This window comes from Paraburkholderia humisilvae (assembly GCF_902859855.1).
Lineage (GTDB): Bacteria > Pseudomonadota > Gammaproteobacteria > Burkholderiales > Burkholderiaceae > Paraburkholderia > Paraburkholderia humisilvae.
In genome coordinates, this window is record NZ_CADIKH010000011.1 from 170,808 (window position 1) to 220,334 (window position 49,527).

A 49,527-nucleotide genomic window follows, 5' to 3' on the forward strand; every position below is an offset into this window, starting at 1 on the left:
CACTTATCCTCGATACCTATGACAACGGCCGCTTTCGCGATGCGAATATCGAAGCGCGGTCCGCCGCAAACGGCGAACTGCAGATTCGCGTCCATGCAAGCGGCGTCAATCCAATTGACTACAAGATTCGCCAAGGCAAGGCACCGTTCGCTGCGCCGGCGCTGCCGGCTGTGCTGGGCACGGACGTCGCCGGCGTGGTCACCGAGGTGGGCGCCGGGGTGAAAGGGTTTGCGGTGGGCGACGAAGTCTACGGTCTTGCCGGCGGTGTGCGTGGATTGCCGGGCTCACTCGCGGAGTTCATGACGGTCGACGCCGCTTTCATCGCGAAGAAGCCCGCGAATCTGACGATGCGCGAGGCTGCGGCGCTGCCGCTTGTCGCGCTCACCGCATGGGAAGGTCTGGTCGATCGTGCGAATCTGAATCCGGGGCAGACGGTCCTGGTGCAGGGCGGCGCTGGCGGCGTGGGTCACGTTGTCGTGCAGATCGCGAAGGCGCTCGGAGCCGACGTCTACGCAACGGCCAGCACGAAAAAACTGGACCTGGTGCGCGCGCTTGGCGCAACGCCGATCGACTACACGAACACGACCATCGAGCAATATATCCAGAAGTACACCAACGGGAAGGGCTTCGACATTGTGTACGACACCGTTGGTGGCGACACGCTCGAAGCGTCGCTGGGCGCGACATGTGCGTATGGTCACGTCGTTAGTTGTGCCGCGTATGAAAACCACAATCTGGCGATCTCTTCATTCCGCTGCGCGGATATCAGTGGCGTGTTTGTCCTGTACCCGATGTTAAGCGGCGAGCGCCATGCGCATCATGGGGCGATTCTGCGTGAAATCGCGCAACTAGCCGAAGCCGGCAAAGTCCGCCCGGTCTTGGACTCGCGCCGTTTCACATTCGACACGGCGATGGACGCGCATCGCGCCGTCGAAACCGGCGCGAACATAAAGGTTGTGATCGACGTGGTAACGAACGCTTGAGTGCCGCCGACGATATTCCTGCTACGAAAGGAGAATTAGCATGCCGAAGGAATACATCAACCCGCCGGGCCTTTCGAAGAGCGGGTACTACACGCGCATTCTCAGCATCACCCGGCCCTCGAAGCTGATCTATATCGCGGGCCAGGTTCCGTCTGACGAGAACGGCAAGCCCGTACATGTCGGGGACATCCGGTCTCAATTCATCGCCGTGCTCGATGCGCTGACCGTCCAGTTGCAGGCTGCCGGAGCGACGTGGGATGACGTCGTGTTCCGGCGCGCGTACGCCGTCGACGTTCCCGCTTTCGTCGAGCACTGTGTTCGGGACGAAACCTTTCCGGCACCCTGGAGTCGCGAACATCCGTCGCCGAGCACCCTGATCGGCGTCACCGCGCTCGCCAACCCGAGCTTCCTGATTGAGCTTGAAATCGCGGCCGTGATAGGAGATTAAAGGCTGATTAGAGGGTGATTGAAGGCCCACAAGCGACGACCATCATCGGGCACGCCGGGTCAGCCGGTCGATTCCAGTTTCTCGAGCAGCACATCGCGCAGCAAGGCGACGGGCCGCACCAGACGTCCGGGTAGTGCGCCATGGACGAGCCAGATGTTCAGCACGTTTTTGAAGTCGGTCGCCTCGATGAGCTGCAATGACGCGCGATTCGGGCTGCGCTCCAGCACCTCCGGCGTCGTGAGCCCGACGCCGAGACCGCGCGCGACCAGCGAAAGCTGCAGGTCCGACCCGAACGCCTCGACCGCGACGTTCAGCGACAACCCGGCCGTCGACATCGCGCGACTCAGCGTCGAACGCATTCCACAGCCGTCCTGGTTCAATACCCATGGATAGCCGGAAAGTTCGGCGAGCGTCTTCGGCTGGTCAGTCAAACCGAACGAGCGCGGCGCGACGATGATCGTCGGCTTGCAGCCGAGCAGTGTCGTAATCAGCGTGTCGGGCAACGGAATGCTGGCCGGCATCAGCACAACGGCCATATCCAGCGCGGTGCGCTCGACGTTCTCGAGCAGGCCGGGTGACCAGCCCGCCGTTACGCGCAATGTCAGCTTCGGAAACGCGCTGCGCAAACGATCGATAGGGTGCTCCAGCGCCAGATCTGACAGGAATGGCGGCACGCCGATTTTCATCTCGCCGGTCGGCTCGCTGTCGGGCGAAGCGACTGCCATCAGATCTTCGACCGCGCGCAACACGTTGCGCGCGAGGCTGTAAACCTCGTTGCCCGCCGCTGTCGGCTTGAGCGGCTTGCTCTGGCGGTCCAGCAACTCGGTGCCGAGGATCGTTTCGAGGTTTTGCACGCGGCGCGTGAGCCCGGGCTGCGTGAGAAAGAGCCTTTCTGCCGCCCGGATCATCGATCCGCTTTCGACCACTGCTACAAAAGCCTGCAAGTCTCGCGTGTTCAAAACAACCTCGCATAAACATTATCACGATATTTCAATTGTGGCATAACGTCGGTGTCCCTACGATAGTCCGGCCAACTGTCAACCGGAGCAGGAACGATGAATCGAGCCGCCGATCCCCGCGCACAGGCCTTGCCGCTTCCGCCTTCCACGCTCACCCACGATGCGACACCCGGCACTGGCCTGACCGCTTCGCTCACGTTGTTTTTTGCTGCTGCGGTCGGTGTGATCGTCGTGAACCTGTCGGCGGCGCAGCCGTTGACGGGCCCGATCAGCCGTTCGCTGAAGCTGCCGCCCGAGCTTGCCGGGTTGATCGCGATGCTGCCGCAACTTGGCTACGCGGCAGGTCTTCTTCTGCTCGTGCCGCTGTGCGATCTGATCGAGAACCGCCGGCTGATCGTTCGGACGTTGATCTGTTGCGCGCTGTTTCTCGGTGTTTCGGCGCTCGCGCAGCAGGGGTGGCTTTTCCTCGCGTCGGTGTTGCTCGCGGGCGCGACGTCCAGTGTGATCCAGATGCTCGTTCCGATGGCGGCGTCGATGGCGCCGGAACACCGGCGCGGGCGCGCGGTCGGCAACGTGATGAGCGGTCTGATGCTCGGGATTCTGCTGTCTCGCCCGCTCGCAAGCCTCGTTGCCGGAACATTGGGCTGGCGGGCGCTTTATGGCATCGAGGCGGGCGCCGACGCATTGCTTGCGGTCGTTCTATCGATTCAATTGCCGGCACGCAGACCGCGTGGGACCGCGCGTTATCCGCAGTTGCTGCGTTCGTTGTGGACGCTATTACGCACGGAGCGCGTGCTGCAACGTCGCGCCGCGCTGGCGGCGCTTGCACTTGGCGCATTCAGCGCGTTCTGGACCACGATTGCATTGCGGCTGGCGCAACCGCCGTTTCTGCTCGGCATGCGCGGCATTGCCGCATTTGCGCTTGCGGGTGCGACGGGTGCAATCGTGACACCGCTAGCCGGCTACCTCGGCGATCGCGGCGCCGAGCGCGCGACACAGCTCAGTGCGCATCTGCTGATGATTGTGGCTGCGCTTGTACTCGGCGTGGCCGGCGCGGGCTGGGGCGGGTTCTCATGTGCGGCGCATCGCGTCCTCGCACTTGCGCTGCTGGTAGCGGGCGCGGCAGCGCTCGACGCGGGGGTTATCGTCGATCAGACGCTTGGGCGACGCGCGATCAATCTGATCAACCCGGAAACGCGCGGTCGACTGAATGCGCTATTCGTGGGGATTTTCTTTGTGGGTGGCGCGGTTGGCGCCGTGCTGTCGGGTGTAGCGTGGGCCGTATCCGGATGGAGCAGTGTGTGCCTGGTCGCGCTGGTGTTTGCAACCGCTGTGCTTCTGTTCGGATTCGTCGATCGCGCCGCATCGCGTGCGGCCTCATGATCAGGACAGAAAACGATTTCGAACGATAACTAGCTGAAAAAAAGCAAAACAAACGGAATGTATTGAAAAGAAGCGAAATCGTTTTCTATCCTGATAGTACGTTTGATTCTGAATGCGGTTGGGTGCGTCGTAAAATGGCGACCATCGTTTTCGACGCCTGATCCAGCGGAACAGAGAAAAGCCCGAATGAACATTCAGGAATTTGCAGCAACCCTCAAGCTTTCTGTCAGCACCGTGTCGAAAGCGCTCAATGGCCGGGAAGACGTTAGCCCCGCGACCCGCAAGCGCGTACTGGAAGCAGCGGAGCGCCTCGGCTTTTCTCCCGATCCGGCGGCTCGCCGCTTGCGCCGCCAATCGGCCGACACGATCGCGTTCGTCGTGTCGCCCCCGCAAACATCATTCGCTCACCCATTCTTTCTGGACATGCTGGTGGGCGTGAACGACGCGATGGATAACACCGACTTTCAGGTCATCATTGCATCCGCACGAACCGTGGAGGCGGAACTCGACGTATTCAAGCGCCTTATCGAACGTCAGCGCGTCGATGCGCTGCTGTTCGGGCGCACGCGCCGGCAGGACGAGCGCATTGCGTATCTGCTCGAGCGTGATATTCCGTTTGTTGCGTTCGGCAGAAGCGAGACGTCCAGTGAGTTTCCTTATGTCGATATCGACCATCGCGTCGTGGGGCGCTCTGGCTGCGGGCGATTTATCGCACTGGGCCACCGCCGGATCGCGCTCGTTCACGCGCCCGAGTACCTGATGTTCAGCTACCTCGAGCGGCGCGGTTATGAAGAAGCGTTGCGTGCCGCAGGGATCGCATTCGACCGCAATCTCTGTATCGAAACGGCGATATCCGAAGAAGGCGGAGCCGACGCGGCCCGCCGGCTGCTTGCCCTGCCGGACCCGCCGACGGCCATCGTATGCGGACACGATCTGCTCGCGATGGGCGTAATGCGCGGTATCACGGAAACCGGGCGAGTGCCCGGCCGTGATGTCGGTGTGATCGGAGGAGACAATCATCCGATCGGGCGCTACGTGCAGCCTGCGCTGACCACCTTTTCAGCGGAGACCTACCGCGCCGGCACGCGCATGGCGGGTATGCTGCTCGAGCGGCTCGCGGGCACGCCGCCGCAACAGCTGCAGGAGATCTGGGAACCGGAACTGATCGTCCGTGCTTCGGACGGCCCGCATCGGGCGTCGGGCCCGAGTGCCGCGCAGAGCAAACCGAAGGCGCCCAAGCGGTCGCGCGCCGTTCGAGCGTAAGCGATACGGAAGACCCGGTCCGGTCCGGCTTCTGAACAGCCGCAGGTTTATCGCTCGGACACGGTGACCCAGCCGCCCGATTGCGCTGAGCGAAACACGGCATCGATCATTCGCATATTGGTGCGCGTGTCTTCCAGCGGAATAGCCTGCTGGCCGCCGCTCAGGATCGCTGCTGCGAACACGGTGGCCGCGATACCGTATTGATCACACACCGGCACCTCGAGCCAGCGTTCCGTGTCGACTCCCGCGCGCGTGCGTTCGCTCACGAGTAACCGCGTCGGTCGATCATTCGGCGCATTGAACGGAATTTCGACTTCGATGCGCCCGTTGGTGCCGTGGAATTGCATCCGCTGATAAGCGTGAATCTGGGTCGAGTAGAAAAAGCTCGCCTGGATGCCGTCGAAATCCATCAATACCGAGCCAAGCCGGTCGACCCCGAACGCAGGGTCACGCTCCATGAGCGCGACGACGCGCCGCGGCTCACGTCGAGTGACAAAACGCGAAGTGGTGATCGGATAACAACCGATATCGAGCAGACCGCCGCCGCCTATGTCATTCTGATTGCGGATATTAAGCGGGTCGATGTTGTAATACGTGAACCCTCCGGATATAGCCCGTAATTCGCCAATCACGCCTTCTTCAATCAACGCGCGCACTTTCAACCATTGGGGATGCGTGCGGACCATGAAGGCTTCCTGTACATATCGGCCGGTCCTGTCACGCGCGGCCATCAGCCGTTCTGCCTGTTCCTCGTTCAGCCCGATCGGCTTCTCACACAGTACATGCTTGCCTGCTTCGACGCATTTGATCGTCCATTCCACGTGAAGGTGATTGGGCAATGGGATATAGATCGCGTCGACTTCCGGGTCGGCGAGGAGCGCTTCATAACTGTCGTATGCGACAGGCAAGCCATACTTAGCCGCGGCTTCCCGTGCCTTCTGCGGATCTCGGGATGCAATGCCTTTTACACGGCATTTCGGCGCGTTATTCATCGGCACGACCACCTTGTCATTGATCTTTGCCGACCCCAGCACACCCCAGACAATCACATCTTTCGCCATGGCCTACCCTCTGGAATTGAGTATGTGAGAAGAAGAGCAGCCGGGCGCCAAACAGGCTGCCCGTCTGATCCGAGTCGACCCAGTCTAGCGCACCTTTTAACCCAAGCCGTTTCGAATTTGACGACTTATTAGCGCGACACGCCGCGGATTTTGCACGTCCTAGATGCACGAAATGATGCAATGAACGTGGCGCCAGATGGTCTGCGGCGCAACGTTTATTCGAAGCGGGAGCATCCATGGTTCGGCCGGGCATCGCGGGTGCGGCGGTGCGCAAACCGCTTCGAATGTTCTCCATTGCACCTCACCTGTTTCAAGGTTCGCCGATTGTTGCGTCCGGAATGGCCCGTGCATGTCGATGCACGCATCGTTAAACCTTACTGCGCGATTGCAGACGACATCCATGAGCAAGGCTGGTCGGAGCAGCCTCATTTCCTGTCTTCGGCGTTGACGCACGCGCTTGAAGCGGAATGCAGGGCGCTGGCAGGCGCCGGTGCACTGAATCCGGCGCAGATCGGTCGCGGTGCTGAGCGCGTGTGCAAGCCCGATGTGCGCGGCGATTGCATCCATTGGATCAAAGCCGGGCAATCGGCGGCTTGCGACGCGTATCTCGCGGAGATCGACGCATTGCGGCTCGCACTGAACCGGGAGCTATGCGCCGGGCTCGATGAATTCGAAGGGCACTTCGCATGGTACGCACCGGGCACGTTCTACGTCCGGCATCGCGACCGGTTCCGCAACGACGACAGCCGCGTCATCACGGTGATCGCTTATCTGAACGATGCCTGGCAGACTGAGCAGGGCGGAGCGCTGCGACTGCATGCCGATGACGGCGGGGTGCGCGATATCGAGCCGGTGGGCGGGCGCGTGGTGGTGTTCCTGTCGGCGGATATCGAGCACGAAGTGTTGCCTGCCACGCGCGATCGGATGTCGCTGGCCGGATGGTTCCGGCGGCGGCGCGCGTGAACCCGGATGCGGACGATCACGCCGTGCTTGCCGGCGCCTGAATCATCTTCCAGCCATTGCCCGCGGGATCGCGGAAGCCGGCGTCGACGCTGCCAAAGCGGTCGACTGGCTCCTGCGTGAATTCGACGCCGTTGGCCTTCAATTGAGCGTAACTCGCGCGGCAGTCGGCGACAGAGAGGACGAGAGGCGGCATCGCGCCCTTGGCGACCATCGCGCGCAGGGTTTGCGCGGTGCTTTCGTCATGGATCGGCGGGCCCGGTGCGAACAGCCCGAGCTGGAACGTGGGCTGGTCGGGATGCTGGACCGTCAGCCAGCGGTACGAACCGTTGCGCACGTCCGTGTGAACGCGAAAGCCTAATTTGTCGACGTAAAACGCGAGCGCTTCGTCCTGATCGTCCACATACAAGCCCACCACACTGATACCCTGGTTCATGACACCTCCTCGGTTGATGGCGGGAATCTATCTTTGGCCACGCGGCGGCGCTTCTCCAAAACTGCGATCGTGAGGTCGGGGCGCTGTGCGGCTTTCAGCACGCACGCCGGTACGCGGTCGAGTTGACGCACGTCGGTCCGGGCGTCGATGCGCATCGCGCCGGGGCTTCGGCCGGTGATGTCGCGGAAGATTCGGCCGAAGGTGCCAAGACTCTCCCAGCCGGTGGCGAAGGCAATGTCCGTGACGCTGAGCTCGGTGTCACGCAGCAGCGTCGTGGCCTGCTCGATGCGCCGCGTCAGCAGGTAGCGGTGCGGCGGGACGCCGAAAGCTCGCTTGAAGGAGCGTGCGAAATGGGCTTCGGAAACGCTACTGACCTCGGCCAGGCGCTTGACGGGCCAGGACTCGTGCGACGCGGCGTCCATCCGATCTTTGGTGCGCAGCAGGCGGCGCAGCAGCGCGGGGTCCTGCAATATGTCGTCGCTGGTCGGTCGGAGAGACGAGGCGAACGGTTGCGCGTGACGGTTTTGGCGAGCGGGCATAAGTTCGGAGGCGATCGGCGATGTGCACGTAGTTTACGCTCACTATTCGCTATCACTTCGGTGCGCATTGGCGCTCGCGTGAGAATGCCCGCCCGTCAGGTCCGTCGAGACAGTTCGAATCACTGAGTCGCGAGCGATTTGTGCGCGATGTTTCCGCTCACATTGACGGCCCATTGCGAGCGGATTTTCGCCACGACCAGATCCGGAAGCGCGACGTAGTCCAGCGCATCGGCCGTCCCGCCACCATGGCTGAATGCCCACTCAAAAAACCTCAGCGTGGCTTCGTCCTGGACCGGCTTGTCCGGCACGGCACGAAGCAGTACGTAGGTCGCGCCCATCACCGGCCATGCATCCTTGCCGGGCTGATTGGTGAGCAGATGGCCGAGCGACGCGGACCAGTCGGCGCTCGCCGCCGCTGCCTTGAACGCGGCCACGCTGGGCTGGACGACATAGCCCGCCGCGTTGGTCATGGCCGTGTACGTCAAGCGGTTCTGTTTTGTGAAGTCCCACGCGACAAAGCCGATCGCGCCGGGCAGATACCCGACGTACGTCGCGACGCCCTCATTTCCCTTGCCGCCGATGCCGAGCGGCCAGTGCACGCTGGTCCCTTCGCCGACCCTGCGTTTCCATTCCGGACTGACCTGTGCAAGATAGTGCGTCCAGATGAGCGTCGTGCCCGAGCCGTCCTGGCGACGCACCACGGCGATCGGGTAGTTCGGCATCTTGATCTTTGGGTTCAGCCGCGCGATGGCGGGGTCATCCCAGAACAGGATCTTGCCGAGAAAGATGTCCGCGATGACCTGCCCCGTCAGCATGACCTCGCCGGACTTGATACCCGGAAGGTTCACGACCGGCACCACGCCGCCGATCGCGGTCGGAAATTGCCGCAGGCCGTTGCTAGTCAATTGATCGTCGGTGAGCGGCGCGTCCGATCCGGCGAAGTCGACCTGATGCGCGATGATCTGCTTGAGTCCGTCAGTCGATCCAGTGCCGCGGTATATCACTTTGCTTCCGCCAGACTTTTGATAGTCGGCCGCCCATCGCATGTAGAGAGGGGCGGCGAACGTGCTGCCCGCTCCGGTGATGTCGGCGGCGTAGGACGTGGCTGCGCAAAGAAAACCCGGCAGAGCAGCGAGGATGGTGCGCATTGCTCTCACGAATGTCTCCCGTCGTTGGATGGTCCGGGACATCGGCATACGGCCAATTACAGGACGGTGACAGACGGAATTCCAATTGAATCGTGCTATTGAACGCCGGGGAGGCGCTGCAATGCGGCCTTTCGCGCGAACGATGAGCGAGCCTTCGTTCCGTGCACGCAGGGTTGCCTGTGCTCCCGTGCCGCTTGACGAGCAAGCCTACGCACGTGCGCCCATCGTCGGCGAGGCTGCCGCTTCAGATCACCTGCACCTCGCTGACCATGCGCCAATCGCGTTCGAGCGTGCGCGTCGCGACACCCGTCACGTTCAGCGTCGCGTTCAGGTGGATGTCGCGGCTTGAACTTCCAATCATCAACTCGAACTCGCCCGGCTCGACGATGCGCTCGCCGCGGGCGTCCGTGAAGTTGAGCATGTCGACGGGCAGGCGCACGCGCAAGCGCACCTTCGCGTGCGGTTCGACACTCACGCGCGCGAAGGTCTTGAGCTCCTTCACGGGGCGCGACGTCGACGCGAGACGGTCGCGCAGATACACCTGCACGACTTCGTCGCCACGGCGCGGTCCGATGTTCTCGACGGTGAAGCTGAACTCGAAGACGCCATCCTCGATCGGCGCTTCTGGTGACGCGAGTGCCAGCTCGCCATACGCGAACCGCGTATACGTGAGCCCGAATCCGAACGGATAGCGCGAGCCGAAGTGCCAGGCGACCGGCGTGCCGGCGCTCTTCAGGCGGTGATTGTAGACGTAGGGTACCGCGCCCGCGCTGGTCGGCACCGACAACGGCAGACGCCCACTGAAGCCGGCACGCCCGGTCAGCAGTTCGGCCAGCGCTGCGCCGCCCTTTTCGCCAGGCGCGAAGGCCATCACCTGCGCGGCGACCTGTTCCTCCTGGCCTGCGAGGTTATATGGGCGGCCGCCCGTCATCACGACGACGGTCGGTGTGCCGGTGGCGATCACCGCGTACACGAGCGCCTGCTGCACGCCCGGCAACGCGAGACTGTCAGTGTCCGAGCCCTCGCCGACCGTTCCCGACTGGAACAGGCCGGCGAGGTCTCCGACGAAAACGATCGCCACGTCCGCGTCGCGCGCGGCCTGCGCCGCGGCCGCGATGCGGGACGTGTCCATGCTGACGAGTGCGTCGCGACTATTCAGATCGCGCGTGTCGAGCGCGACGTCGCCCGGGAACACCGGCGCTCCCGCGCGCCGTTCCTCGATGATGTCGCAGCCCTTCTCATAGACCACTTGCGCGTCGCCGAGCGCATCACGCAGTGCTTTCAGCGGCGTCGCCATCGACGAATCCGACTGCTCGCCGCTATTGATGAGGTGCACGGGGAAGCTATAGCCCGCGAGCAAAGCAAGCGGGTCATCCGCGGTGGGCCCGAGCACCGCGATCTTCTGCTTGCGGTCGACGGCAAGCGGAAGCACACCGTCATTGCGCAGCAGCACCGCCGACTGGAGCGCCACTTCGTGCGCCAGTTCGATGGCCGCTTCGCTGCGCAAATCGACGCGCTCCGGGTCGGCATAAGGATGCTCGAAGAGGCCAATGTCGAACTTCACACGCAACACGCGTGTCACCGCCGCATCGATCGTCGCCTCGCTGATCTCGCCTCGCGCCAGCGCGTCCTTGAGGTGCCGCGCGCATTCGTGGCCCGGCAGTTCGACGTCGAGCCCGGCATTGAACGACTGAGCCGCAGCCGCGGCGGCGTCGCGCGCGACGCCGTGATGCGTGTACAGCAGGTTCACCGCGGCGTAGTCGGCCACGACGAGTCCGTCAAAGCCCCATTTCTCGCGCAGCACGCGTTGCAGCAGGTCGCGATTCGAATGGCACGGCACGCCGTCGATGTCGTGATAGGCCGGCATGACCGAACCGGCATGCGCGAGTTTCACCGCCATCTCGAACGGCAGCATGTAGGTATCGTTGAGTTCGCGAGGTCCGACGTGGACCGGCGCGTGATTGCGCGCGCCTTCGCTCGCTGAATGCGCGACGAAGTGCTTCAGCGTGGCGAGCACGTCGCGGCGTTTGCCTTGCAAGCCTGTCACGAAGCTGCACGCCATTACGCCGACCAGATACGGGTCTTCGCCGAATGTTTCTTCGGTGCGGCCCCAGCGCGGATCGCGCGACACGTCGAGCACTGGCGCGAGACCCTGATGACAGCCGATCGAGCGAGCCTGCTCGCCGATCATTCGGCCCACGCGGGCGATCAGATCCGGGTTCCACGTTGCCGCGTAGTTGAGCGGCGAGGGAAAAAGTGTCGCGTCCTTGATCATCAGACCGACCAGACACTCCTCGTGCGCCATCACCGGGATGCCAAGACGCGTGCCCTCGACCATCTGCCGCTGCAACGCGTTGAGTGCCCACACACCTTCCTTCGGGTCTACCGAGTGAGTACCGAGCGGGCGCGTGACCTGGCCCAGGCCATGGCGCAGCAGCGTGTCCAGCGGCACATCGGTGTCACGCTGCGCGAAGTCCTCGGTACGCCATTGATGGCGGCCGTCGACGGCGAGCTTCAGCCAGACCGCGTGCAACTGGGCAATCTTCTCGTCGATCGTCATGCGCGCGAGCAGATCCGCCACGCGCGCGCCAGTTGGTGCGTCGGCCTTGCGGTAGAGCGGAACCTCGCGGGTGTCTTCAAGCGCCATCCATTTACTCCTGACCGTTTTGCTGGCTACTACGTGGCAATTGCGTGGCTATGACGTGGCGTCAGCCCTTGATCGAACCGGCCATCATCCCTTTGATTACGCGCTCCTGACCGAACGCATAGGCCGCGATCAGCGGCAGCGACGTGAGCGTGACCACCGCGAGCATCGCCGGCACATTCGACGAGTATTGCCCCTGGAAGTCCCACACCGCGAGCGGCAGCGTGCGGTGCTCAGGCGTCGAGGTCAGCATGTACGCGAAGATGAACTCGTTCCACAGCGCGATGCCGTTATAGATCGCGACGGTGGCGAGCCCCGGCGTCGAAAGCGGGAAAAAGATGCGCCAGAAAATGCGGAACGGACCGGCCCCATCCAGTTGCGCAGCCTCTTCGAGCTCGCGCGGAATCTGCCGCATGAACTCGGTGAGAATAAAGATCGAGACCGGCAGGCTCAGTGCGACATACGGGCCGAGCAGCGCAAACTGCGTGTCGTAAATGCCGAGGTTGCGCGTGAGCAGATAGATCGGCACGAGTGTCGCGTGCAGCGGGACGATCATGCCCGCGACGATGATCGCAAAGAGCGTCTTGTTCAACGAGAAACGCATGCGGGCGAACGCAAACGCGGCCATTGCGCTGACCACTACGATCAGCGCGACCGACACCCCGACGACGAATACGCTGTTGCGGAAATACGTGAAGTATGGCCCCTGGAGGACGGCCACATAGTTGCCGAAATAAATGTGCTCGGGCAGCGCCCATACCGACGATGAAAACGATTCGTCGAGCGTCTTCAGGCTGGTGACGACCACGAAGAGGAACGGCAGCGTCGTGACAGCGAGCCAGATCAGCGCGAGGAGTGGGGTGCCGATTCGAAGATTCAACTTCATCGCCTAGACCTCGGTCGCGTAACGTCGAGTGAAGCGCAGCGACACCGCCGCGACCGCGCAGACGATGATGAACATCGCTGAGCCGATGGTGCTCCCGTAGCCGAGTTGGAATGAACTGAACACCGAGCGGTACATATACGTGGCCATGAGCTCTGACGAGCCTTCGGGGCCGCCGCCCGTCATCACATAGATCAGGTCGAAGTAACGCAGTGAACCGAGCACGGCAAGCAGGACGGCCGTACGCACCGTGCCTTGCAAGTGCGGCAGCTTGATGCGCCAGAAGATGACCCATTCGGACGCGCCTTCGAGTCGCGCGGCCTCGTTGACCTCGACGGGCATTGAAGAAAGGCCCGCGAGAAACAGGATCATGTAGAACGGAACGTTCTGCCAGCAGATTACGGCGATCGTCGACGCTAGCGAAAGATGCGGATCGCCGAGCCAGTCCTGCGCGAGCGCGCCGAGGCCCGTGGCACGCAGCGCCGCGTTGAGCGGGCCAAAGTTCGGATCGTAGATATTCTTGAACAGCACGCCGATTGCGACGCTCGACATCAGAAGCGGCAGGAAGTAGAGCACCTTCAGCACGCGCGACCCGCGGCCGGCTTTTTCGAGCAGCACGGCGAGAGCCAGCGCGATCGGCAATTCGACAATGACCGACGTGACCGCAAGCATCACGTTGTTCAGCAGCGACTGCCAGAAGACACCGTCGTGCGCGAGATGCACCCAGTTCGACAGTCCGACGAAGCGGGCGTTGCTGCCGAGACCATTCCAGTCGAGCAGCGAAAGACGCATGCTCGAGACGAGCGGATAGAGCAGAAAGACGGCGAGCAGCAACCCGGCAGGTGCGAGGAACGCGGCCGCGACCAGCGTCTGCGACGGGGCGCGCAGTCGGCGTCGGCGTTCGGATGCGGCGGAGAGCGCGATATTCACGAGCGTGTTTGCCGGCTGGCGCCTGAATCGCACGGCGATAATGTGCGATCAGACACCAGCGGGACTGTGCTGTTAGAGAGTGCGATTAACCGCCTGCCTTCGCGGCGGCTTCCATTTTCTCGGCGGCAGCCTCAGGGGTCAGCGACAGGCCGAACAGCGCCTGCGTGGTGTCCTTGTGAAGCTCGCCGAGACGCGGCGGTAGAGCCTGGTCGTACCAGAGCTGCACATTCGGCGCATCCACGATCAGGCTCTGCAGACGCTTGAGGAATGGATCGTCGATCGCGACGTTTTTGACCGGCGGAACCTTGCGGTCACCGACGCGCGCGTGCATCGCAGTGTCGTCGGTCAGCGACTGGATCAGCTTGAACGCGGCTTCCGGGTACTTGCATTCGGTCGAGATACTCAGGAAGCCGTCGCCCACCGTGCCGATCACATCACGCGGATCGCCTTTGCCGCCGGGCACGCTCGGGAACGGGAAAAAATCGAGCTTCTTCGAGAACGCGGGGTTTTCGTTCTGGATCGTCGACGCTTCCCAGCCGCCCATCAGTTCCATCGCCGCGCGACCGGAGTACAGAAGGCGTCGCGACGCGCCGACGTCATAGTCCAGACCGTTGAAGCCTTGTGCGAACGCGCCGGCCTTCACCAGCTCCTGGATGTGCTTGCCCGCCTCGACGAATGCCGGATCGTCGAAGCCCTTGCCATTGCCTTCGAGCGCGGCACGCACAACGTCCGGGCCGCCGATGCGATCGACGAGATACATGTAGTACATCGAACCTGTCCACTTGTTCTTGTTCGCAAGGGCGAATGGCGCGATGCCGTGCGAGGTCAGCACCTGTACCACATGCATCAGCTCGGGCCAGGTCGCGGGTGGCTTGAGGCCGTACTGCTGGAAAATGTCCTTGTTATAGAAGATCACTGCGGCGGACGCGTTTTCGGCCGCAACGCCGTAGGTCTTGCCGTCGAACGTCACCGCCTTCCACGACGAAGGCAGGAAGCGGTCCCGATATGCCGGGTCCTTCTGCAAATAAGGCGTGAGATCGACAATCTGACCGGCCTTGACATATTCATTCAATGTCCCGCCGCCCCACGATTCGAACACGCACGGCGGCTGACCCGCGCCGAACGCGACTTTCAGCTTGGTCTTGTACGCATCGTTCAGGATGTGCGAATTCTCGACCTTGTAACCGGGGTTCTTCTGCTCGAAGCGATCGGATGCATCGCGCAGGATCTTGCTCGATAGCGCGTTGGTCTGCTGGTCCCACGCGGTGATCACCTTCGCGTCCTGCGCGTAGGCGGCGCCTGCTGTCGTGATGCCGATTGTCAGCAATGAATACAGTGCCGCACCCATCACCTTCGATACCGCCGAGTACGCCATCTCGAAGTCTCCGGTCGTTAGAGTTCTTGGTGAACTACGTTAGCCTTAACGTTAGCGATGGTAGTAACGCCACCGATTGGTCGCCAGATGAGGTTAACCCTCGGGCATGTGACGAGCGCAATACGCAATCGGCATATTGCGTTGCCGTACTTACCGGAAGCGGCTATCGATGTGGATTCGCGGCGCAGGGAAGTCCTGATTGCGACTTTTAATGATTCATCTAGAATCAACGTCGGTTAACGTTATCGCTAACGGCGCAGTTCGCCGTGCAGCCATTTACTTTCATAACAAGCTCGTTACCGCATGACCAAGGAAAATCCCACGCTGGCGGACGTGGCGCGACTAGCTGGCGTGTCGCAGATGACCGCGTCGCGCGCGCTCAACGGACGTCCCGGTGTCTCACGCGAGACGCGTGACGAAGTGCTGCGCATCGCTTCCGATATCGGCTACGTGGTCAACCGTACCGCGCAGAAGCTTTCAGGAGGGCGCAACGGCATCATCGGCATCATTACGCCGACGCTCGATACGCAGTTTTCGAGCGAGCTGATTCTCGGCGCCGGGCGCGCCGCGCGCGCCGCAGGCTGCGAAGTGCTGGTCTATACGATGTCGGACGACGATCGTCGCACGCATCATGACGTGCTGGGCCTCGTGCGGCAGTTTTCCGATGGCTTGCTGGCGATCCTGCCGCGCGAATCGCTGTGGCTCGACTTGCTGTCGAAAGCGAATCTGCCGGTCGTCGTGATCGACCAGCGCGGCACCATGAACCGCTTTCCGTCGGTGTCGGTCGACAACTACGGTGGCGCGCAACTCGCGGTCGAGCATCTGATCGAACTGGGACACACGCGAATCGCCTTTCTTGGCGGTGGTGAATCAATCGAAGGCGTGCGCGATCGCCAGCGCGGCTATCTCGACACGTTAGCGCGGCATCGTTTACCGAATGCGCCCGAATGGGTCGTGCCGGGGGATCTATCGCAAATGACCGCTTTCGAGGTTGCGTCGGGTCTGCTCGATCTCCCCGATCCACCGACCGCCATTTTCACGGCCAACGATCAAAGCGCATTTGGCGCGATCGCGGCCGCGCGCGAAGCCGGCCTGCGCGTTCCGGACGACATTTCCGTGATCGGCTTCGACGATATTCCGATGGCGGAGCAGTTTCACCCGGCGTTGACGACCGTGCGTCAGCCTTTCCAGCAGATGGCCCGTTCGGCGGTGAATACGCTGCTCGCACAGGTTGCAGGACACGATGCAGCGCCGCAACGCGTCACCTTCGCGGCCGAACTCATGGTGCGCGATTCCACAGGTCCGGCGCCGCTCGCGCCGCGGCGTTCGGCTACGTCGCGCAAAGCGCGGAAGCTTTGACCCGGTGTTCGAGTGCATCCGGTTCGATGCGCGGCACTACGTCACCCCAGGCATCCGCTAACGACCGGGTGGTGGAACGTCATCCCTCGTCAACAGCAATGCGACCGGCCGCGTGGAATCGAACGCCGACAGAAGAATGGTCAATGCCACGGTTCCCGGTACCGCAAGGAAGGCGCCGGCGATGCCCCAAATGGCGGTCCATGCCGCGAGGCTCATCAGGATCACCGCTGGACTCAGGTTCAGCGATCCCGACATCAGCCACGGGTCGACCACATTGCCTATTACGAAGTTGATGATCGAAAGCGCGATGAGCAGCGTGATCGGTTCGCTCCATTGGCCGAATTGAAGCGCTGCCAGCAACGTTGGCAACACAACCGATAAGAGCGAGCCCGCATACGGCACGAAGTTGAGCAGCGCGATGAGTACGGCAAGCAGCGCGGCAAATTCCAGGTGCACCAGACGCATGGTGATATAGCTCAGAATGCCCAATATCACGCCAAGCAATGCTTTCAACGCGAGATAAGTACCGATTTTCTCGTTGACCGCGTCAATCACGGGCTCGAGGTTGGCCTTGCCGCGCATCGCGGCCAACAACTTGCGTCTGAACTTATGATGCTCGAACATGAAGAACGCCGCGTACAGCATGACGACGAAAGCCGTCGCCATCATCGACGAAACGGAGCCGAGCAGCGACGTGAGAATGGCCTGTACGTTGACGGCTCCCAGCAGATCGCGACGGAACGCCGTCCATGTCGCCTCCGTTTCGATATGAAGCAATGCAGCGAACTTCGTCAGCAGGGCGAGCAGCGTTGATTCATACTTCGGCGCGACGGCCACCATCCGGTCCGTATCGGCGAGCAGCAGTTCGGCGGCGAGATAGGCTGCGATCAGGAGGATCACAGCCGCGCTCCAGTAACGCGTTCCCGGCCGAAGTCGCTGGCCGATATGAGGCACGCGCCTGAGGATTTCGGCGAGGCCGTAGATCACGTAGCAGGTGATGATCGCGAATGCGATCGGCACCAGTACCGAACGTCCGATATAAAGCACCCAACCCGTGATGACGGTGATGACGAGCAAACAGGTGCACGCGACAAGGTCCGGTTTCATGGAGTCTCCGGGATCGAAGCAAGGATAGGGGACCTTCAATCGATGACCGATAAAACGTGTCTCTCTTAACGATCTGTTTCTGATGCACGACTGTCGACCTGCAGCTTCCTTCGAATCCGACCGGTATAAAGACTCCCGCTTTGAAAGCTCGATGTTCGCGAGCCTGGAATAATAAGAAGACCGGAATTACTTACTGAATACCAAATCGGCGCAAGCGTCAAGCTTGCAACGCGCCGGGCTTGCTTCGCGGCAAGCGAATAGCGTTTCCCGATCAGGCTAGCTCGGTTGTCGCAAACTCGCGACACGTCGCCCGACCCTTTCATGTTCAAAGCGCTTTCTGGTTCATGGACCACCTGCGCAGCCGCAGCAAACAGCCAACAAGCCCGTGTGACTGGCGGTCTGTTTCAATACCGTGACACAGTACCTCCCAAACTGGAACTGAGCATTTCATCTCTCGCGATCGTCGCGATGCCGGACCATTGCTCGCGTCGTTTCAAGACGATTGCCGATCATTCAACCGGGGGAAATACCAGTGAAACGAGATGTGATGTTACTGAAGATCCGATTCATCGCCGCGGGGGCCGCGATGCTCACGGCCGGGGCCGCGCACGCGCAAAGCAGCGTCACGCTTTTTGGACTTATCGATACAGGTATCGTCTACCAGAACAATGCGCGTGTGACCCCTTCGAGCGGCACATCGCCGGGAGCGAGTTCGTTTTCGATGCAAAGCGGAAATGTGTTTACGTCACGATGGGGTTTGCGAGGCAGTGAGGATCTCGGCGGCGGTCTTAGCGCGATCTTCTGGCTCGAGAATGGCTTCAACGTAGACAACGGCACGTTTAAGAACGGTGGGGACCTGTTCGGCCGACAGGCTTGGGTCGGTCTTCACTCCAATCAGTACGGTACGGTGACACTCGGCCGTCAATACGATTTCATGGTGGACTTCGTCGCACCGTTGAGCGCAACGGGTTCCGGTTTCGGCGGCAACCTGGCGATGCACGTGTACGACAACGACAACCTGAACAACGATCTGCGCCTGAACAATTCCGTCAAGTTCAGCAGCGCATCGTATGGCGGCTTCAAGGCCGGTGCAATGTATGCGTTCTCCGGCGAGGCGGGCAATTTCTCCAACAACGGTGCGTACAGCCTCGGCGCAAGCTATTCCTACGGCCCGTTCAATTTCGGCGCTGCCTATCTTCAGATTAACCGCACTGCGGACCCTGAGCAGGCCAATGCGACGGGCGCAGTCAGCACGGGCGATGGCGATGCGTTGACCACAGGCGGCAGCCAGCAAATCTACGGTGCGGGTGCGCAATACAAGTTCGGCAAGGCGTCGGTTGGCGCTGTGTGGACTCATTCGGTCACCGACAACATAACAGGGCTGTTGCAGGGTGGCAGCACATCCACCGGCGCGCTTGCCGGCACGTCGATGAAGTTCGACAACTTTGAAATCAACGGCCGATATTTTGTCAAGCCGGACTTTAGCCTTGGGGCGTCGTACACCTACACGACCGGCGAATTCAGCGGCGCGTCGAAGGGGTTCACTTCTGCGTCGCCGCATTGGAATCAGGTGATGGCTCAGGCTGACTATCTGCTTTCACAGCGCACCGATATCTACGTGGAGGGTGTTTACCAAAGAGTTAGCGGCGGAAACGGCAATGCGGCATTTGACGCGAGTGTCTACACGCTCGATCCATCGGCAGGTAACGAGCAGGTCGTCGTTGCCGTCGGCATGAAGCACCGGTTCTGATCAGGTGTAAGCCACCGTGCGGTCGAACCTCGGCCGCACGGCGCAAACGCAACTGACGGTCGAGGCGCGGACAGGATTTGCGCCGCATTCTGAAGACTGAGAAACACTGAATGGCAAATAATCACGAGCGGCAAGGATGCCGCCATACAATGCGTATCGGGTCATAGATCAGAGCGCCAGTCCAACGGCTGGCTTGCACCGATGTGTTCTCCTGGGCGAATCCGGATCGCGGTGGCGGTTTGCAACATCGTCAGCGGATGCGTATCGCCGCCCATCGGGACGCATGTCCTGGGCGACAGCATGGCTCACAGCACGGTGGGTTCAGACACGTAACGTATCGCCACTCCGCACACGCTTTCTCATCAACCGCTAGAAGGCGCTGTGCTCGTTGCCGACCATGGACTTCCGGCTTGCCGATGTGAATGTCGACCTGCGCGGCGGCCGATTCGCCGAGACTAAAGAATGACGGCCCAGTGCCGTTATTTGACGCAGGGGGAGAGGGCCGCCCATTCAAAAACAGACACATAGCGAGCCAATCATGAACCGCAGCGAGCCAGGTTGGGGGCGCGTCGACACAGAGGTCGGCGAAAGTTTCGGCCGCACGCCAATAGACCAGAGTTTCGAGGTTGCTCTGGGCTCACGTTTCCGGAAGGTCTGGGGCCAACTCCAGGCGAGATCGTTTCAAAGCAAAGGCACCCTTCGCGTTTCAGGTAGTCGGGTCACCATCCGGACGTCGGCGTCACGCCTGATCGGCGCGGACGTCGATACGGATCTCGAACTGCGCTGTGACGACATCTATAACGTGCGCGTCAACGGGAAGCTCGTTCAGTTCGATGTGGTCAGTGGGCCGGGCGAACTTGCGCCGATAATTGTGCGAGCCCGCAACAAAGGCGAGGCCGCTTTAATCGCCGCCGCGTTGCCGACCCAGATGACGCCCCGCTACGCGCGGGAAAACCACGAACGGGCGCGTTTTCTCCAGCAGGTCATGACGCGTACGCCGCACCTGTGGGCTACATGGGCGATCGTCGCAATGACGTCGCTGGTGTTCTTCGTCATGGTGGCGCGTGGCGCCGGCTTCGGCACCGTGAAATCCGCGTCTGCGATCGCTTACGGAAGCAATTACGGTCCCTATACAGTGAGCGGCCAATGGTGGCGACTGCTCACTTCCGTGTTTATTCATTTCGGATTTGTGCATTTCGTGTTCAACATGATTGTGCTTGTGCAAACCGGACGCATCGTCGAACGGCTATTCGGCAATGTGCGTTTCCTTGTGATCTATCTGTTCGCGGGTTTGACGGGCAGCCTGATGAGTCTGCTCTGGCACCCCGGAATCAATAGCGCGGGAGCGTCAGGCGCGATCTTCGGTGTGCTTGGCAGTCTGCTGGCCTATGTGCTCCGCTATAGCGATTCGATTCCGCGCTCGATCTTTCTGAAGCACTTTCGAATGGCCGCGTTATTCATTGGCTACAACCTGTATTGGGGGTTTACCCATCGTGGAATCGACAACGGAGCCCACGTAGGCGGTCTGATTGGTGGGTTCATGCTCGCGTGCGTGCTTGCGCCGCCGATCGACGATTCGGATTCGTCGCGTGAGCGGTCGGCATTCGTGTTTGGGGCATCGGGCGCGGTCGCTTGCACGGTGTTGGGCGGCCTGATGTGGGCACTTTTGACGCTTTCGGCGCGGCCAGACAGACAGGAAGCCATGCAGTTCTCCGAAGTGCTTCAACAACTCGGTCCGGTCGAGAGCAAGGCAATTGCCGATGTCAAATCGCTGGCGCGCGAACCGGTGACGGGAGAGGGGCGTGCGGAATACGCCGGCCGCATCCGGACGACCGTGATACCGGAATGGAATCAGCTTTACGCGGCAATCGATAAAGTCCAGGTGCCAGCGGGTTCGTCGGATGCGGCGTTGAAAGACGGGCTACTGCGCTATTACGGCGACGTGACCAAGGCAATGCAATTGCTGGCGGATATGGCTGACAGCAACCAGCTCCGCGACTATGGCGCAAAGTCGCAAATCAAGGAACTGATGGACGATGCAAAGCGGCAGGCTGCGATGATAAGAAGGGGCGCCGCGCCGCTGTGAGACGAAACGCGCGGCGCGAATGGCCCTACTCTCCTTCAATCGTGGCCATCCATCCCGCGCGCTTGCCGCGCAGCGCGACAACACCGAGTCCTATCAAAGCCATGCAGAAAGTCAGAATCAGAATGACATGGCCGGTGCCCAGGTGATTCGCAAAGGACCCGACAACTAGCCCGGCAAGAGGCTGCGTCAAATTGTTCAACAACACGATCAGCCCCACGGTTTTTCCAAAATCCGCAGCGGGAATGAGCCGCTGCCTCGCGCTCCGGATGAAGATGCTGAACATCTTGTCGAATCCGATCACGATAACGAACCCCGCCGTGTAAATAAGCGGCGTCGAAATCCAACCCATCAGTACGCCGCCGGCGACGATAAGCATGTACGACATGGTTCCCAGCACTTTTGCCGGCAGTTTGATATGGGCGACCACGGCGAGCACGATGACTGTCGCGACTGAGCCTGCGACTTGCAGGCATGCGTAGAGAGAAGCGGTCTGGTGGTAGACACCGGTCAACATCGCGGCCGATGTCGCAAGCGTGACGCCTACGACCAGATTGACGCCTGCCGCCAGCAGAATCATTTCCAGTAGTCCCGGAATCGCAATGACGTGCGCAAATGCAATGCGATATGGCTCAGACCAGCGTGCATGTCGCGGGCGGGAGGCGTAATGCGGGATGTCGAGATTTTTCTTCCAGCGCGCAAATGCGATATCGGAAACGACGAACACAACCGCTGCGATCAACACGACGTATTCCCACGCCCAAAGGCCCAATAGAGACGCGGCTGCAAGCGGACCGATGACGCTTCCGATCTGATCCGCGATTTGCGTATAGGACAGGCTTTTACGATAGTCGTCCCGCTGAAAGTAGTGCGGCAGCATCGCTTCGCGGGCCATGAAACCTTGCGTGGTCAGTACGCCGGCGCCTGCCGAGATGACGATGAGCCAACCCAGTCCGCCTACCGCGATAAAACAGCCTACGCCGAAGACGCACAAGGCCGCGCGGTAGAGTTGGCTCAAATGAATCAGTTTCAGCGGTGAAACGCGGTCGCATAATGCCCCACAGATTGGGAAAGCTGCGTATCGCGGTAGCGCTTCGCAAAAGAAAGCGACGCCGGACCATGCCGCACTCCCGGAGACTTTGAATACGACGAGCGGCACGATGAATAACAGGATCTGGTCCGCGAGACGCGTCAACAGCAGCGAAATAAAAAGAAAACGGTGGTGTGCCTGCATTCGGGTATTGAGCCAAGGTGCTACGGGCGCATCAAGGTTGGCGAAGCCTGAACCAGGGATGGTTTCGTCTGCCGACCGATGGCACAGGTCAGTATTGGAACGACTACAATTTGAATGCCTTCATCGTGGGAATCGGCCACCCGGCAGCGACCGGGGCCGCGGGGCGCACAACGTCGCTTCACCCGTCGCAACAATACCATTTGGTGAGATTAACCGTTCCTCAGCGAAGCGCGACCATGCAACATTTTGCGCAATTACCGGACGAAACCGTCAGCAAGTGGCAAGAGATGGTCGATCTGCTCGCCGAAATCGTGCACGTGCCTTCGGCGTTGATCATGCGCGTCGAGCCTCCGAACATCAAAGTGTTCGTATCCAGCGAGTCGAATGGGAATCCTTACGAGCGGGCCGAAACGGTGCCTTTGAATTCGGGCCTTTATTGCGAGACTGTGATGAAGACCCGTCGAGCGTTGCTGGTTCCCGACGCGCTTCAGGACGATGAATGGAAATCGAACCCCGATATCCAGCTGGGGATGATTTCGTACCTTGGAGTGCCGATCAGTTGGCCCGATGGCGAGATATTCGGCACGATTTGTGTCCTCGACAGAAAGCGGAATTCGTACAACGATCTTTTCCTCAGACTTCTGCTCCGGTGGCGCGATGTGCTCGAGGCTGATCTGAAGCTGTTTGCCACGCTGGACAAACAGATCAGGGAGCGCGAAGCGAAGATCCAGCGTCTGGTCGACGCCAACATTATCGGCATATTCATGTGGGCTGAAACCCGCATCATTGAAGCTAATGATGCGTTTCTGCACATTCTTGGCTATGAGCGCGAGGACCTCCTCTCCGACCGCGTCCATTTGACGGAACTGACGCCGCCGGACTGGCGCGAGCGCGATGTCGAGCACTGGCTGCCGGATCTCAAGCGGACAGGTAGCCTGCAGCCGTTCGAGAAGGAGTATTTCCGCAAAGACCACAGCAGGGTGCCTGTGCTGGTCGGCGTGGCGGCCTTCGAAAAAGGCGGGAACCAGGGTGTTGCATTCGTGCTTGATTTGACCGAGCGCAAACGCGCGGAGGCCGAAGCACGCGAAAGCGAGCGTCGCTATGGCGAAATTCAGGCGGCACTCGCGCACGCAAACCGCGTGACAACCATGGGACAACTCGTCGCGTCGATCAGCCATGAAGTCAAGCAACCGATCGGCGCGTGCGTCACGAACGCCGAGGCGGGTCTGCGCTGGCTGAGCGCCCGCTCACCGGATCTGGGCGAGGTCCAGTCGGCTTTCGAACGGATCATCAAAGAAGCAACGCGCGCGTGCGACGTGATGAACCATATTCGTGACCTCGTTAAACGATCACCGGCGCATAGCGAACGGGTGCAGATCAATGAGGCGATTCGTGAGGTCGTCAACCTGACTTCCAGTGAGGCGATAAAAAACAGTGTGTCCGTGCGAATGGAGCTTGCGGAGGACTTGCCGCTTGTCCAAGGGGAGCGGGTGCAGCTTCAACAGGTAATGCTGAATCTGACCATCAATGCCATTGAAGCGATGAGCGGCGTTGACGATCGACCGAGAGTTCTTACGATTCAAACCAGTCAGGATGAATCCACGGGCATCTGCGTAACCGTGCGCGATTCGGGGCCAGGCATCGATCCCGATTACATGGAGCGCCTGTTCGAGCCGTTCTATACGACGAAGGACGAAGGAATGGGCATGGGATTATCCATTTGCCGCTCGATAGTCGAAGGACACAAGGGTCGTCTGACGGTGAGCGATAACTCGCCGCAAGGGGCAGCGTTCCTGATGGTGTTGCCAGGCTGCGGGAAAAGCTAGCTGCACGTAATGAGTCGACGCCGGTCGCGCGCCCATGACAATGAACGTGCTTCGCTTGTGATGCTTCGCGTTCGCGATCCGGCGATCGCCCGTGCCGCAGGCGTGCAGCGATCAATCGCTCGTTGCTTGCCGTGCTGCGGGCGGGAGGCGAGTCATGACTGGACACAAGGACGTCGTTCGGGACAAGGACCTGTTGTGGGGTAGTCTGGCTGGAGTCGGGCTGGATGCGGATGACCGCCTACGGGCCACGGAGGACCGTAAAAAGAACCCGCTGCGCCATGTTGATCACCTCGGGCTAGGTTGTCGGGATGCTGAAACGACCCGGCATTTCTACGAGGACATCCTGGGCATGCCGCTGGTGATGGCGATTGTTTTACCCGATCCCTCTCGGAACAATAATCAGGAATACTGCCATTTATTTTTCGAAATCGACAGCGGAACCCGCGCATTGTGGCGGCACGCCGCACAAAGCCGCGTTGCTCACATCGCCGGGTCTGTGATTCGGTATGCAAATTATTTGAGGAGACAGTGTCACATCAACCGAGGTTCATCAGCGGAATTTCCGTAACCAGTGCATCGATCGCATAACGCGTCTTCAAAGGCAGATAGGGCGTCTTCTGCCACACCGCATGGATATCCTGCGGTCGCACACCGCACCGCTCCCTCACCGCTACGAGCTCGCCCATCGCCACATATCGCGTCAGCAACCAGCACGGCAACAGTACGAGCCCCAGCCCGGCGACACCGGCTCCGGCAATCGCCTGGATATCGTCAAGGCTCAGTTTCGGCTCGATGAGCAATTCCTGCTCGACACCGTCCGTGTCGAGCACGCGCCATGGCGACACCACGCCGGCGCGCGAGTAAGCGATGCCCACATGTCCATCGAAATCGTCGATATCGACGGGCGTACCGTGCCGTGCCAGATACGACGGTGCGGCTCCGATGCTCCACTCCTGAACGCCGAGGCGCCGTGCCGCGAGGCTCGTGGTGTCGCGCAATGGGCCGATGCGTACCGCAAGATCGATGTTCTCTTCAACGAGATCCACGGCCCGGTCGGTAAACGAGATGTCGACCTGAAGTTCGGGGTATTGGCGTGCGAGTGCGAATAACACCGGCGCGACGCAATGGTGGCCGAATGCGATCGGCACGCTGACTCGCAAACGCCCGCGCGGCTCACTGTGTCCGCTCTCGAGTTCGGCTTCGGCTGCGTTGAGTTCCGCAAGCGCCCGCACGCATCGATCGTAATAGGCCTGCCCAGCCTCGGTCAGGGTCTGACTGCGCGTCGTGCGTTGGAGCAGACGCACGCCAAGGCGAGCTTCGAGCCTCGCAATCACCTTGCCGATGGCCGAGCGCGTGAGGTGCATGCGCTCGGCCGCAAGCGTAAAGCTGCCCGCCTCGATCACCTGGACAAAGACGGCTACCCCATCCAGTTTGTCCGTCATATTAGGTCCTTGCGGGAATAATTAAGGGGAAAAATTTGCGGCAATCGGGAATTCAATTCCCAATATAGTACGTCCGACGTGTTGCTGATTTGAGCCGCCTCTTTTTCAATTGATATTCATGAAACTCGCCCACCTTCCCCAAAACGCCCTCGCACTCGCCGCGGTTTGCCTGACCTCGCTGATGTTCGGCCTCGAGATATCGAGCGTGCCGACCGTGCTTCCCACACTCGAAAGCGTGCTGCACGCGGATTTCAAGGCGCTTCAATGGATCATGAATGCATATACGCTCGCGTGTACCACTGTGCTGATGGCGACGGGGGCACTCGCGGACCGTTTCGGACGCAAACGTATCTACGTGGCCAGCATCGTGATGTTCGCGGTCACGTCGCTGGTCTGCGGGCTCGCGCAAAGCGCGCCCGTCCTGATCGTCAGCCGGTTTCTGCAAGGCATGGGCGGCGGTGCGATGCTGATTTGCCAGGTGGCCGTGCTTTCCCATCAGTTCCAGCAGGGGCGTGAACGCAGCAACGCATTTGGCGCGTGGGGCATCGTCTTTGGCATCGGCCTCGGCTTTGGGCCGATCATCGGCGGGATGATCATCGCAGTCGCCAACTGGCAGTGGGTCTTCCTGATCCACGCACCGATCTCGATCGTAGCGCTCGGCCTCGCGTTCGGCGGCGTGCAGGAGTCTCGCGACCCGCACGCACAACACCTGGACATGCCCGGCATCCTCACGCTTTCCCTGTCGTGCTTCGGGCTCGTCTATTTCATCACGCAAGGATCGGATCTCGGCCTCTACAGCCCCACCGCATTGAGCATCGTCGTGGGCACGGTGTTGAGTTTCATCGCATTCATCCTGGTCGAGAAGCGCAGTCCTCGACCCATGTTCGATTTTTCGGTGTTCCGGGTCCGCTCGTTTTCAGGTGCGCTGCTAGGGTCGATGGGCATGAACTTCAGCTACTGGCCGTTCATGATTTATCTGCCGATCTACTTTCAGGGCGCGCTCGGCTATACGAGTGTGAACGCCGGACTGTCGCTGCTCGCGTATACGTTACCGACGCTCGTCGTACCACCGGTTGCCGAGCGCCTTGCGCTCCGGTTCGGCGCGCGCAGGGTCATTCCGCTCGGCATGTTCACGATCGGTATGGGCTTTATGCTGATGAAGTTCGGGGCCGGCATGGAGCACGCGAGTTGGCTCACGATGCTGCCGGGTTGCCTGTTGTGCGGAACGGGGCTGGGCCTGACCAATACGCCAGTCACCAATACCGCTACGGGCTCGGTCTCGTCGAACCGCGCAGGGATGGCTTCGGGTATCGACATGAGCGCGAGACTGATCAGCCTGGCCATCAATATCGCCATGATGGGTTTTATCCTCATCGAGGGTGTGCTTTCTTATCTCACACACGCGCTTCCCGACTTAGCCGGAACGTCGTCGCTGCGTTTGCTCGCGGAAAAGATCGCCGCAGGCACATTCGCGCCTCTCACGCAGGAGAGTGCGGCACTTGCGGCTGCCGACCCGCACGGCGTGCTCATGCATGCAGCACTGGTACACGGCTTCGGCCTCGTGATGCTGTACGGCGTGATCGGCGCGTGGACGCTGGCGCTGCTGAGTGTCGTCGTGTTCGGACCCGGCGCGCGAGTGCGCCGCCAGAGAACTACACTGGATGATGGTGTCCGTCATCCAGCTCCGTAGAGCATTCGTGCCATATCTGTCTGACTTGGATTCTTCTGATAGGTCAGATAAATGGGTAAAAAATCATTCACTTTTCGATAAGCTTGTACAGCAGGCGCCGTAGCTCGACGAACTCCGCCTCGGTGAAGCCGTGCAGCCGCGCATTAAGGACCTCAGGCGTCAGTTCCCTGATACGCCGCGCAGTCGCACGTCCGACATCGGTAAGCCGCACATTGACCGCCCTGCGGTCCTGCCTGTCTCGCGAACGCATCAGCAAACCCAACGCCTCCAGGCTGTCGAGCATGCGCGACATCAAACCAGGATTCACCCCGAGCTGCCGCGATAAAGTGGTCGACCTTGCCTGAGATCGGCGCAGCAGCGATATCAGAATGCCGACGTGCTGCGACTTCACGTTCAGCCCCTTCAGCGCCGCGTCCATATCTGCAACCAACCGCTTGTGGGCCTTGTGGAGCACGAAACCGACGCTGTTCGCCGGATGGTAGTTATCCTGTGTATAGAATGTCATCCCAGTTCCTAATTCAGCATATGCTTAAAAATAACTGATCGGTCAGATACATTCAAGCGATTTTTCCGGACACGATGCGACACGCGGCCGGTTGCGCGCGCACTGTCGCATTTGAACTATCTTTTGAAAAAGACATTTGCTGAGGAGAACCCTAAGCGGACTCAACCGGCCGGAATCACTACGCGAACAACGCGAATGCGTGCAGGCAACCGTGCACGGTACAGCATTAATCGTTGACGTTGATGGGTATCTTTTGCACAATTTTTATACGACGCCGGGTACTTTCCAAGGTTACTGAAATCGTTTTGTTGCCCAACTATTTCCTTGAATAATTGTTTGCGCAATCAGAATCGCTATGCACGTCACGGCGGGCAGATGCGCCTCTCTTCTGGAAGGAGATAGATCGTAGTGAGTGAGCGGTTTCTCGAGCATACCTGGAATGGCACGCCGATGTCCCGCGACGAATGGCTCGACGCAATGGCGTCCATAGGTCTGCAGTACAAGTTCGATTCTCCTCACTCCGGTGCGTCAATGCACAGTGGCAGGTGCGCTGCCAAGCACGCGATCGTCAACCTCGATATCGCCTGGCAGTCGGTCGCCCCAATCCGGCATCGCGGGGACGACGGGGATCTCTTCGTGCAAGTGATAAAGAGCGGCACGCGGTGGATCGAACAGCGCGATGGGCAGACATTCGCGTTCGGGCCCGGCGACATGGCGGTGGTCGACCCGCATGCCTGGCACAACGCGTCAGTTCGCGAGCGGACGCGCATGTCGATACTGCGCATCCCGAGGTCGGCGTTCAAGGAGCGCGGGCTGCGCGACCGCTTTCCGGCGATCTGTCGTCCTGATCCCGCGTCTTCGGATGTCTGTGCGGTACGCGACTTCGTGTTGTACCTGACGTCGCAGGCAGGCAAGGCAAGCGAAGCGACGCTCACCCGGCTGGCCGAGCAGTGCGTCGATCTGATGGATGTGCTGCTCGACGATCGCAGCGGGCCTGTGCTGGGTCGCTCGAATGTCGTTACCGTGAGACGCGCGAAACAACTGATCTCACGCCACATCGGTGACCCCGATCTAAGCGTCGAGCGCATCGCCGCCGAACTGAACATGTCGACCAGCAGCCTCACGCGCGCGTTGCATGCGAGCGGCTTGTCGGTCATGCGCTATGCGTGGTCGCTGCGCCTCGAGCACGCAGCGTATCGGCTGCGCGCTGACTCGTCGCATGGCGCAATCAAGGCAATCGCGTACCAGTGCGGCTTTACCAGTCACGCGCACTTCAGCCGCGTGTTCAAGGCTCGCTACGACATGACGCCGCGTGAGTACGCGGAGAGCCACAAAACGATCGATACGTTACAGGAGCCATTCGATCGGCAGAATGGAGAAGAATGACACACTTAGTCGGCCGAACCATGTTGTGTTCGGCTCGGTGTCGTATCGGATCGTCTCGCCGCCGTACTGTCTGGTCCAGTACAACTTGTCGTGGTCGTCGAGTTTTACCTCGTAGGCCAGTTTCGGCACCAGCGTCCAGAATACGGATTCGATGCGCAGGGCGAGTTCCGGGCTGTCGATGACAAGTCCCAACTCGGTATTCAGGTTCGCGGACCGCGGATCGAGATTCAGCGAACCGACAAAGACGCGCTCGGAATCCACCGCAAATGTTTTCGCGTGAAGGCTCGAGCCCGAACTACCGTAGCTGCCCGTGCTGAAATACTTCTGGGCGGTGGCGCCCGCCGTGCCGCGCAGTTCGTATAGCTGCACGTCCCCTTGAAGCAGCGCAACGCGCCTTTTGGCGTAACCGGCATGGACCGGCGCTACATCCGTCGCTTCGAGTGAGTTGGTCAGAACCCGAACGGTGACACCGCTGCCAGCAAGCTGCGTGAGGTAGCGTGTGCCGTCTTCACCCGGCACAAAATAGGGCGAAATAAGATCGAACTCGTGTGTCGGCCTCCCCAGCTTGGCTAGCAACTGAGGTAACACGAGCTCCTCCGGCGGGACCGTGCCCAGCGCTTTGGCCGGGTCATCGCTGACGAGGCGGGCCTTCGCCCAGTCCAGCGGCAGCGTGCCATCGACCAGGCGCCGCACGTCGGTCGTTTGCTGGAGCGATTCCACATAGGCCGTGGCGGCCGGATTGCTATGCACGGCGCGCGCAGACGCATCCAGTTCGCCGAGCTCGTCTGCACGAGCGCGCGGCAGGATCTGTCCGGCAGGGTACGCCGATGCACTGGCCCAGTACCGGTCAAAGTCGTTTTCCACCTCTCTTGCGGCGGGGCCGATCGCTAGCACGTCGAGATCCGCGAATACCACGCCGTCATTCGCGCCGAAGTATTCGTCGCCGATGTTTCGTCCGCCGATGATCGTAGCAATGCCGTCCGCGGTGAGCGACTTGTTGTGCATGCGCCGGTTTAGTCGCGAGAAGTCCGTGACAAAGCCGATGAATTTGGGCTTTCTCCACACAAACGGATTGAACAGGCGCACCTCGACGTTGGGATGAGCAGCCAGCGCCGCGAGAATATCGTCCATTGCCGACGGGATTCCGTGGTCGTCTAGCAGCAGCCTCACGCGCACGCCGCGACTCGCCGCTTCCTGCAGCTCCTCAAGCAGCAATGTGCCTGTGAGGTCGTTGCGCCATATGTAGTACTGGACATCCAGCGTACGTTCGGCCGTGCGCACGAGGTCGACTCGCGCCGCAAACGACTCTAACGGGTCCGCCAGTGGATCGATGCCGGTAAGCCCCGGATGGTCCGTCAGTTCGGTCTCAGTCACGTGACCAAGGCGGGTGGTCGCCACCTCTTCGGTCGTCAGCGCGGTGGATTGCGGCCGGTCCTCAAGCGGGGGAAGACCGCAGGCCGAGAGGACAGTGACGCACAGCGCGCAGACCATCGCTATGCCGGATCGGATCGCCATTCCAGACGTCAGTGAAGCGCTCAGGATTCTCATGATCGTCCCATTTGGGCAACACATCAGGACCAGTTCGGAGCGCCCGCGCGCGCCGTTCAGTTTGACCCGGAAACTATACAGGTGCCTCTCGTGTTTTAATGCACTCCTGCCGTAAACCCGGCTTTGACGGCGCCCGTGCGCGCCCCGCGCCGGCCGGTCGCCTGGTACAACTCGTTGAGGAGGAACAGTATGCGCTTGCTGCTTGCCCTGCTTCTGCCGTGGTTTCAGTTTTTCACGATCGGCCGACCGATCGCCGGCATCATCTGTCTGGTTCTGCAACTCACCATTATTGGCTGGTTGCCTGCTGCCATCTGGTCGGTGTATGCGCTGAGCCAGTATAAGACGGACAAGAAAATTGAACGCGCGCTCGGGAGTCGCGACTGAATACTTTCCCGACGTCCTGCGCATCGTGTGCGTGCAGTCCCGTCGTGCGTCGCCAGATCCAATCCAGCGAATTTGTCATCGACCGATCATCGGAGCGCACCATCTGCCGCGCACACTGAAGACAGATCAGCCACTCGGCGATCATCTTCACAGGAGATTGGCCATGAGCATTTCAAAACTTTCGCTGCTTGCCATCAGTGCGTCGCTATGCGCCGCATTCGTCACAGAGGCCGCGCTCGCACAAGGCAAGACGCGTGAACAGGTACAGCAGGAACTCGCGCAGGCACGTCACGACGGTATGCTTCCGATCAGCAAGACCAACTATCCGCCGACTGACGAGCAAATCGCACGCAACAAGCAACTGCACGCGATTGCTAAGCATTCGGGCGAAACCAGCCCGAGCATCGACCATCACGACGGCGCGCTCGCAGCGCGGTAGTCGCGCCGCCGCTGGGGAGGCTTCCGTAAGCCCGGCGGCATCCGCACGGCTACGGCACATCGCGAGTCGTGCGGACCTCGCATCGCGCGCCGGATTGCCCCCGGTTTTATGGCGACCCGCGTCAGTCGGTCTAGAATGGTGGGCCTGACCGATAGACGGAACATGTGATGAAAGATGCGTTTGAACGTCGGGCGCTGCTATTGCACCTCGGTGCGGTGCTCGATGCGATGGACAAGCTGCTCGCGTACTCAGGCGACAGAGCGGTCACGGTGCACGAGCTGGTTGCCGAGCATCGTGCCCTCGCCAGTTTGCCGTTGTTGCGGCTCGTACCGACCGAGGTGACCACGCATGGATTCGCGCAGCGCGTGAGCGCAGCGTTCGCAGTATGGCCTGCCGAACTGCTCGAAGCCGAACTGAATCACGAGCGTCTCGCGGGTGCCGTGCGCGACGCTTTGTTCGCCGCCGATGGTGACGGGTGGCGCGCGTACGTGGCGAGCCTGAAGCAGGAGGTGCCATGGTTCGGCGACGGCTTGCCGCCACGGTCAACTGAAGCCGGCGTGCTATCGACGGCAGCGCATCGTGCCGGCAAGTCGCGTGGCAAGCAAGCCGAAGAAGCGTCACCCGGTGCAGGCGGCATCTATCCGTCCTGGCCATGGAAGCCGCAAAGCTGAGCGCCCGCCGTGCTGCCCGATCCGATTTTCAAGGAAGCGTTGTTGCGGATGGTGATCGCGATACTGCTGGGCTGCGTCGTCGGCGTCGATCGCAACATACGCGGCAAGCCGACCGGCGTGAAAACGCTGGGCCTCGTCGCACTCGGCTCGTGCCTGGTGACGATGGCGGGTGCCGGCTTCGCGCTGCATGGCGTAGCCGCCAATGACGCAACGTCGCGCACGATTCAAGGCATCATGACCGGCATCGGTTTTCTCGGCGCCGGGGTGATCGTGCAGAACGTCGCAGCCGACAAAATTCGCGGTCTCACGACCGCGGCCTCGATCTGGGTGACCGCCGCCCTCGGCATTGTGTGTGGCGTGGGCGCGTGGTCGGTCGCAGTGATCGCGACGGTTCTGTTTATCATGCTGCTGATTGTCGGCCGCATCGCCGAGCACGCGCTGCATCGGCATTGGCTCGCGAAGCCGAAGGAGCATCGGGATGCGATGCTCGACAACGAAGAGTAAGGCGGCCACCCGTCGCCACAGTGCCCGCGCTGACCCCTCACGTCAGCTCGCGCGATTCGCCAGCGCCACCCGCGCCTTCTCCTCCGGGCTCCCATCCACAAAGTACTTGTCGGCCCATTTCCCGTCCGGCTGCAGCACTAACCGCCGATGCTTCTGACCGCGCTGCTGCTCGTTGATCGCGATGGCCCGCGCGCGATAGTGCTCATACAGGCGCAAAAATTCCGCGAGATAGATCCCCGCGATGCGTTTGCCTCGAATCTCGAGCACATTCTCGTCGTTGAAATGCTCGGAGTTGTTGCTCATGTTTGCGGAGCCCGTGTAGACAATCGGGTTGTCGCCTTCGGCATCGATCACGAGAAACTTGTGGTGGATGATCACCGGCGCGAAGGGCGGCGCGTGCTCGCCAGGAAAGAGCTGCAGTTCCGGCGTGAAGCCTTCGGGTACCGTCGCGGGTGAGAAGAATGCAGCGTCGATCACGTCCTTCTGCTCCTTGCTGCGATGGTAGAGCTCGAGGTTCGCAAGCTCGGTGGTGTTGAGCGTCTTGCCCTCCTTTTGTGCGTCGTCGGCCGCCTGCGCGGATTTTTCGCTAATGTGATTGACGAGCCCGAACATCATCAGCCCCTTGTCTCCGGCCGCAAAGCACGCGTCCCGCAGCGGCGCGTCGGTCGGCATGAATAGGCAGAACATCACCGAATGCTTTGCGGCCCCAATAGCTTCAACAATCGTATCGATTTGCGTACGCCGGTTGTTCGGTTCAGGCGAGAAACACACGCGGACCGTCGCGTCGCCGACCGTAATCGAATCGGACCAGCCGTCGGCGAGTTTTGCGGTCTCGGCAATCGTCGGATTCTTCGCGAGGCTCGCGGCCCGGTCGCTATATAACCGGGCGAGCGCCGCCGATTCGAACAGGTGCAGCACGTTCGCCTGCTCGGTGAGACCCTCGGTCGTGAAGTTTGCCGAACCGGTCAGCAGTTGTGCGGGACGCGTCTGGCCGTTGCCGTCGTCGGCAACGATGAATTTGTCGTGCATGATGTGCGTCCGGTCGCGTGGCGAGAGCATCGTGAGGCCTTCCAGCGCATTGACGGCCGGCTGGTTCGGCGACGGCAACGTCTTGCCCTTTTCGCGTACCTGGTGCGCATCGTAGACCAGCGCGAGGGCTGCTTTGCCATGTGCTTTGCCGAACGCCACGAAGGCTGGCAGCGCCCACAGCGTATCGGTCAGGTGGTACACCGCGGCGGCGGCGTGTTGCGCGTCCGCGAATATCGTCTTGAACGTATCCTCGATGTCATTCGCAAGCCACGTTCTGAGCCTCAGCGCCTGTTGCGGCGATGGCGCTTCATTCTGTCGCAGATGCAGCGCGTCGACCATCCGCGTGAACGCCTGCGAACTGACCACCGCACGGTTGAACCAGCTGCCGACGCCGTGCTCGATATGGGCCGGCAATGTGATGCGGCATACGCCGGCTTCGCTTTCCAGCACTTGCGGTGACGCAGGCGTGCCGGTGACCGGATATACCTGATACTCGAAATGCTGCTGCCGGTCCGGTGGATCGATCCGTGCATCCCACCACATGAACTTCTGGATCGGCGCGACATTGGTCGGTGCATCGCGCTGCGTGTCAGGTACCGGGCCGTCGAACGTGATGCGGTTCGGCAGCCAGCTGCTCGATTCATGTGTGTTGCCGGTAGCGTCGAAAAAACCGGGCGTCCGCTTGATCGCGAAGCCGAGAAAATCATTCCGGCCTTTTCCTTGCGTCCAGTCAAATGCCAGCAACACCAGCGTGGGGGACAGATAAGCGCGCACGACGACAGCCATGAGAGGCCTCCTCGACCGTTAAGTCCGAAAAGGCCAGTCTGGCTAACGCGAAACGTGAATAGATGAAATTTGTATGGCGTTTTCGAGTCAGTCCGACGACGCGATGCTTGCTGTGCGTGCGCAAAGGGCTTTCAGTGGCGAACGTCGAACTGGACCGTGCACTACAATCGACCCGACGGCCGCCCTCTGCGCCGGAATACCCACCAGCCCGCGAGCGCGGTCAGCCCGACGACGGTCAGCACCATCACCCAGAAGCCGTGATGATTCTCCGCGAGCGGAATGCCACCGACGTTCATCCCGAACAGACCGGCGACGATGTTGATCGGCAGCGCGAGGACGGTGACCAGCGTCAGTGTGAACAGGGTGCGGTTGGTTTGCTCGTCGAGGCGCGCGGCAATTTCTTCCTGCAGAAGCTTGATACGTTCGGCAAGACCCGATAGATCGCCGAGCACGAGTGAAAACTCTTCGGTCGAATCGCGCAAATGCTGAACGTCCTGTTCCGCAAGCCAAGTGGGCGGACGCACGAGCAGCCGGAAGATCGAGCCCGGTTCCGGTGCAAGCACGCGTTGCAGCCGCACGAGCACGCGCCGCATTGCGCCGAGATCGCGGCGGCTTTCCACCGCCTGCTTCGACAGGAACTGGTCTTCGATCCGGTCGACCTCGATGCTGCTACTGCGCACGATCTGCACAAGCAGGTCGGCCTGATCGCGCATCAGGTGAATCAGCAGTTGCGCGGGCGTGCTGAAAATTTCGCCGTCGCGCACCGCGGCGCGCAAGCGGTCGATCGAGCGCAACTGCTTGAGGCGCGCGGTGACCATGATGTTCTTGTGGGTGTAGACCCAGAGTGTGGCGATATCCGCCGGCGTTTTCTCGAAGTCGAAGATGACGTCGTTGACCACTGCAAGCAGTGCGCCATGCTGGTGCTCGATGCGTGTCGAGTGCGAGCCTTCGCGCAGTGCTTCGAAATAGCCGTCCGGCAGGTTCAGCTTCGAGCGCATCCAGCGTTCGCTGGCGACGTGAGCGAGATTGAAATGCAGCCAAAGAAATTCGCCGTCGACGCGATCCCGATTCGCTTGATGTTCGGCAAGCCAGGTTTCGACGGAATCGGAGTCAATGGGTGCGCCGGGCTGACCGGACACGAACCGGAAGCTGCAAACCAGACCCGAGGGGTCAGCTCCGTAAGTAGAAGGCGCCAGGTTCAGTTTCATAGGCCGTGGAAAAAGAAAACTGACGGACTGAGCGGGAACGGGATCAAATCCGGAGAACCGTGTTCGGTTACGGCGCATATTTTGACACATTCATTTCACTATCTGCGCGCGGCCCGTATTTATGCGGGATTTTAATGCCCCGCACGCCGTGCGGCCGCGACCGATATTGTGATGATTCATCGTTCAGTCACATTCATGCCCAACAATCGACGCCGCCCGACAATCGGGCCGTTGACACAAGGCGACCAAGCCGCTGCCACGATGGCGGGGAGAGATACGCCGGCCAGACCTCGGGGAATCGCAACATGACCATCCGTCATCGCATTACGCTTTTAGTGATCTTGATGTTCGTCGCTCTATCGGCTATCGGCTGTTACGCCGTGTACCAGACCAGAGGGAGCGCAGCGGAAGTCAGGAAGGTGACGGAAGGCGTCGTGCCCAGCGCGCTCGCGTCCGCCGACCTGGTGTCGCAAGTGAAGGACGTGCAGATCGCGACGATGACACTCGTTTACGCGCCGGATGCGAACATGGTTTCGCAGGCGGAGGACGAGTTGAAGAAAAAGCGCGAGACGCTCAAGCAAGCCCTTGCACTGCAGGCAAAAGACGCCGCGAGCCAGGCGCAAAAGGGCCTCGTCGTGCAGGCGCAGGAAAGCCTCGCCAACTATTTCTCCGCAATCGACGACACCGCGAAAATGAAGCTCGCCGGCAAGAACGAGATGGCGCAAGCCTATCTGTTCGCGAACGTCGCCGAGTATCGTGACGAGCTCGAAGGCATCGTCGACACGCTGCGTATCGAGAAGAACCGCCAGAAAGACGGCGCGATCGCGGCGCTGAACGACAAGCTCGCCACCACGACCACGGCGATCGCCGCGGTCACCGGCATCGCGGTGCTGCTGCTGACGGTGATCGGCACGCTGCTGTACCGGCAGATCACGCGACCGCTGTCCCGCATGCAGGCAATGATGAGCGAGATCGCTGCGAGCCAGGACTTCACGCGCCGTGTGCCGGTCGGACGCCTCGACGAAATCGGCCGCTCGATTGTCGCGTTCAACGGGATGATTGAAAAAATCCAGGAAAACTCGGCGCTGCTCAAGCAGAAGACCGCGGATATCCAGGCGATGCTGCAAAACATGCAGCAGGGCATTCTGACGGTGGTCGATGGCGCGGTGATTCACGCCGAGTACTCCGCCTACCTCGAAGCCATTTTCGAAACGAACGATATCGCCGGCCGTCCACTGATGGATCTGGTTTTCGCCGATACCGATCTCGGTGCCGACGATCTTTCGCAAATCGACGCCGCGACGCAAGCATGCCTTGGCGAAGACGCGATCAACTTCGAGTTCAACCAGCATCTGCTGGTCGGCGAGATTGCGAAGCATATGCCCGATGGCCGTGTGAAAACGCTTGACCTCAGCTGGTCCGCGATTACCGACGAAAACGATGTGATCGTGCGCCTGATGCTGTGCGTGCGCGACGTGACCGAACTGCGCAAGCTGGCCGCCGAAGCGGGCGAACAGAAGCGCCGCCTCGAGATGATCGGCGAGATTCTCGCGGTCAACGAAGAGAAGTTCCATCACTTCATCGATACGGCAAGCGGCTTTGTCAGCGAGAACGAGCGGATCATTCGCAAACACGAGCAGGCGGATGGCACCGCGATTGCCGAGCTGTTCCGCAATATGCACACGATCAAGGGCAATGCGCGCACGTACAACCTGCAACATCTGACGAACGTCGTGCATGAAACCGAGCAGCGCTATGACGAACTGCGCCGCACCGATGCGGAGCGCGAGTGGGATCAGGAACAGTTGATGACCGAACTGGCCCGCGTACGTGAAGCGATCGACAGCTACGCGAAAATCAACGAAGTGAGCCTCGGCCGCACGCGCGTCGCGCGCCGCGGCGGCGCCGACCGCTATCTGATGGTCGACAAGGAACATATCGCGCACAGCCTGCGTCTGCTCGAAACGGCGAATACCGGCGACGTCGATGCGCTTGTCACGATGCGTGACGCGCTGCACCGGATGCTGCGCGTGCTTGGCACCGAAAGTGTCGCGGAAACGCTGTCGGGCGTGCTCGATTCGCTGCCGTCGCTGGCTGCCGAACTCGGCAAGGAAGCGCCGGTGGTGCGTATCGATGACAACGGCTACCGTTTGCGCAGCCACGCCGGCACCACGATGAAGAACGTGTTCATGCATCTGCTGCGCAACTCGATGGACCACGGCATCGAAGCGTCAGCCATGCGCACCGCGCTGGGCAAGTCCGCTGCGGGGACGATCGACATCGAAGTCGGCGTCGACAACCACGCGCTGCAGATCACGCTGAGCGATGACGGCCGCGGCCTTGCATTGAGCAAGATTCGCTCGATCGCCGTCGAGCGCGGCTGGATCGACATGGCCGCGCCCGTGAGCGACGAAGAGATCGCCGAATTCATCTTCCGTCCGGGCTTTTCGACAGCCGAGCAGGTCACTGAAGTGTCGGGGCGAGGCGTCGGCATGGACGCGGTGCGCGAATTCCTCGCGCGCGAGAACGGCCGTATCGAACTGCGCTTTACCGACGATCACAAGGGGGCTGACTTCCGCCCGTTCCAGACGATCGTCTGCCTGCCGGACAGCTTCGCGGTGGACAGCCTCGGCACCGACGTACGCGCCGAAGACAACAACGCGCCAGTGCCGCCGCTTGGGTCGATGGCCAGCTAGGTTGGCCGGCGACGCGCGGGGCCAACCCGGCGCCGCGCGTTGCATCATAGGAATGCTTGAAGGATGGATGTGATTCAACAGTACGGAGTAGTAGCCGTCGCGGCGGGGTTGGTGACCGCCGTGCTGGCGTTTGCCGCGCACCGGTTGCATAGCGCGAAAATGGTCGGGCGGGTGCATGCGCAAGCCGATGCGCGAATCGACGCGCTGACGCGTTATGACGACCGCCACACGGCGCTGCTTGCGCAAGCCGAACAGGACAGACACGAACTGGAGGCGTCGCTTGCTCAGTCGCGCGACGCGCTTGCGCAGCAGACAGCGCTCGTCGACGAAACCCGCGTTGCGTTGCGCGAGGCGACCGAAAGCCGCGACCAGTGGGCGCGCGACGCGCAAAAGATCGCCCATGAAGCGTCGCGTTTGAAGGAGCTCGCGGGGACGTTCGAGCGTTGGCATGAACAGATGATCTCGTTGATGACGCAGAATCAGGACATGCACACGAAGAACCAGGAGTTGTCGTCGATTGTGCGGCACGTCGTGATCGTGTCGCTGAACGCGTCGATCGAGGCCGCGCGCGCGGGTCAGGCGGGACGCGGTTTCGCAGTGGTCGCAAGCGAAGTGCGCGCACTTGCCGCGCGCTCGGAGGAATTGTCGAAAAGCTACCGCGACAGCCTGCATCGCAACGATCTCACGACGACTGCGACGTTTCAGGACATCCAGGCAGGCGGCAAGATGATTACGGCGTCGCTCGCCAGCGTCGAAGCGCTGGCGAACCAGTTTCAGGCAAAGCTCCATTAGGCGCCGGACGTGATTAGCGCACAGGCAAAGGAAAGCTTCGAGCGCATCCTGCAGAAGGCTGCGCAGACGAGGCTAACGGTGACCCCGGGCGACACGTGCAGCATTGCGGTGCAGGGCAGGCACGGGGCGGGCGCGCTTGCGGCCGACGCAACGAGCGTCGTGGTTCTGACGATTTCGTCGATTTCATTCCGGCTGCTGCTGATCCTGCACTTCAACGAAGATACCGCGACGGTTGAGTACTTCACTAAGGACAGCGCGGAGCGGCCGTTCCGCGAAGTGTTCCAGGAAATTTGCAACCTGTGCTGCGGCGCGATCAATCAGGAATTGCTGCGCTACTTCCCGGATCTCGGCATGTCGACGCCATATATGTTGAGCGCGCGTTGTTTGCCCCATCTGGAAGGATTGAAGCCCGCACTGCTCGAGACCTGGGCGGTGACGATCAACGATTCGGTCGGACTGGCCGCGACGCTATGTGTGTGCGCGCATGCGCCGATCGATTTCACGGCGGATGTCAGCGTGGCGGAAGACACGAGCGGCGAGCTCGAACTGTTCTGACCGCGCCGTTTGAGGGCCTGTTTTGAGGCCCTGTATTGACATCCTGTTTGACGCGCCGCCCGGGGCGCCCACGAGGCAACCCATTCAACAGTCAAACCCGGCAGGAAAAGACGATGAATTTCAACAAACCGGTCAGCAAAGTGCTGGTGCTCGATGAGAGCCCGTTGCACACGGATACGATCAAGCGCTTCTGCGACGAGAACAACCTCGTCGGCGTGAAGGTGCGCAAGAGCCGCCTGCTATCGGTGCTGCGTGCGAATATCGATCTGGGTGCCATCCTGCTCGACGAACACTACGGCGGGTCGCTCGATGAAAGCGCGGCGATTGCGAACCGGGTGTACGCGGTGCGCCCGGAGTTGCCGATCATCATGCGGCGTGAATCGCGCGCAACGCTTGAGGATTTGCCCGAGAGCCTGAGGCAGATCCTGTGTGCCGCGTATGTCGCATCGGACATGGCGCCGTTGCGCGACGTGATCGACCGTTATATTTTCAGTCTCGATTATCCGAACGCATTGGTGCGCGGTATTTCCGACATCAGCGAAACGATGCTTGCCACGCTGTTCAAGGATTTCACGATCACCTATGAAACGCCGAGCATTGTGCGCGACCGCATCATCTTCGGCGAAGTGTTCAGCCTGATCGCGCTCGAAAGCGCGTGGTGCCGCGGTTACATGATGATCCAGGCGGAAGAGGAGCCGCTGCTTGCATTGCTTGACCAGCGCCGCGCCGGCGACGGCGCAGCCGACTTCCGCGATCTCAACGATCTGCTCGGCGAGTTGACGAATATGATCTGGGGCGCGTTCAAGAACCGTTATCTGGGCGATGCGGACACGCTTGCACGCGCACAGGTACAAGTGCCGCTGCTCGTCAACCACCGGCAGAAATACATTTCGTTCGGCTCTGAAAACCCGCAACTGTGCTTTGTGTACACGATCACAGATGAACAGTCGGGCCGTTCGGTGAAGCTGCATCAACGTTTCGTGTTCAGCCTGAGCTGGTCGCCGGAAGATTTCAGGGAAATCACCGAGCAGCCGGGTACGACCGTCGAAGCGGGTGAACTCGATCTCTTCTGATAGGCATTACGGAGAAACCAACATGGCAAAGATTCTGGTAGTGGACGACTCGAGCACGGTGCGCGATGAAGTGGCCGGCTTTCTGAAAAAGAATGGCCTCGATGTCGATACTGCGGTCGACGGCAAGGACGGACTCGCAAAACTGAAGGCGAGCCCCGGCACGAAGCTCGTGATCAGCGACGTCAACATGCCGAATATGGACGGTTTGACGATGGTCGAAAAGATTCGCGGCGAACTGGGGAACGCGACGGTCAACGTGATCATGCTGACCACCGAAAGCAGCCCGGCCATGAAGGAGCGGGGCAAGGCGGCGGGCGTCAAGGGTTGGATCGTCAAGCCGTTCAAGGGTGAAGCGGTACTTGAGACGTTCCGTAAGCTGGCCAGCTGACCCGGTGTTCAAGCACTAGCCATTGAACCAGCAGGGTTCGGCGTGGCGGCACCGATGGTCGCCACGCCGGATTCGGATTTTCGCTTATGACTTCGCGGGGCGGCCGGTCTTTACCGTGTCCAGCGCCGAAACCGCGGCAATAAGCCGCTTCGGCGGCGCTGCGGCCAGCAGCGCAAGGCCCGCGCGCAGCAGTTCGCTTTTCTTCACCGACACGCCGCCATCAAGGCAGCGCTGCTTCAGTTCCGCCAGCTTCTCATAGTCGGACTTCGGCATCGTGAAGCTGTCGCGCACGACCTTATCCTTCTTCGCGCGACGGGCCTTTTCGTCCTTTGTGGTTTTGGCGCTGGTGTCCTTGACGTCCTTGACGACCTTTTCGGCGGACTGCGCTGGCGCCTGCGCCGCTTTTGGCGTCTTCGCCAGCGTTTGCTTCGTTTTGGCGGCCTTCGCCGTCTTGCCGGCGCCGGTATGGCCCTTCGCAGGCGCTGTTTTTTCCGCTGTTGCCTTCATCTGATCTCCTTGTTAACCGTATAAACGATATAAATAGTATATACGGTTTATGAGATGGCCAATTTTCATCGATACGTCGATATCATGCCCAAAGCGAAGTATGTCGCTTGCATCGTGCGAGGCCGCCTACGGAAAGCCGAACGTAACACGACGTAATTGTTTTGCGCCGCATGGGTAACGCTTGTAACACTTCATCGCACTAGACTGTGGGCCACTCGGTGCGCACAACCCAGCGCACTGCTGGGAGTCCCACTATGCTTTCAGTCGACCGGGCTGCATCGTTGCGCGGTGCAGCGGCCGGAGCGCCCGAGGCATGCGCCTATGCATGGCCGCGGCGAACACGGCGGTTCTCTGCCACACTCTTCAAGCTTTTCTACCGTTGGACGCACTCGCGCGCGTATCGGCACAACGAGCGTCTATGGCGCACGGTTTCGATCGATCGCGACTTCGACGGATGCATCACGGGTATGCGTATTGGCCGGCACAGTCTGACGCTCGAGAATGCGTCCGCGCTGCCGGGCTCACGCACCGGCGCCTGTCATCTGATCGCAGCAGGCCCATCGATCAACGATATCAACTACGGTGTGCTCGATCTCGAGCATGTGATGGGCGTGAATGGCGCAATCGCGCTGCAGGACAAGCACGATGTGCGATTTGATTATTACTGCATCGTCGATGCGGGTTTTGCGCGCAACCGGCCGGATCTCATCGCGCGTATCGTCCAGCAGCCGCTCATTCTGTTCGCCACGCCGCTCGTGTTGTGGTACATCGCGCAGTATTTTCCGCTCGAGCGCATGCGTTGCCGGATCTTCGTGATTGAGGATGTGCAATACCCGGCAGGCAAACGCGCGCTGCGCGGCCGCGATCTGCACATGCGGCATGCGTGCGCCGACGAACTCGTCCTGTTCGATGAGGAGCGTGTGCTGGGCTTCAGCCTTGACATGCGGCACGGCGTGTTCGATGGACGTACGGTCGCGTACGCCGGCTTGCAGGTTCTGAATTCGCTTGGCTTCGACGTCGTTTATTTGCATGGCGTCGATCTGCGCAATGCGTCACGCGCGCCGCGTTTCTACGAAACCGGCGGCGATATGCAGCCGAGTGCGCTCGACCGGCATTTTGGCGCCTATATCGAGCCGTCGTTCAGGCAGGCGGCGGCGTTGCTGAAGCGGCGCGGCGTGCGGGTCGTCAACCTGTCGGTGGATAGCGCGCTCGGCGTCGATATCTTCGAGAAGCGAAGCTGGCGCTCGCTAACCGGCTTGCGCACGGATATCGCGCAACAGATGCGCGCGTAGCCGCGCATAACCGCGGCAAGCAGGCTGCCCGATAACAGCACAACAATCCGTCCGCACCAGCGTCACGATGGCGGACCCAACAGCCGTAACCGATGAAGGTCGTTCACCTTTCCAACACGCCGGTCGCCGGCAGCCCCGGCAATATCGTGTCAGCGCTGAATCGGCTAACCGACATTCGCGCCCGTCACGTGGTGTTCAATGCAGCCGCGTATCGCACGCGCACGTTCGCGATCGACATCGACTGGCAGACGCAGCAGCACCAGGCGCTTGATGCGATCGCCGAAGCCGATGTGGTGCACATTCACCAGTACTTCTCGCTCGACGAAACCTTCGGCGCCGGTTTTCAAAAGCACTTCGGCGATAAGAAACTGATCCGCCAGTACCATTCGGCGCCCGACTTGTGGGCGAACGGCGACGCGGGCCTGATCGAGCGGATCGTGCGCGATGGCGCACCGCAGCTTGTGATCGCACAAGGCCCCGAGCGCTTCTATCCGTTCGCGCGTGTAGTGCCGAATATCGTGCCGATCGATGATCCGCGCTATCTGCCGCATCCGGAAGCGCCAGGCAGGCCGATCGTCACGTTTTCGCCGAGTGGGCGCGCATCCGCGTGGAAAAAGCGTTGGGAGACAAAGGGCGTGCCGCAGACGCTTGCGCTGCTGCGCAAGCTCGAGCGTGAAGGACTGTGCCGCGTCCAGCTGATCGTCGATACGCCGCATGACGAGTGCCTGCGCGCGAAGCAGCAGGCCGCGGTCGCGATCGACGAATGTGTGACCGGCAACTACCACTTGAGCGGCCTCGAGGCGCTGTCACAAGGCAAACCGACGCTCGGCTATCTCGACGCGCGCGTGCAGTCGCAATTGCGCAAGCTGACCGGCGCGGTCGATCTGCCGTGGATCGACGTGCGTCTCGAAGAAGCGGAAGCGCCGTTGTGCGCGCTGCTTGAAGATCGTTCGTTGCGCGCGGAAATCGGCGCGACGTCGCGGCGCTGGATGGAGGCGCACTATGCGGAGCGCGTGATGATTGAACACTATCGGCGTGCGTATCTGGATCTGTTTGAAGCGCCCGAGCAGTTTGGCGTACCGCGCTTTGCCGGCGATGCGCAAACGTGGCTTGCTGTTGCTTGCGCGGACTACAGTTGGACCGCGCGCCGGCGCGAGCACGCGACTTGGCGCGACAAACTGCGCAGCTGGTTGAAGGGCTAAGCCGCTAAACCGCGAAGATGGACGAGGCGTTATGGTGAGCCGATTCGGGAGCCATACATCCAGGGGGCAATCGATAGGTGAGTTTTTTCGGGGGAACGCGCGACGCGCTCGAGCATCGATGCCTTTGCGCTTCACGCCGTGACGATCAGCAGCCCACCTGTTAGCGTCAGCGCGCCGCACCAGAGCCAGTCGAAATTGATCCAGCCCCGCCGCAGCATGCCCAGGCCAAGGTATTCGTACGCCGCGAACGCAATCGCGCCGCCGGTGATCAGCGTGATGACCGTGTGCAGTGCGGTCATCTGACCGATCATCTGCAGTGAAGCGGGCAGCGCACTGGCAACCGCGCTTTGCGCGCCGGCCGCACCGCAGATCGGCATCAGCGCGGGGATCAGCATCAGGCCGGCGCCATGCAGCGTCGCCATCGCTGCGGACCACAACACAAGCCCGACGAAGCCCGCGGTCATGCCGACCCGTACGCGATGACGGTGGCCGTAAACATGGTGATAGAGCGCCCACACGATCAGCACGCCGCCCATCCCAACGCGCAGATGCGCTGTCTGCGCGAGCATGCCGAACGCAACGGCGGACGTCGTCACAAGCAGCACCGACGCGGCATGGCCGAGCGCAATCGGCGGCAACGCCCACAGCATCGCTTTGCGGCTGCCGCGCTGCATGCCGAGCGCGGCCGCGAACAGCCATCCCATCGCCGGATTGGCGCCGTGAAAAACGCCGCTGCCGATAACGACGGCCCATGTCGATGCGAAGCCGCTCGCGAACAGGTCGTTCATATCGATTCCGTGACGCGCGTTACGGATAGCAATACGAGTCGGATGAACCATCGCCGCCTTCAAGGCGGATCTGATGCGGACGGTGTGTGCTCGGCCATTGCAGGAAGAAGTCCGGCTCGAACGCGAGGCCGCCGTTGGGCGCCGCATCGAGTTTGACCATCCAGCCGTTGACACCGTCCGGATAGAACTGATCGTCGATGACCCCGTACAGCGAGTTCGTGAAGTAGACCCGCTTGCCGTCGCGGCTCACTTCGACCATTTGCGGGCCGCCGTTCAACGGCTGGCCGCCCGCGCCCGCGTGCGTCGCGCGCGAAGCGATGCCGCCGATGCGCACCGTGCCGGTCAACTCCGGATGAAACGGGTCCGACACGTCGTATTGACGCAGGTCGCCGGTGCCCCAGCACGACACGTACAGGTAACGGTCGTCGAGCGACAGCGCGATATCCGTGACGAGCGGCGGCACCGCGCCGAAGCCCTTCAGCATGGGTGGCAGCAAGTCTGCATCCGCCGGCTCGGCGGGGATTTCGATCACCTTGCGCACCGCCCATTGATCGCCTTCGCGATACCAGGTCCAGATCGATGCGGACAGGTCCTTCAGGCTGATGACCGAATTGACGAAGCCATGCGCCATCGTCGGGTTGTGTGCGGGGCGCAGCTCGAATACGAGCTGGTTCTCCGCGCCGAAATCGATCACCTGTTTGTGCTTGCGCGTATTGATGTCCCAGAAGTGCAGACGATGCCCGTATTGGCCGCCGAGCAGCACCTCAGGCACGAGCCCGTTCTCGAATGTCGCGGGCAGTCCCCATTCGCTCGTGACGAGCGTGTCGTAGCCGAGATGCCACCACACGTCGTACGCGAGTTCCTGCGGGCCTCGATCGATTTCCCAGCGGCCGCGGATATCGAACGTTTCATGATCCATCAGGAAGACGCCGCCGGGCGCTTCGCCTTGCGCGTTCGCGAGCGATGCGACATAGATGCCAGCCGGCCCGCAGTGGACGGTATGCGGACGCGTATAGCCCGCCTTCGATGCGACTTCGTCGGGTTCCAGCACGCGCACGATCTTCGGTTTTCTGCCGTCGGGCTTCGTATCGATGATGTGGATGCGCGACGAACGCAGTCCCGGCACGACCAGATAACGGCGTTCGGAATGCGGGTGCGGCGCATTCGGGCACAGACACGAACTGCACGCATTCCAGCCGAAATGGTGCAGTTCATCGCCGACGTTCGGCATCGTCACGCGGTTGACGATCTTGCCGTAGTCCTTCGACTTGGGGTCGACGTCGACCACGGCGATATCGTCCGGCATTTGCCGCGACGGGTCGAAGCTCGCGACGTAGGCGAGCGTTTCCTTGGGTGCGTCGGCTGCGAGACGGGCCGACGGATAGAAGGTGGGATCGGGTTTCCACGTTGCCATGACGGTCTCCGGAGTGGCCGCGTTCGTCCCTCACGTGTATCGCCTGCGGATGCGGACCGGTCAGAACGCGATGCCTATTGCACGATGTTCGATGCTGCGTCGCCGCAATGCGCGGTTTGAACGACGACAGCTTTCCATCGTAGGCAATAAAACGGCAGAGCGTGGCGCATCGACGCGTCCGACTGTGATGGAGCGCGAAGCGATGCATCGCGCGATAGACGCTGAGCCGCTGCGAAGCCCACGCAAATCGGATGCGGTCTCAAAGGTGAGCGTTTTCGGGAGGCGATGGCATGGCCGGCAGTGTCGGCGCTCGGTGATCCATCGCAACTGCGAATGCTTACTTCACATGAAACCTTGCTGTGTGTCGAAACGGTTTCATCAGCAAAACGCGCGGGTACGTCGCAGATGCGGATATGCGCCTACGATGACGGGTAGAGGGGCTGAATAGTCGCTGCGCGACACGCGAAATCCAACCGGATAGCGATTGCAATCTGAAATCGGAGACTCGTCATGCACGCCATGCTGTACGACGGCACTGCGCCGCTGTTGCGCGAATCCGAACTTCCCGATCCGCTGCCAGCCGCAGGCCAGCTGCTGATCGATGTGCACGCGTGCGGCGTGTGCCGCACCGATCTGCATGTGGTTGATGGTGAGCTGGACGATCCGAAGAGGCCGGTTATTCCGGGGCATGAAATCGTCGGCACGGTCGCGGCGCTCGGTGCCGGCGTATCCGGCTTTGCGCTGGGCGATCGAGTCGGTGTCCCGTGGTTGGGCAACACGTGTGGCCATTGCCGTTATTGCGCGACGGGCCGCGAGAATCTGTGCGATACGCCGGGCTTCACCGGCTATACGATCGACGGCGGCTACGCGCAGCGTACGGTTGCGGATAGCCGCTACTGCCTGCATGTGCCGGAGCGTTACACCGATACCGAAGCGGCGCCGCTGCTATGCGCAGGCTTGATCGGATACCGCACGCTCAGCATGGCGGGCGATGCCGAGCATATCGGCATCTATGGCTTCGGCGCGGCCGCGCATATCGTCGCGCAGGTCGCGCGTCATCAGGGTCGCCGTGTCTATGCTTTTACGCGCGGCGGCGACACCGCCGCCCAGCAATTCGCGTTGCGTCTCGGCGCTGTGTGGGCCGGCGGCAGCGACCAGGCACCACCGCATACACTGGACGCCGCGCTGCTGTTCGCGCCGGTCGGTGCGCTCGTGCCGCGTGCGTTACAGGCAGTCGTGAAAGGCGGCATCGTCGTTTGCGGCGGTATCCATATGAGCGATATTCCGTCGTTTCCGTATGCGCTGCTGTGGGGCGAGCGGCGCGTCGTGTCGGTGGCCAATCTCACGCGTGAAGACGGCGCCGCGTTCATGCGTATCGCGAACGACATGCCGTTGAAGATCGAGACAACCGCTTACCGGCTAGCCGATGCGAACCGCGCGCTCGACGACTTGCGCGGCGGACGCGTCTCGGGTGCCGCGGTACTGGCCATGCGCTGAGGTGCGCGCCGCGCATGCGTCTCAGGCGCTGGTCCCACCGTCCACCTTGATACTCGCGCCGGTCACGAACGATGCTTCGGGGCTCGCGAGCCATGTGACCAGATTCGCGATGTCTTCGGGATCACCATAGTGGCCGAGTGCGATCGAACCGCGAATGAGATCGGCGAGTGGACCGTCGGCGGGATTCATCTCGGTGTCAATCCGCCCGGGCTGCACGTTGTTGATCGTGATGCCCGCATCGCCGAGGTCGCGCGCGAGTGCACGCGTCATGCTCGTGATGGCGCCTTTCGTGCACGCATACATGCAGACGCCCGGAATCGGCACATAGTCGCTGGTGACGCTGCCGATATTGATGATTCTGCCGCCTTTTCGCATAAACCGCAGCGCTTCCTTGATCGCCACCAGCGGGCCGCGTACGTTGATCGCAAGCATCCGCTCGATATCGCTGAGTGGGAATTCGTCGATTACGCCGATGCGGAACATCGCGGCATTGTTGACGAGTATGTCTAAAGCTCCATACTCGGACGCGGTGGTCGATACTGCGGATTGCACCGCCGTCGTCTCGCAGCTATCGGCGTGCAAGGCCATCGCGCGGCCGCCTTCGCGCTCAATTTCCTGGACGATCTGATGCGCGTCTGCCGCTGATGTCGAATAAGTGATCGCGACCGCAGCGCCTTCGGATGCGAACCGTCTCGCGATAGCCGCACCAATACCACGTGATCCGCCGGTGACGAGCGCGACCCTTCTTTCAAGCTTCCTTTTCGATAAACACATGTCAGTTCCTTTTTTGCATTGCATGAATCGTCTGCCTGGTTAAATTATCTTCGTGTATAAGCAATCCTATTGATATTCCTTTCTCATGACGATGAGGCGCCGCTTCGCCATCCCTCAAGACATCTCGTCAGGATCGAACATTCAGATGCCATGCCGCTGCATGACTAGCAACAGCATCGACAGCGTTACGAGCGAAGCGAGTGTCGAAAACAGGATGGTCTGCGAAGTGACATGCGCCTCGCGCCGATAGAACTCGGCAAGCATGAACGGTCCCGTGCCGGTCGGCAGTGCGGCCAGCAACACCGCCATATCCACGACGTCGACCGGCAGCGCGAACACGCGAGCCGCGATCCACCAGGTGAACGCAGGCTGCACAACGAGCTTGATCGCGGTGAACACGAACGACGTATTGCGCCCGTTGTCCACCTGTCGTTTCTCCGCGAGAAAGAGGCCGAGGCTGACCAGCGCGCATGGGCTCGCCGCGCCGCCCAACAGCTTCAGGAAGGTCTCGACGCTGTGCGGCAACGTCCAATGCGCGCTCGCAACGAGCGCACCCGCGATCGGCGAGACGATCAGCGGATTTCTC

At 61.2% G+C, this 49,527-nt stretch carries 45 protein-coding genes (1 of these 45 cut by a window edge); 24 read left to right on the forward strand and 21 right to left on the reverse strand.

The genetic code is table 11. The features are described 5' to 3' along the window. Positions 1-983: the 3' portion of a zinc-dependent alcohol dehydrogenase family protein gene (locus tag HV796_RS14055; RefSeq protein WP_175227107.1), read on the forward strand. Its footprint begins 7 nt before the window's first position; only the last 983 of its 990 coding nucleotides appear in the window; its start codon lies off the left edge, out of view; it ends in the stop codon at positions 981-983. A 40-nt stretch (positions 984-1,023) separates the two neighbouring features. After that, a complete protein-coding gene (locus HV796_RS14060; RefSeq protein WP_175227108.1) occupies positions 1,024-1,431 on the forward strand; it encodes a Rid family hydrolase in 408 nt (135 codons plus the stop codon). Between the two features lie 59 nt (positions 1,432-1,490). Here HV796_RS14060 and HV796_RS14065 read toward each other — a convergent pair whose 3' ends face one another. After that, positions 1,491-2,390: a LysR family transcriptional regulator gene (locus HV796_RS14065; protein ID WP_175227109.1), complete on the reverse strand. Its 900-nt coding sequence runs from the start codon at positions 2,388-2,390 to the stop codon at positions 1,491-1,493. A gap of 96 nt (positions 2,391-2,486) precedes the next feature. On the opposite strand from HV796_RS14065, the gene HV796_RS14070 reads away from it, so the two are divergent. Continuing rightward, the gene (locus HV796_RS14070) at positions 2,487-3,773 is read left to right on the forward strand and encodes an MFS transporter (protein WP_175227110.1); all 1,287 of its coding nucleotides are present in this window, start codon (positions 2,487-2,489) and stop codon (positions 3,771-3,773) included. 186 nt (positions 3,774-3,959) lie between these two features. Continuing rightward, positions 3,960-5,036, forward strand: a complete 1,077-nt coding sequence (locus tag HV796_RS14075; RefSeq protein WP_175227111.1) for a LacI family DNA-binding transcriptional regulator — start codon at positions 3,960-3,962, stop codon at positions 5,034-5,036. Positions 5,037-5,083: 47 nt separating this feature from the next. Here HV796_RS14075 and HV796_RS14080 read toward each other — a convergent pair whose 3' ends face one another. Further along, entirely contained in the window at positions 5,084-6,097 is a 1,014-nt protein-coding gene (locus HV796_RS14080; RefSeq protein WP_175227112.1) for a Gfo/Idh/MocA family protein, read from the reverse strand. Positions 6,098-6,442: 345 nt separating this feature from the next. On the opposite strand from HV796_RS14080, the gene HV796_RS14085 reads away from it, so the two are divergent. Then, positions 6,443-7,060, forward strand: coding sequence for a 2OG-Fe(II) oxygenase (locus HV796_RS14085; RefSeq protein ID WP_246355854.1), 618 nt, complete (start codon positions 6,443-6,445; stop codon positions 7,058-7,060). Positions 7,061-7,076: 16 nt separating this feature from the next. Here HV796_RS14085 and HV796_RS14090 read toward each other — a convergent pair whose 3' ends face one another. The 7 genes from HV796_RS14090 to HV796_RS14120 form a co-directional block, all read right to left on the reverse strand. Beyond that, positions 7,077-7,493, reverse strand: coding sequence for a VOC family protein (locus HV796_RS14090; protein WP_175227114.1), 417 nt, complete (start codon positions 7,491-7,493; stop codon positions 7,077-7,079). Beyond that, positions 7,490-8,032 carry a helix-turn-helix domain-containing protein gene (locus HV796_RS14095; protein WP_175227115.1) on the reverse strand — a complete coding sequence of 181 codons (543 nt, stop codon included), beginning with the start codon at positions 8,030-8,032 and terminating at the stop codon, positions 7,490-7,492. The genes HV796_RS14090 and HV796_RS14095 overlap by 4 nt, the downstream gene beginning before the upstream one ends. Positions 8,033-8,151: 119 nt before the next feature. Further along, positions 8,152-9,189: a phosphate ABC transporter substrate-binding protein PstS gene (pstS, locus tag HV796_RS14100; protein WP_175227116.1), complete on the reverse strand. Its 1,038-nt coding sequence runs from the start codon at positions 9,187-9,189 to the stop codon at positions 8,152-8,154. A gap of 235 nt (positions 9,190-9,424) precedes the next feature. Beyond that, complete coding sequence (locus HV796_RS14105) at positions 9,425-11,827, reverse strand: glycoside hydrolase family 3 N-terminal domain-containing protein (protein WP_175227117.1); 2,403 nt, start codon at positions 11,825-11,827, stop codon at positions 9,425-9,427. A 61-nt stretch (positions 11,828-11,888) separates the two neighbouring features. After that, a complete protein-coding gene (locus HV796_RS14110) occupies positions 11,889-12,710 on the reverse strand; it encodes a carbohydrate ABC transporter permease (RefSeq protein ID WP_175227118.1) in 822 nt (273 codons plus the stop codon). A gap of 3 nt (positions 12,711-12,713) precedes the next feature. After that, positions 12,714-13,637 (reverse strand): carbohydrate ABC transporter permease, encoded by a 924-nt coding sequence (locus HV796_RS14115; protein WP_246355855.1) that lies wholly within the window; start codon positions 13,635-13,637, stop codon positions 12,714-12,716. Positions 13,638-13,722: 85 nt separating this feature from the next. Continuing rightward, positions 13,723-15,012 (reverse strand): extracellular solute-binding protein, encoded by a 1,290-nt coding sequence (locus HV796_RS14120; protein WP_175227119.1) that lies wholly within the window; start codon positions 15,010-15,012, stop codon positions 13,723-13,725. Between the two features lie 303 nt (positions 15,013-15,315). Here HV796_RS14120 and HV796_RS14125 point away from each other — a divergent pair, with 303 nt between their 5' ends. Further along, positions 15,316-16,371: a LacI family DNA-binding transcriptional regulator gene (locus HV796_RS14125; RefSeq protein WP_175227120.1), complete on the forward strand. Its 1,056-nt coding sequence runs from the start codon at positions 15,316-15,318 to the stop codon at positions 16,369-16,371. Positions 16,372-16,428: 57 nt separating this feature from the next. Here the strand turns inward: HV796_RS14125 and HV796_RS14130 are convergent, their stop codons facing one another. Further along, complete coding sequence (locus tag HV796_RS14130; protein ID WP_175227121.1) at positions 16,429-17,478, reverse strand: AI-2E family transporter; 1,050 nt, start codon at positions 17,476-17,478, stop codon at positions 16,429-16,431. Positions 17,479-18,025: 547 nt separating this feature from the next. On the opposite strand from HV796_RS14130, the gene HV796_RS14135 reads away from it, so the two are divergent. Both HV796_RS14135 and HV796_RS14140 read left to right on the forward strand, forming a co-directional pair. Beyond that, the gene (locus HV796_RS14135; protein ID WP_175227122.1) at positions 18,026-19,228 is read left to right on the forward strand and encodes a porin; all 1,203 of its coding nucleotides are present in this window, start codon (positions 18,026-18,028) and stop codon (positions 19,226-19,228) included. Positions 19,229-19,766: 538 nt separating this feature from the next. Further along, positions 19,767-21,314 (forward strand): rhomboid family intramembrane serine protease, encoded by a 1,548-nt coding sequence (locus HV796_RS14140; protein ID WP_175227123.1) that lies wholly within the window; start codon positions 19,767-19,769, stop codon positions 21,312-21,314. 25 nt (positions 21,315-21,339) lie between these two features. Here the strand turns inward: HV796_RS14140 and HV796_RS14145 are convergent, their stop codons facing one another. Beyond that, complete coding sequence (locus HV796_RS14145; protein WP_175227124.1) at positions 21,340-22,545, reverse strand: MFS transporter; 1,206 nt, start codon at positions 22,543-22,545, stop codon at positions 21,340-21,342. A gap of 110 nt (positions 22,546-22,655) precedes the next feature. Here HV796_RS14145 and HV796_RS14155 point away from each other — a divergent pair, with 110 nt between their 5' ends. Together HV796_RS14155 and HV796_RS14160 are read left to right on the forward strand one after the other, a co-directional pair. After that, entirely contained in the window at positions 22,656-24,371 is a 1,716-nt protein-coding gene (locus tag HV796_RS14155; RefSeq protein WP_246355857.1) for a GAF domain-containing sensor histidine kinase, read from the forward strand. A gap of 154 nt (positions 24,372-24,525) precedes the next feature. Continuing rightward, a complete protein-coding gene (locus tag HV796_RS14160) occupies positions 24,526-24,939 on the forward strand; it encodes a VOC family protein (protein ID WP_175227125.1) in 414 nt (137 codons plus the stop codon). On the opposite strand, the gene HV796_RS14165 is transcribed toward HV796_RS14160, so the two are convergent. Further along, positions 24,908-25,813 carry a LysR family transcriptional regulator gene (locus HV796_RS14165; RefSeq protein WP_175227126.1) on the reverse strand — a complete coding sequence of 302 codons (906 nt, stop codon included), beginning with the start codon at positions 25,811-25,813 and terminating at the stop codon, positions 24,908-24,910. The genes HV796_RS14160 and HV796_RS14165 overlap by 32 nt on opposite strands. 118 nt (positions 25,814-25,931) lie before the next feature. Between HV796_RS14165 and HV796_RS14170 the strand changes: the two genes are divergently transcribed. Beyond that, a complete protein-coding gene (locus HV796_RS14170) occupies positions 25,932-27,503 on the forward strand; it encodes an MFS transporter (RefSeq protein WP_175227127.1) in 1,572 nt (523 codons plus the stop codon). A gap of 67 nt (positions 27,504-27,570) precedes the next feature. On the opposite strand, the gene HV796_RS14175 is transcribed toward HV796_RS14170, so the two are convergent. After that, entirely contained in the window at positions 27,571-28,008 is a 438-nt protein-coding gene (locus HV796_RS14175) for a MarR family winged helix-turn-helix transcriptional regulator (RefSeq protein ID WP_175227128.1), read from the reverse strand. A 408-nt stretch (positions 28,009-28,416) separates the two neighbouring features. On the opposite strand from HV796_RS14175, the gene HV796_RS14180 reads away from it, so the two are divergent. Continuing rightward, the gene (locus HV796_RS14180; protein WP_175227129.1) at positions 28,417-29,394 is read left to right on the forward strand and encodes a helix-turn-helix domain-containing protein; all 978 of its coding nucleotides are present in this window, start codon (positions 28,417-28,419) and stop codon (positions 29,392-29,394) included. On the opposite strand, the gene HV796_RS14185 is transcribed toward HV796_RS14180, so the two are convergent. After that, positions 29,356-30,909 carry a phospholipase D family protein gene (locus HV796_RS14185; RefSeq protein WP_217477911.1) on the reverse strand — a complete coding sequence of 518 codons (1,554 nt, stop codon included), beginning with the start codon at positions 30,907-30,909 and terminating at the stop codon, positions 29,356-29,358. The genes HV796_RS14180 and HV796_RS14185 overlap by 39 nt on opposite strands. Before the next feature lie 222 nt (positions 30,910-31,131). On the opposite strand from HV796_RS14185, the gene HV796_RS14190 reads away from it, so the two are divergent. From HV796_RS14190 to HV796_RS14205, 4 genes are all read left to right on the forward strand, one after another. Next, positions 31,132-31,326, forward strand: coding sequence for a YqaE/Pmp3 family membrane protein (locus HV796_RS14190; RefSeq protein WP_175227130.1), 195 nt, complete (start codon positions 31,132-31,134; stop codon positions 31,324-31,326). Between the two features lie 163 nt (positions 31,327-31,489). Next, positions 31,490-31,765, forward strand: a complete 276-nt coding sequence (locus HV796_RS14195; RefSeq protein WP_175227131.1) for a DUF4148 domain-containing protein — start codon at positions 31,490-31,492, stop codon at positions 31,763-31,765. 167 nt (positions 31,766-31,932) lie between these two features. Then, entirely contained in the window at positions 31,933-32,436 is a 504-nt protein-coding gene (locus HV796_RS14200) for a hypothetical protein (RefSeq protein WP_175227132.1), read from the forward strand. A 48-nt stretch (positions 32,437-32,484) separates the two neighbouring features. Further along, complete coding sequence (locus tag HV796_RS14205) at positions 32,485-32,940, forward strand: MgtC/SapB family protein (protein WP_175227158.1); 456 nt, start codon at positions 32,485-32,487, stop codon at positions 32,938-32,940. A gap of 42 nt (positions 32,941-32,982) precedes the next feature. Here HV796_RS14205 and HV796_RS14210 read toward each other — a convergent pair whose 3' ends face one another. Together HV796_RS14210 and HV796_RS14215 are read right to left on the reverse strand one after the other, a co-directional pair. After that, positions 32,983-34,755 (reverse strand): phospholipase D-like domain-containing protein, encoded by a 1,773-nt coding sequence (locus HV796_RS14210; protein ID WP_175227133.1) that lies wholly within the window; start codon positions 34,753-34,755, stop codon positions 32,983-32,985. A gap of 161 nt (positions 34,756-34,916) precedes the next feature. Beyond that, positions 34,917-35,963 carry a transporter gene (locus HV796_RS14215; RefSeq protein ID WP_175227134.1) on the reverse strand — a complete coding sequence of 349 codons (1,047 nt, stop codon included), beginning with the start codon at positions 35,961-35,963 and terminating at the stop codon, positions 34,917-34,919. Positions 35,964-36,268: 305 nt separating this feature from the next. Between HV796_RS14215 and HV796_RS14220 the strand changes: the two genes are divergently transcribed. The 5 genes from HV796_RS14220 (at position 36,269) to HV796_RS14240 (ending at position 41,467) form a co-directional block, all read left to right on the forward strand. After that, positions 36,269-38,659, forward strand: coding sequence for a HAMP domain-containing protein (locus HV796_RS14220; protein ID WP_175227135.1), 2,391 nt, complete (start codon positions 36,269-36,271; stop codon positions 38,657-38,659). 69 nt (positions 38,660-38,728) lie between these two features. After that, entirely contained in the window at positions 38,729-39,451 is a 723-nt protein-coding gene (locus HV796_RS14225; RefSeq protein ID WP_217477914.1) for a methyl-accepting chemotaxis protein, read from the forward strand. 9 nt (positions 39,452-39,460) lie between these two features. Further along, positions 39,461-40,006, forward strand: a complete 546-nt coding sequence (locus HV796_RS14230) for a hypothetical protein (protein WP_175227137.1) — start codon at positions 39,461-39,463, stop codon at positions 40,004-40,006. 113 nt (positions 40,007-40,119) lie between these two features. After that, positions 40,120-41,079 carry a chemotaxis protein CheX gene (locus HV796_RS14235; RefSeq protein WP_175227138.1) on the forward strand — a complete coding sequence of 320 codons (960 nt, stop codon included), beginning with the start codon at positions 40,120-40,122 and terminating at the stop codon, positions 41,077-41,079. Positions 41,080-41,101: 22 nt separating this feature from the next. After that, positions 41,102-41,467 (forward strand): response regulator, encoded by a 366-nt coding sequence (locus tag HV796_RS14240; RefSeq protein ID WP_175227139.1) that lies wholly within the window; start codon positions 41,102-41,104, stop codon positions 41,465-41,467. Positions 41,468-41,551: 84 nt separating this feature from the next. On the opposite strand, the gene HV796_RS44135 is transcribed toward HV796_RS14240, so the two are convergent. Continuing rightward, entirely contained in the window at positions 41,552-41,974 is a 423-nt protein-coding gene (locus tag HV796_RS44135; RefSeq protein ID WP_246355858.1) for a hypothetical protein, read from the reverse strand. Between the two features lie 254 nt (positions 41,975-42,228). Between HV796_RS44135 and HV796_RS14250 the strand changes: the two genes are divergently transcribed. Then, complete coding sequence (locus HV796_RS14250; protein ID WP_175227140.1) at positions 42,229-43,266, forward strand: hypothetical protein; 1,038 nt, start codon at positions 42,229-42,231, stop codon at positions 43,264-43,266. A gap of 92 nt (positions 43,267-43,358) precedes the next feature. Beyond that, positions 43,359-44,468 (forward strand): glycosyltransferase family protein, encoded by a 1,110-nt coding sequence (locus HV796_RS14255; RefSeq protein WP_175227141.1) that lies wholly within the window; start codon positions 43,359-43,361, stop codon positions 44,466-44,468. A gap of 131 nt (positions 44,469-44,599) precedes the next feature. Here HV796_RS14255 and HV796_RS14260 read toward each other — a convergent pair whose 3' ends face one another. Together HV796_RS14260 and HV796_RS14265 are read right to left on the reverse strand one after the other, a co-directional pair. Continuing rightward, on the reverse strand, positions 44,600-45,256 hold the full coding sequence (locus HV796_RS14260; RefSeq protein WP_175227142.1) for a hypothetical protein: 657 nt from the start codon (positions 45,254-45,256) through the stop codon (positions 44,600-44,602). A 19-nt stretch (positions 45,257-45,275) separates the two neighbouring features. Continuing rightward, positions 45,276-46,670 carry a selenium-binding family protein gene (locus tag HV796_RS14265; protein WP_175227143.1) on the reverse strand — a complete coding sequence of 465 codons (1,395 nt, stop codon included), beginning with the start codon at positions 46,668-46,670 and terminating at the stop codon, positions 45,276-45,278. A 510-nt stretch (positions 46,671-47,180) separates the two neighbouring features. Here HV796_RS14265 and HV796_RS14270 point away from each other — a divergent pair. After that, positions 47,181-48,167 (forward strand): zinc-dependent alcohol dehydrogenase family protein, encoded by a 987-nt coding sequence (locus HV796_RS14270; RefSeq protein ID WP_175227144.1) that lies wholly within the window; start codon positions 47,181-47,183, stop codon positions 48,165-48,167. A 21-nt stretch (positions 48,168-48,188) separates the two neighbouring features. On the opposite strand, the gene HV796_RS14275 is transcribed toward HV796_RS14270, so the two are convergent. Continuing rightward, the gene (locus HV796_RS14275) at positions 48,189-48,941 is read right to left on the reverse strand and encodes an SDR family NAD(P)-dependent oxidoreductase (protein WP_175227145.1); all 753 of its coding nucleotides are present in this window, start codon (positions 48,939-48,941) and stop codon (positions 48,189-48,191) included. Positions 48,942-49,082: 141 nt separating this feature from the next. After that, on the reverse strand, positions 49,083-49,527 hold a 445-nt coding region (locus HV796_RS14280; protein WP_175227146.1), incomplete at its 5' end, for an AEC family transporter.

Coding starts and splice junctions, on each gene's coding strand:
- HV796_RS14060 (WP_175227108.1), top strand. CDS start 1,024: ATGCCGAAGGAATACATCAACCCGCCGGGCCTTTCGAAGAGCGGGTAC.
- HV796_RS14070 (WP_175227110.1), top strand. CDS start 2,487: ATGAATCGAGCCGCCGATCCCCGCGCACAGGCCTTGCCGCTTCCGCCT.
- HV796_RS14075 (WP_175227111.1), top strand. CDS start 3,960: ATGAACATTCAGGAATTTGCAGCAACCCTCAAGCTTTCTGTCAGCACC.
- HV796_RS14080 (WP_175227112.1), bottom strand. CDS start 6,097: ATGGCGAAAGATGTGATTGTCTGGGGTGTGCTGGGGTCGGCAAAGATC.
- HV796_RS14090 (WP_175227114.1), bottom strand. CDS start 7,493: ATGAACCAGGGTATCAGTGTGGTGGGCTTGTATGTGGACGATCAGGAC.
- HV796_RS14095 (WP_175227115.1), bottom strand. CDS start 8,032: ATGCCCGCTCGCCAAAACCGTCACGCGCAACCGTTCGCCTCGTCTCTC.
- HV796_RS14105 (WP_175227117.1), bottom strand. CDS start 11,827: ATGGCGCTTGAAGACACCCGCGAGGTTCCGCTCTACCGCAAGGCCGAC.
- HV796_RS14110 (WP_175227118.1), bottom strand. CDS start 12,710: ATGAAGTTGAATCTTCGAATCGGCACCCCACTCCTCGCGCTGATCTGG.
- HV796_RS14120 (WP_175227119.1), bottom strand. CDS start 15,012: ATGGCGTACTCGGCGGTATCGAAGGTGATGGGTGCGGCACTGTATTCA.
- HV796_RS14125 (WP_175227120.1), top strand. CDS start 15,316: ATGACCAAGGAAAATCCCACGCTGGCGGACGTGGCGCGACTAGCTGGC.
- HV796_RS14130 (WP_175227121.1), bottom strand. CDS start 17,478: ATGAAACCGGACCTTGTCGCGTGCACCTGTTTGCTCGTCATCACCGTC.
- HV796_RS14135 (WP_175227122.1), top strand. CDS start 18,026: ATGTTACTGAAGATCCGATTCATCGCCGCGGGGGCCGCGATGCTCACG.
- HV796_RS14140 (WP_175227123.1), top strand. CDS start 19,767: ATGAACCGCAGCGAGCCAGGTTGGGGGCGCGTCGACACAGAGGTCGGC.
- HV796_RS14145 (WP_175227124.1), bottom strand. CDS start 22,545: ATGCAGGCACACCACCGTTTTCTTTTTATTTCGCTGCTGTTGACGCGT.
- HV796_RS14160 (WP_175227125.1), top strand. CDS start 24,526: ATGACTGGACACAAGGACGTCGTTCGGGACAAGGACCTGTTGTGGGGT.
- HV796_RS14165 (WP_175227126.1), bottom strand. CDS start 25,813: ATGACGGACAAACTGGATGGGGTAGCCGTCTTTGTCCAGGTGATCGAG.
- HV796_RS14170 (WP_175227127.1), top strand. CDS start 25,932: ATGAAACTCGCCCACCTTCCCCAAAACGCCCTCGCACTCGCCGCGGTT.
- HV796_RS14175 (WP_175227128.1), bottom strand. CDS start 28,008: ATGACATTCTATACACAGGATAACTACCATCCGGCGAACAGCGTCGGT.
- HV796_RS14185 (WP_217477911.1), bottom strand. CDS start 30,909: ATGGCGATCCGATCCGGCATAGCGATGGTCTGCGCGCTGTGCGTCACT.
- HV796_RS14190 (WP_175227130.1), top strand. CDS start 31,132: ATGCGCTTGCTGCTTGCCCTGCTTCTGCCGTGGTTTCAGTTTTTCACG.
- HV796_RS14195 (WP_175227131.1), top strand. CDS start 31,490: ATGAGCATTTCAAAACTTTCGCTGCTTGCCATCAGTGCGTCGCTATGC.
- HV796_RS14200 (WP_175227132.1), top strand. CDS start 31,933: ATGAAAGATGCGTTTGAACGTCGGGCGCTGCTATTGCACCTCGGTGCG.
- HV796_RS14205 (WP_175227158.1), top strand. CDS start 32,485: ATGGTGATCGCGATACTGCTGGGCTGCGTCGTCGGCGTCGATCGCAAC.
- HV796_RS14210 (WP_175227133.1), bottom strand. CDS start 34,755: ATGGCTGTCGTCGTGCGCGCTTATCTGTCCCCCACGCTGGTGTTGCTG.
- HV796_RS14215 (WP_175227134.1), bottom strand. CDS start 35,963: ATGAAACTGAACCTGGCGCCTTCTACTTACGGAGCTGACCCCTCGGGT.
- HV796_RS14220 (WP_175227135.1), top strand. CDS start 36,269: ATGACCATCCGTCATCGCATTACGCTTTTAGTGATCTTGATGTTCGTC.
- HV796_RS14235 (WP_175227138.1), top strand. CDS start 40,120: ATGAATTTCAACAAACCGGTCAGCAAAGTGCTGGTGCTCGATGAGAGC.
- HV796_RS14240 (WP_175227139.1), top strand. CDS start 41,102: ATGGCAAAGATTCTGGTAGTGGACGACTCGAGCACGGTGCGCGATGAA.
- HV796_RS44135 (WP_246355858.1), bottom strand. CDS start 41,974: ATGAAGGCAACAGCGGAAAAAACAGCGCCTGCGAAGGGCCATACCGGC.
- HV796_RS14250 (WP_175227140.1), top strand. CDS start 42,229: ATGCTTTCAGTCGACCGGGCTGCATCGTTGCGCGGTGCAGCGGCCGGA.
- HV796_RS14255 (WP_175227141.1), top strand. CDS start 43,359: ATGAAGGTCGTTCACCTTTCCAACACGCCGGTCGCCGGCAGCCCCGGC.
- HV796_RS14260 (WP_175227142.1), bottom strand. CDS start 45,256: ATGAACGACCTGTTCGCGAGCGGCTTCGCATCGACATGGGCCGTCGTT.
- HV796_RS14265 (WP_175227143.1), bottom strand. CDS start 46,670: ATGGCAACGTGGAAACCCGATCCCACCTTCTATCCGTCGGCCCGTCTC.
- HV796_RS14270 (WP_175227144.1), top strand. CDS start 47,181: ATGCACGCCATGCTGTACGACGGCACTGCGCCGCTGTTGCGCGAATCC.
- HV796_RS14275 (WP_175227145.1), bottom strand. CDS start 48,941: ATGTGTTTATCGAAAAGGAAGCTTGAAAGAAGGGTCGCGCTCGTCACC.